Raw genomic sequence first — 53786 nt, 5'->3', positions numbered from 1 at the left:
ACGCGAACAGCTGGGGTCGTGGAAGGAGCGTACCGACCTCGAGCTGGAGCTGAACAAGTGGATCCGCCAGTACGTCGCCGACCAGGAAAACCCCAGCGCCGAAGTGCGCGGCCGTCGCCCGCTGCGCGCTGCACAGATCATCGTCAGTGACGTCGAGGGCGAGCCGGGCTGGTACCGCGTCAGCCTGAACGTGCGCCCGCACTTCAAGTACATGGGGGCGGACTTCACCCTGTCGCTGGTCGGCAAGCTGGACAAAGAGTAAGCGGAGCTTTCCATGACCGGATACGGCAGCCTGTTCGAGCGCCTGAACGGCGACGCGGATAAGCGCGTCGGCTGGAGCCGCGAGGTTTCCGCCATGGCGTCGGTGGCTGCCCATCTGGGCAAGATGCTCAGCACCCGGGCGGGCAGCGTGCAGACGCTGTCCGACTACGGGTTGCCCGATCTCAACGACATGCGCCTGAGCCTGCACGACTCCCTGAGCCAGGCCCGCTCGGCCATCGAAGGTTTCATCGAGGCTTACGAACCGCGCTTGAGCGACGTGCGTGTCGTTTCCCTGCCACGCGACAACGACCAGCTCCGCCTGGCCTTCAGCATCGAAGGGTTGCTGGAGGTGGAAGGTTTCAAGCGCCAGGTGAGTTTTTCCGCATGCCTGGATGGCAGCGGCCAGGTGAAGGTCAGCTAAGGAGGTTTCGATGTCCGGCAAACCCGCAGCCCGCGTTTCCGATCCAACCGCTTGTCCGCTCCCCGGGCACGGCAGCAATCCCATCGTCGTCGGTTCCGCCGACGTGTTCTTCGACGGCCTCGCGGCGGCCCGCCAGGGTGACGCCTCGGCCTGGCGCGCTTCGATGCCTGGTTCGTCCATGAGGTCTTCTGAGATGGGCGCGAATCGGGTCGATTACGGAAAGACAACGGACACCGTGGGTTTCCGATCTTCAGGCCAGAAATGTCATTGCGGTTTTGGCGGCAGCGGTCAGACGACTGCCATCAGTGAAACGATATCCAGCAGGTAGGCCGTGTCCTTCAATCATTACTACCAGAGCGAACTCACCGCACTGCGCCAGCTGGGGCGCCGTTTCGCCGAGCGTAGCCCGGCCCTGGCCCCGTTTCTCGGGCAGGTCGGACGCGATCCGGATGTCGAGCGCCTGCTCGAGGGCTTTGCCTTCCTGACCGGGCGGTTGCGGCAGAAGCTGGACGACGAGTTGCCGGAACTCAGCCACTCGATGATGCACCTGCTGTGGCCGAACTATATGCGCCCGCTGCCGGCTTTCAGCATTCTCCAGTTCGACCCCCTGACCCGCCCGGGCGGGGCGCTGCGCGTGGAGCGCGATACGCCGGTCGAGAGCCGGCCGGTGGGCGAGGTCGCCTGTCGCTTCCGTACCTGCTACGCCACCGAGGTCCTGCCGCTGGTGCTGGAGGCGCTCAACTATTCGGTGACCGGCGAAGGCGCGCTGCTCGGCCTGCGCCTGGCGATGAACTGCGACGGGCACCTCGGCGAGCTGGGCCTGAGTCGGCTGCGCCTGCACCTGGCCGGCGAGCGCTACATCAGCCAGATGCTCTACCTGTGCCTGCTGCGCAACCTGGAGAGCATCCAGCTGATTCCGCTGGACGCCCATGGGCGGCCGCTGGATGGCGTGGCCGGCAAGCCGATGTCGTTCCGCCTGACGGGCGAGCGGGTGCAGCCGGTGGGTTTCGCCGAAGACGAGGCGTTGATTCCCTATCCGCTGAATACCTTCCGTGGCTATCGCTACCTGCAGGAGTACTTCGCGTTCCAGGACAAGTTCCTGTTCGTCGACGTGGATGGCCTGGACCTGCTCGGCGCGCTGCCCGAGGAAACCCTCAAGCAGGTCCGCGGCCTCGAGTTGCGCTTCGATATCCGCAAGAGCGGCATCCAGCGCCTGCACCCGACGCTGGAGAACGTCAAGCTGTACTGTACGCCGGTGGCCAACCTGTTCCGCCACGATGCGCTGCCGATCCGCCTAGACGGCAAGCAGGACGAATACCTGCTGATGCCGGCCGAATACAGCCTGGAGGACTGCGGGGTGTTCTCGGTAGAGGGCGTCACCGGCTGGCGGCCGGGTGGGCTCGGCTACCAGGCCTATGTGCCGTTCGAGTCCTTCGAGCACGATCCCAGCTTCGACGTCCCGGAAGCACGGCCCCACTACAGCGTCCGGCAACGGACCTCGTTGCTGCACGATGGCCTGGACACCTACCTGAGCTTCGGCATCCGCCATCCCGAGCAGATCGAGACGCTGTCGGTGGAACTGACCTGCACCAACCAGAACCTGCCCCAACGGCTGCGCCTGGGCGATATCTGCGTCGCCTGCGAAGGCACGCCGGAGTTCCTCGGTTTCCGCAATATCACCCCGGCGACGCCGAGCTACGCGCCGCCGCTGAACCGCGATTTCCTCTGGAAACTGATCAGCAACATGTCGCTCAACTACCTGTCGCTGGCCAACGTCGACGCGCTCAAGGTGATCCTCGAAACCTACGACCTGCCGCGCTACTACGACCAGCATGCGGCGAAGGTCAGCAAGCGCCTGCTGGGCGGGCTCAAGTCGGTCCGCCACGAGCATGTCGACCGCCTGCATCGGGGCCTGCCGCTGCGCGGCTTGCGTACCGAGCTGACGATCGATCCGGAAGGCTACATCGGCGAGGGCGACCTGTTCGTGTTCGCTTCGGTTCTGAACGAATTTTTCGCGCTTTACGCCAGCATCAACTCCTACCACGAGTTGCGGGTGAGGAGCACACAGGGAGACGTGTACCAATGGAAACCGCGCATGGGTTTGCAGCCCCTGCTGTAAGCGCGCTGGCCCGGGGCATTCGCGAGTACTCGCTGTTCCAGGCGGTCCTGCTGGTCATGGATCGCCTCCGCGAGAAATATCCCGGCCTGGGAGACGAGGCGCTCTACGATCAGTTGGAATTCCAGGCCAATCCTAGCCTCGGTTTCCCGGGCAGCGATGTCGATCGGGTGGAGTTCTTCGAAGAGCGCGGCATGCTGCGGGCGCGGCTGCGTTTCAACCTGATCGGCTTGTTCGGTGCCAGTTCGCCGTTGCCGGCGTTCTACAGCGAGCAGGCTTTGGGCGACAGCGAGGAGGGCAATCCTACGCGGAACTTCCTCGATCTCTTCCATCACCGCCTGCATCGGCTGCTGTTGCCGATCTGGCGCAAGTACCGCTACCGGGTGAGCTTCCAGAGCGGCGCGAGCGATGCGTTCTCCGCTCAGTTGTTCGCCCTCGTCGGATTGGGCGGGGAAGAGATCCGCAAGGCCAGGGAACTGAACTGGAAACGCCTGCTGCCCTACCTGGGCCTGCTCAGCCTGCGGGCGCACTCGGCGGCCTTGATCGAGTCGGTGCTGCGCTACTACTTCAAGCATGCCGAACTGGTCGCCGAGCAGTGTATCGAACGGCGCGTCGCGATCCTCGAAGAGCAGCGCAACCGGCTCGGCCTGTTCAACAGCCAGCTTGGCGAAGACGCGGTGCTGGGCGAACGGGTCCGCGACCGCAGCGGCAAGTTCCGCATTCATATCCGCCAGCTCGACTGGCAGCGCTTCCACGAGTTCCTGCCGATCGGTCCCGGCTACCAGCCGCTTTGCGCGCTGGTTCGCTTCACCCTGCGCGACCCGCTCGACTACGACATCCGGCTGGTCTTGCGCCACGAGGAAATCCGCGAGTTCCGCATCGGCGCGCAGAACGCCTGCCGCCTTGGCTGGACCAGCTGGCTGGGCCGGGAGCGCGCGGATGGCGTGGTGACGCTGGGCAGCAAGATTCATTAAGGATGGATGAGCATGATCAACGTAGACCTGCAACAACTGATTCAGGCGCTGGATGCCGACACCCGGCGCGACCTCGAAGGCTCGGCCGAGCGCTGCGTAGCCCGTGGCGGCAGCAAGGTACTGGTGGAGGACCTGTTGCTGGGCCTGCTGGAGCGTCCCCAGGGACTGCTGGCGCGCGCCCTGCAGGATGCCGCGGTGGACGCCGGCGAACTCAACGCCGCGTTGCAAGCGCGGGGCGAGCACAGCGCCTCGCGCAATCCGGTGTTCGCGCCCGAGCTGGTGCAGTGGCTGCAGGATGCGCTGTTGCTGGCCAACCTCGAACTGGGCCGTAGCCAGATCGACCAGGCGGCATTGATCCTGGCCCTGCTACGCAACCCGTTGCGCTATGCCGGCAGCCGCTACCAGCCGCTGCTGGCGCGGCTCGACATCGAGCGGTTGAAGGATTTCGCGCTCTCGCAGCCGCTGGAGGGCGCGCCCAGCGGCAAGCCGGGCGGCGGCGAGTCCCTGTTGCAGCGTTTCACCCACAACCTTACCCAGCAGGCGCGCGACGGCAAGCTCGATCCGGTGCTCTGTCGCGACGGGGCTATTCGCCAGATGGTCGACATCCTGGCCCGTCGGCGGAAAAACAACCCCATCGTGGTCGGCGAGGCCGGCGTCGGCAAGACCGCCATCGTCGAAGGCCTGGCCTCGCGGATCGCCGCAGGGGAAGTGCCGCCGGCGCTGAGGGACGTCGAGCTGTTGTCCCTCGACATGGGCCTGTTGCAGGCCGGTGCCAGCGTGAAGGGCGAGTTCGAGCGGCGCCTGAAAGGCGTCATCGACGAAGTGAAGGCAGCGCTCAGGCCGACCATCCTGTTCATCGACGAGGCCCATACGCTGATCGGCGCGGGCGGTCAGGCCGGCGGCTCGGATGCCGCCAACCTGCTCAAGCCGGCCCTGGCACGTGGCGAGTTGCGCACCATCGCGGCGACGACCTGGGCCGAATACAAGAAGTATTTCGAGAAGGACCCGGCGCTGGCCCGGCGCTTCCAGCCCGTGCAGTTGCATGAGCCGAGCGTTGCCGAGGCGGTGACGATCCTGCGTGGCCTGGCCCGGGTTTACGAGGAAAGCCACGGTATCTACCTGCGCGACGACGCGGTGGTGGCCGCCGCCGAACTGTCCGCCCGCTACCTGGCGGGTCGCCAGTTGCCGGACAAGGCCGTCGACGTCCTCGACACCGCCTGTGCGCGGGTGCGCATCAGCCTGGCGGCGGCGCCGGAGAGTCTCGAGCGCCTGCGCGGCGAGCTGGCCGAAGGCGAGCGCCAGCGCCAGGCCCTGCGCCGCGATGCCGAGGCAGGCCTGCCGATCGACCACGATACCCTGCAGGCGCTGGAGGAGCGCCTGGCCCAGGCGGAAAGCGAGCGGCACGTACAGGAGGACCAGTGGAGCCGCCAGCGCGAACTCGCCGAGCGCCTGCTCGCCCTGCGCCAGCAATTGGCCAGGGCCCGCGAGGCGAACCGGGAAGAGCAGGGCGGCGAGGCGGACGCGGAGACTTTCCCGGCCGACGAGCATGGCGGTGTCGAAGCCCTGGAAAAGGCCCTTCACGAAACCCGCCAGGCGCTCGCCGATGCCCAGGCCCAGGGGCGGCTGGTCAGCTTCGAGGTCTGCCCGCGCCTGGTTGCCGAGGTGATCGGCGCCTGGACCGGCGTACCGGTGGAACAACTGGCGCGGGAACACAACGCCAAGGTGATGGGGTTCGCCGACGACCTGCGGACGCGGATCCGTGGCCAGGAACAGGCGGTCAGCGCCCTGGACCGCGCGATGCGCGCCACCGCGGCCGGGCTGAACAAGCCCGATGCGCCGGTCGGCGTGTTCCTGCTGGTGGGCCCGAGCGGGGTGGGCAAGACCGAGACCGCGCTGGCGCTGGCCGACCTGCTGTATGGCGGCGAGCGTTTCATCACCACCATCAACATGTCCGAGTTCCAGGAGAAGCACACCGTCTCGCGCCTGATCGGCGCGCCGCCCGGTTATGTCGGCTATGGCGAGGGTGGCATGCTCACCGAGGCGGTACGCCAGAAGCCCTATTCGGTGATATTGCTGGACGAGGTGGAGAAGGCCGATCCGGACGTGCTCAACCTGTTCTACCAGATCTTCGACAAGGGCGTGGCCAACGATGGCGAAGGGCGCGAGATCGATTTCCGCAATACCTTGATCCTGATGACCTCCAACCTCGCCAGCGAGCACATCGCCGCGCTTTGCCAGGACGGCGCGCGGCCTTCCGCCGAACTCCTGGAGGAAACCATCCGGCCGGCGCTCAGCCGGCATTTCAAGCCGGCGCTGCTGGCGCGCATGCGCGTGGTGCCTTACTACCCGGTGGGCGGCCCGGTACTGCGCGAGCTGATCGAGATCAAGCTGCAACGCCTCGGCGAGCGCCTGGCGCGCCGTCAACTGGCTTTCGACTACAGCCAGGCGCTGGTGGGCCACCTGGCCGAGCGTTGCACCCAGAGCGACAGCGGCGCACGGTTGATCGACCACCTGCTGGACACGCACCTGCTGCCGCTGGTGGCCGACCGTTTGCTGGAAGCGATGGCGCGCGACGAGCGTCTCGAGCGGGTCCATGCGACGCTGGGCGAGCACGGGCGCGTGCTCTGCGAGTTCGCCTGAGGTGGGTGCGATGTTCAGCCGCGTACCGCAACCCCTGGCCTTCGCCGAAGCCCTGCTCGCTCAGTTCGGCGCGCTGTCGCGGGAAACCGACATCACGGCCCTGCTGGGCGGTTTCGCACGCGCAGTCGGCGAACTCAGCGGCTGCGAGCTGAGCCAGTTGTATCTGCTCGACCAGACCCATACCGCGCTCACCCTCAACGCCGAATGCCGGGACGGCCTGTTGCAGGCGCTGGAGCCGTCGAGCCTGCCGGCGGACTACACCGGCGAGCAGTTGCTGCAGTTCGCCCTGTGCCAGAACCGCGTGGTCAGTCTCGTCGACCTGCCGTCGCGGCTGCACGAGACCGGCTTCCTGCCGGCAGGGGAGCAGCCCTGGCTGTCCCTGCTCTGCGTTCCGCTGGTGAGCCCGGAGAAAACGGTCGAGGGCATGGTGGTCTGCGCCACCCGGCGGCCATTGGACCTGCAGGGATTCGCCCATCCACTGGGCCAGCTGGGCTCGTTCGTGCTGGCCCAGCTGCATCTGCTGCAACGCCTCTCGCAACCCTCCGGCGAGCCGCAGGGACCGTCCAGCGCACCGGTGGTCAGCGGCTACGGGCTGATCGGCAGGAGCGCGGCGATGCGTGAGACCTGCCGCCTGATCAGCAAGGTCCTGCACAACCCCTATACCGTGTTGCTGCAGGGCGAGACCGGCACCGGCAAGGAGGTGGTCGCACGGGCGATCCACGAGTACGGCCCGCGGCGTGCACAGGCGTTCGTGGTGCAGAACTGCGCGGCGTTTCCGGAAAACCTGCTGGAAAGCGAGCTGTTCGGCTACCGCAAGGGCGCCTTTACCGGTGCCGAGCGCGATCGTCCCGGGTTGTTCGATGCCGCGGATGGCGGAACCCTGCTGCTCGACGAAATCGGCGACATGCCCCTCTCGCTCCAGGCCAAGCTGTTGCGCGTGTTGCAGGAAGGCGAGATTCGCCCGCTCGGCGGCAACGATACGCACAAGGTCGATGTACGCATCATCGCCGCTACCCACCGTGACCTCGCCCTGCTGGTACGCGATGGCAAGTTCCGCGAAGACCTCTACTACCGGCTGGCGCAGTTTCCCATCGAGTTGCCGCCGTTGCGCCAGCGCGAGGGCGACGCCCTCGAACTGGCCCGGCATTTCGCCGAGCGCGCCTGCGTGTTCCTGCGCCGCGCGCCGCTGGGCTGGTCCGCGGAAGCGCTGGAACTGCTCGACGGCTATGGCTTTCCCGGCAACGTTCGGGAGCTGAAGGGACTGGTGGAATGCGCGGTACTGCTCTGCGAAGGCGAGGTGCTGCTGGCCGAACACTTTTCCCTGCGCGCGCCCCCGGAAGCGGAGGCGCCGCTCAAGCTGCGCGAGCATCTGGAGCAGATCGAACGGGACCTGCTGCTCGCCTGCCTGCGCAGGAACGCTGGCAACCAGACCCTCGCCGCGCGCGAACTGGGTCTGCCGCGACGAACCCTGATCTATCGCATGGGACGCCTGAACATTCATTTCGGCGATCCCCGGACCTGAAGCCCATGATCGAGATTTCCTTCCAACCAGCCCAGCCGGGCGCGCGCCTGGAGCGCGGCGTCCGCGGCCCTTCCATGGAGACTCCCTGATGCCTGTTCGTCACTGGCCCGCCGTGCTTCTGGCCTTGGCCGTCCTCTGCGGCCTCTCCGGTTGCAGCGGCAACTACAAATTCAACGACGGCGACTATCGCCCGCTTGGCGATCCGCAGGCGGTCAATCGCGGCAAGTGACCGCAAGGAGCGATCTCATGGAACTGGTATTGGAAATGCTCAGCGCCAAGCAATTCGTACCGACGGAGCTATGCAGCAAGACCTTCGGCAGGAACGGCGGCCTCATCGGCCGCGGCGGTGAGTGCGATTGGGCGATTCCCGATCGCAAGCGGCACCTGTCCAAGCAGCATGCGCGGGTCAGCTATCGCAACGGCGCGTTCTACCTGACCGACACCAGCAGCAACGGCATCCGCGCCGGCAACGGCAGCCGCCTGCCGCATGGCGAGCCGCAGCGCATCGAGCAGGACAGCGTCTTCCTGCTCGGCGACTTCGAGATCCGCGCGCGGTTGCTGCGCGAGCCCGACGAGCTCGCCATGGACGTCGGGCGGCCGCAGCCGGCGGGCAGCATCATTCCGGACGATGCCTTCCTGGCCCTCGATCCGTTGCAGGCGCTCGACCAGGACGGTGCAGATGCCTACGAACTCGACGACCTGAGCGCGATCGCCCAGCCCAGCCAGGAGGCCGGGGCGCGTGCGGACTACGCGCGGATCGACATGGAAAGCCTGGTCGTACCGGAGCTGGTGCCCGCCCCGGCGGCTCCGCAGGAACCCGTGGAAAGTCCGCGTCCGGGTCGCGACGAAGCCTTCTGGCAGCGTTTCGGCCAGGCCCTGGGAATGGACCTCGAAGGCCTCGACGGCGCTGCGCGCGAAGCGCTGGCGATCGACGCCGCCGGTTTGCTGCGGCAGTGCATCGGCGGCTTGCAGCAGAGCCTGCGGACCCGCAGCGAACTGAAGAACGAACTGCGCCTGTCGCTGAGCACATTGCGCGATACCGGCAAGAATCCCTTGCGCTTCAGCGCCGATGCCGGCGAGGCGCTGGGTCATCTGCTACGGGATGGCAAGCCTGGCCAGTTGAGTGGCGAACAGGCCGTCGCACGCAGTTTCCGCGACCTCCAGGCACACCAGGTGGCGCTGCTCGGCGCCAGCCGGGCGGCGGTGCGCGCGACCCTCGAGCATTTCTCGCCGCAGCAGCTGGCCCTGCGTTTCGAGCGCGACGGTCGCCGGCCGTTGCTGGCCACCTCGGGCAGCCGCTGGCGTGCCTATGGTCGCTACCACCAGTCGCTATGCCAGGACGACGATTGGAGCGAGCGTCTGTTGGCGCGTGATTTCGCCCAGGCCTACGAAGAGCAGGTTCGCCTGATTTCCACCCTCTACACCGAGCACCAAGGATGATCGCCATGTCTCGTCGCCCGATCCCGCCAGCCAGGGCGCTGGCCATGCTCGCCGTCCTGGCGCTGCTGGCCGGCTGTTCCACGCTGTCGCCGTATTCCAGACTGACCAAGCTCGACCTCGCCCTGAGCGCCGGCGAGCGGGTCAATCCCGACCTCAATGGCCGGCCGTCGCCGGTGGTAGTGCGGCTGTTCGAGCTGAAACACCCGGTGGCGTTCGAGAACGCCGACTTCTTCAGCCTCTACGAACGTCCCAAGGAGACCCTGGACCCCGACCTGGTGACCAGCGAGGAGCTGGAGCTGCGGCCCGGCGAGCGGGTCGAACTCAAACTCAGCGTGGAGGAGGGGAGCCGCTACGTGGGCGTGCTCGCCGCCTACCGCGATCTCGGCGAGGCAAGCTGGCGCTACGTGGTGCCGGTCACGGCGAAAGAGCTGACCCGGGTAGAGCTGAAGCTGGGCCAGAAGGGCATCCTGAATGCCGGCGAATTGCTCGGCAAGGCGGGTGACGCGCGATGAACGTGCACAAGATCGTCTGGCAGGAAGGCATGCTGCTGCGCCCGCAGCACCTGCAACACAACGACCGCTACTACGACAACCAGATGAAGGCCCGGACCCAGTTGCTGGGCAGCTACAACTGGGGCTTCCTCGCCCTGGAGCTGGACCGCCAGTTCCTCAACATGGGCAAGCTGGTGATCAGCCAGGCCTCCGGCGTACTGCCCGACGGCAGTCTGTTCGAACTCGGCGGCAACACCGAGCCGCTCGCCCTCGACGTGCCGCCCAATACCTCGAACGTGCCGATCTATTTGGCCCTGCCGCTGGTCACCGGCAACCACATCGAGGCGCGCCGGCCGGAGCAGGCCGAGGTCCTGGCGCGCTATACCGCCTACGACCTGGAGGTGGCGGACTCCAACGCCGGCGAGGATTCCATGGTACAGGTCAGCTGCGCGCGGCCGGATTTTCGCCTGCTGCTCGGCGAGCAGCAGAGCGACCAGGCCTACGTCAAACTGAAGGTGGCGGTGGTGCTGGATACCACGCCGGACGGGGTGATCAGCCTCGATCCCGACTTCGTGCCGAGCTACCTCCACGCCCACGCATCCGCCTACCTGCTGTCCTGCCTGAAGGAAGTGATCAGCATGCTCGGCCATCGCGGCGACACCATCGCCGAGCGTATCCGGTCCAATGGCAAGGTCGGCGGCGCGGAGGTCGGCGATTTCATGATGCTGCAACTGATCAATCGCACCGAGTTGCTGCTGCGCCACTACCTGGGATTGGAGCAGGTGCATCCGGAGCAGTTGTACCGGGTGCTGCTGACCATGCTCGGCGACCTCGCCACCTTCGGCAGCGAGAGCAAACGTCCGCGCCTGGACAGCCGTTACCAGCACAGCGACCAGGGCGCCAGCTTCCGCAGGCTGATGGAGGCGATCCGCCAGGTCCTGTCGATGGTGCTCGAGCAGCATGCCATCGAACTGCCTCTCCAGGCCCGCCAGTACGGCATCCTGGTCTCGCCCCTGCACGACCACAAGCTGCTCGGCAGCGCCTCGTTCGTGCTCGCCGCCAGTGCCAATTGCGAGTCGGAGGAACTGCGCCAGCGGCTGCCCGCGCATCTCAAGGTGGGTGCGGTCGAGCACATTCGCCAACTGGTCAACCTGCACCTGCCGGGGATCCGGGTCAAGCCGCTGCCGGTGGCGCCGCGGCAGATCCCGTTCCACTCCAACAAGACCTATTTCATTCTCGAACCCAACGCCGAGGACATGGCCCAGCTGGAGCGCTCCGGTGGTTTCGCGTTCCACGTATCCGGCGAGTTCTCCGAGCTTGAACTGAAATTCTGGGCCATCAGGAACTGAACATGATCAAGGAAAGGGAATACCACGAGGACGAGAAGACCGTCCTCCTCGATCACCAGGGACAGGTACCGGCCCAGGGGCCGCTGACCGATTTCGCCGAACCGCCGCGCTTCGAGCAGCTCGAGGAGCGGATGATCTACGCGGCGCGCCTGCGTCCGGGCGAGGCCTTCAACGTCAGCCTGAACCCGCTGGTGGCGGCGGCTTCCGAACTGCTTTCGGAAGTGGTCCGGCTCAAGCACAGCACCGTGCTGGAGAACCTTGCGGCGCTCAAGGAGCGGTTGACCTCCGCCATGAAGCTCTTCGAATTCCGCGCCGTGCAGGATGGCGTGGAAAACAGCCAGGTCATGGCGGCGCGCTACGTGCTGTGCACGGTGGTCGACGAGGCGGTGGTGACCACCCCGTGGGGCAACGAAAGCGAATGGTCGAAGATCAGCCTGCTGAGCAGCTTCCATAACGAGACCTTCGGCGGCGAGAAGTTCTTCCAGTTGCTCGACCGGCTGTCGAAGAACCCGGTCAAGCACCTGCCGATGCTGGAGCTGATGTACCTCTGCCTGGCCCTCGGCTTCGAGGGCAAGTACCGGGTGATGGCCCGCGGCGTGCTCGACCTGGACGGTATTTCCGATGCGCTCTACCGGCAGATCCGCCAGTTGCGCGGCGACGTGCCGCGCGAACTGTCGCCGCACTGGCAGGGGCTCAGCGACCAGCGTCGCGGCCTGGTGCGGATCGTGCCCTGGTGGATGGTGGCGCTGTTCACCCTGGTCTGCCTGGTGGTGATGTATTCGGGATTCGCCTGGGTTCTCGGCGAACAACGCGACACGGTGCTGCAGCCTTACCAGTCGCTCGATGCGGCGGCAGGACAGCCCGGTTCGTAAACACAGGGACGCGAAATGAAAAACTTCTTCAAGAAAGTCGGCGCCTTCCTGCGCAAGACGTGGGTCTGGACGCTGTTGCTGGTACTCCTGGCGGCATTGCTGGTGTGGTTCGTCGGGCCGCTGCTGGCGGTCGCCGACTACAAGTTCTGGGAAAGCCCGACCTCGCGGTTGCTGAGCATCAGCCTAATGTTCCTGGTCTGGGGGCTGGCGATGGTCTTCGTCAGTTGGCGCGCCGGAGTGCGGCGCAAGGCCGTCGAGGACAGCGACGAGGGCCAGGAGCGCCTGCGCCGCGACGGTCTGATCGAAGACGAACAGAAGGAATTGCGCAGCCGCTTCAAGGACGCCTTGCGCACCCTGAAGACCTCCAGCCTGTACCGCGGCCGCAGCGAGCGCTGGCGCAACGAGCTGCCCTGGTACCTGCTGATCGGCCCGCAGGGAAGCGGCAAGACCAGCCTGCTGGACTTTTCCGGACTGGAATTCCCGATCAACCGGATCGACCGCAAGCTGACCCGCGACACCGCCGGCACGCGCTACTGCGACTGGTACTTCGCCGACCACGGCGTCCTGATCGACACCGCCGGGCGCTACCTGACCCAAGCCGACGGCGAGGTCGACGGGGGCGCCTGGGCGACCCTGCTCGGCCTGTTGCGCAAGCGCCGCCGCGCACGGCCGCTGAATGGCGTGATGGTGTCGATTCCGGTAGAAACGTTGCTCAGTGACGACGAGATGGCGCTGGATACGCTGGCTCGCCAGGTGCGTGCGCGCCTGCAGGAAATCCAGCAGACCCTGCACCTCGATCTGCCGGTCTACCTGGTGCTGAGCAAGGCCGACCAGTTGCTCGGCTTCGACGAGTTCTTCGACCAGTTGAGCCGCGAGGAGAGCGACCAGGTTCTGGGCACCAGCTTCGGCAAGGAGCAGAACGGCACCGATGTGACGGTCCTGCGCCAGGCGTTCGAGGACCTTCTGCGACGCCTGAACAGCCAGGTGATCATGCGCATCCACCAGGAGCGCGATACCCTGCGTCGCGGTCGCATCCTGGACTTCCCGCACCAGCTTGGCCAGATCGGCGAGCGGTTGTGCCTGTTCGTCGAACTCGCCTTCACCGGCAACCGCTACCAGCGCGCCAGCCGCCTGCGCGGCTTCTACCTGACCAGCGCGCCGCACCTGGCCCAGCAGCTGGACGAGGACACCGCCGGCATCGGCGCCAACCTGGGGATCGCCAGCGGCCTGCTGCCGACCCTGCGCAACGGGCGCTCGCGCTTCATCCATCACCTGCTGAGCCAGGTGATCTTCCCCGAGGCCAACCTGGCAGGTCTCGATCGCCGCGAACGCACGCGCATCCACTGGGGCCAGCGAGCCCTGTACGTCGGTTCGCTGGCGCTCCTTCTGCTATTCGGCCTGCTCTGGGCTGGCGGTTTCTCGGCCAACCACGAGCGCCTGGAGCGGGTCCGCGAGCTGGCGCAGCAATGGGCCCAGCAGCGCCAGGCGCTTGGCGAGCGCGACGACGCCATGGCGGCGCTGAAGACGCTGGATAGCAGCTATGCGGCGACCACCGTGTTTCCGCCCAAAGGGGAAGTCTCGCTGCACGAGCGCGCCGGGCTGTACCAGGGCAACGAGGTCAACCCGCCGCTGGCCGCTGCCTATCGCCGCGAGCTGGAGACGCAACTGCTGCCGCGCGTGGCGCGGATGCTCGAAGCGCAGATCCGCGGCAACATGCAGAATCGCGAACGCCTGCTCAACAGCCTGCGGGCCTACCTGATGCTGAATCTGCGCGAGCGCCGCGAGAACGGATGGCTCAAGGACTGGGTGGCTACCGACTGGTCGCAGCGCTATGCCGGCAACGGCACCGTGCAGAATGGCCTGAACACGCATTTCGCCCGTCTGCTCGAGCAACCGTTCAGCTATCCGCTGAACGAGACCCTGGTGGCCCAGGCACGCCAGGTGCTGCGCAGCGAGTCCCTGGCCAACGTGGTCTACCGGGTGCTGCGCGAACAGGCGCGAAGCCTGCCCGAGTATCGCTTCGGCCAGCACCTGGGGCCGCAGGCCGGTCTGTTCGTCGGCACCGACTACGTGATCCCGGGGTTCTACACCCAGCAGGGCTACCAGCAATACTTCGTGGTCCAGGGCGCCAGCCTGGTCAACGACATCCTTCGCGACAACTGGGTCCTGGGCGAGGGCAGCGGGATCAGTGACATGGACCTGCGGCGCCTGATGGTCGAACTCGAGCAGCTGTATTTCCGCGACTACGCGAACTTCTGGAGCGAGGCGGTCGGACGCCTGGGCCTGCTGCCGTTCAACGATGCCGGCGAGGGCGCCGACCAGGTTTCCGGGCTGCTCGCCGCCAACTCGCCGATCCTCCAGTTGTTGCTGGAGGTCCGTGAGAACACCCGTTTCCCGGTCCTGGCGGAGAGCGCCGAGGCGCTGGCAGAGGCCAGCGACAAGGCCGCGGAAAAGGGCGGCAAGCTGGGCAAGGCGGCCGCCGCGGCGGCCGGCAAGGCCAGGGACGCGTTGGCGAAGAACCTGCCGGATACCGCGAAGAAGTCCCTGCAACGCCGCTTCGAGCCCCTGCATCGCCTGCTCGACGATAACAACGGCCCGGCGGCCGACCTCACCCCGCTGTTGCAGGCGCTCAACGAGTTGCAGTTGCAACTCGCCGGACTGGCGCGCGCCAGCCAGCCGGAGCAGGCGGCTTTCGACATGGCGAAGAGCCGCATGGGCGGCCAGCGCGATGCCCTGAGCAACCTGCGCAACGCCTCCGCGCGACTGCCGCGACCGCTCGGCGGATGGTTCAGCGTGCTGGCAGAAGACGCCTGGCGGCTGGTCCTCGGCGATGCCTACCTGTACCTCAACCAGCGCTACCAGAGCGAGCTGTACGGTTTCTACAGCAAGGCGATCAACAAGCGCTACCCGTTCAACGCGCACAGCGCCAGCGATGTCGCGGTCAGCGATTTCCGCGAGTTCTTCAAGGCGCAGGGCGTCGCCGAACGCTTCTTCGAAACCTACATGCGGCCCTTCGTCAGCGGCGACCCGGGCAGTTACCGCCTGCGCAGCGTGGACGGTTACAGCCTGCCGATGTCCAAGGTCTATCTCGACCAGATGGGCACGGCCCAGGTGATCCGCCAGAGCTTCTTCGCCGAGAACCCGGCCGAGCCACAGGTGCGCTTCCGCCTGGAGCCCTATACCCTCGATCCTGGCGTCAGCCGCGCCGAGTTCCGTTTCGACGGTCAGTCCATGGAGTACCGCCACGGCCCGATCGTGCCGATGTCGTTCAAGTGGCCCAGCGACGCCGACGGCGGCCGCACCAGCCTGGTGCTGGAGAAGATGGCCGGACGACCGGTGGGAATCGAACGCAATACCGGGCCCTGGTCGCTGTTCAGGCTGTTCGACCTGATGCAGACCGAGTACCTCAGCGGGCGTGACGTGATGGTGCTCAAGGCCGACCTGGGCGGCCTGCGCGCCAACTACCTGCTGCTCGCCCAGCGCACGCCGAATCCGTTCGATCTCGCGGTCCTGCGCAGCTTCCGCATGCCGGTGCAGCTCTGATGCAACGCACCGAGCCCTGGCGCAGCGCGGCGCGCACGGATCGCGGCAAGGTCCGCGCGCGCAACGAGGATGCCTTCCTGGACTGCCCGGATCGCGGGCTCTGGGCGGTCGCCGATGGCATGGGCGGGCACCAGGCCGGCGACCTGGCCAGCCGGATGATCGTCACCAGCCTGGCGGAACTGCCGGCCCGGGCGGGATTCGACGAGCGCCTGAACGCGATGCGCCAGTGCCTGCACTGGCTCAACCGGCGCCTGGGCGAGGAACTCACCCTCAGCGCCGAACGCGGCGACAGGATCATCGGCAGTACGGTGGTGGCGCTGGTCGTGGAGGGGTCGCGGGCGGCCTGCGTGTGGGTCGGCGACAGCCGCTGCTACCTGTGGCGCGGCCAGCGGCTGTACCAGCTGTCCCGCGACCACTCGCTGTTGCAGCGACTGGTCGACGAACGGCGGATGGATATCGAGCAGGCCCGCGCCTATCCCTCGGCGCGCGCGCTGACCCGTGCCGTCGGCGCCAGCGAACAACTGGTGCTGGACGTGTTGGAACTGGAGGTGCATCCCGGGGATGTCTTCCTGCTCTGCAGCGACGGGCTCTACGAAGAGCTGAGCGCCGATGCGCTGGGTCGCGCGTTGAGCCTGGCATCGCCGCAGGTGGCGGTGGAGCGGCTGTTCGACGGTGCCCTGAGCGGCGCCGCACGGGACAACCTGACGGCCGTGGTGATCCGCCAATGAACGAACCGCTGTCGTCGCTGGAGCTGCTGCCGGAGGAGGAGGGCGGCGCGAACCTGACCTATTTCGCCTTCGCCGCCCCGACCGCCTCGGCGCCGGACCTGCCGGCGGTGTTGCCCGGTCCGCTGCCGGACGTTCTTTCCGGGCGCTACCGTCTGGAGCGGATGCTCGGCGCCGGCGGCATGGGGACGGTCTACCGTGCCCGGGACCTGCTCCATGAGCAGTTCGGCGACCCGGCGCCGCTGGTAGCGCTGAAGCTGCTCAACGAGTCGGTCGCCGAGTCACCCGACGCCAGCGCCTTGCTCTATAGCGAGTTCGCCCTGACCCGGCGCTTGCGCCATCCGAACGTCGTGCGTCTGTTCACCTTCGACGTCGACACCGCATGCCAGCGCGCCTACATCGTCATGGAACTCATGCCTGGCCTGCCGCTCGACCGCCTGCTCTGCGAGCGTCCCGAAGGCCTGCCCTGGTCCGAGCTGAGCGCGATCGCCCGGCCGTTGCTGGATGTTCTGGCCTACGTCCACGAACAAGGAGTACTGCATGGCGACCTGAAGCCGAGCAACGTGATGCTCGGCGAAGAGGGCGTGCGGCTCTTCGACTTCGGCCTCGGCCAGGCGCAGGCAGGCATCCTGGATGGCCTGCCGCAGCTCAGCCGGGGCCGCATCGACGCCTGGACTCCGGGCTACGCCGCTCCCGAACTGCTCGAGGGCGCGCCATTGTCGCCGGCGGCCGACCTGTATGCGCTGGCCTGCGTCCTCTACGAACTGGCCGACGGTCGCCATCCGTTCCGCCGCCTGCCCTCGAACCAGGCCCGGGAGCAGGGGCTGGAGCGCCAGCTGCGCGCGCCCGGACACCTGCCTCGGCGCTGCTGGCCGGCGCTGCGTACCGCCCTGAGCCTCGACCCCGAACGGCGCTGCATCGGCGTCCGCGAATTGCAGGAAGCGCTGGGCGCGCGGCGTTCCTGGCTGGCCGGCGTTCTTGCCCGTTGAGCCGGCGGCGCTCGGTTTGCAGGACCTCTACGGCCGCTCTCCGCAAGCGCTCTGCAGGGCGATACGATTGCCTTCGCTGTCCCTGATCTCGGCGATGAACACGCCGTCGCCAAGCGGCGTCTTCGGGAAGAGGATTTCGCTGCCTTCGCCGAGGGCCCGGGCAATGACGGCATCCAGGTCCGCGACATTCAGGTAGATGATCGCCCCATGTAGCGTAGGCACGTAGACGTCGCCCTCGGCGAGTGCGCCGCTGGCACCGTCACGGCCTTCCTCGAAGGGGAAATGCGCCATTCTGCTTCCGTGCAGGGTGGCTACCTCGCCGAACGCCACTCCGAACACCGAGGCGTAGAAACGCATCGCCCTCCCCAGGTCGGACACCGGTATTTCCACGTGCGCGATCAGGTTCATTTCCTTCCTGTCCTGTCGGGACCACTGGTGACGCCGCTTTCCGGCGACGATGGCGGATGTTCAGCCGCGCGAAACCGAGCGGATCGAGCGGGCATGCCGCCGCGAGGGGGGCGAATGAATTCATGCGAAATTCATTAACATCTTGTCCCGCTTGACCGGCGTCAATACCCGTACTGCGTCACAAAAATACCCTGGCCCCAGGCCGTTCGGAAAGGCCGTTCGCTGTTCGCTTGGGGGAAGTCATCATGGCGCATCTGGTCTGGCAGGATGACCTGAATACCGGTATTCAGGTCATCGACAATCAACACAAACGCATCGTCGAGATGATCAATCACCTGCACGACGCCCAGCAAGGCAAGGAACACGCGGCGATCGCCGAGGTGATCGAGGAGCTGGTGGACTACACGCTGTCGCACTTCGCCTTCGAGGAAACCCTGATGGAGGATGCCGGCTACCAGTTTTCCCGGGCGCACAAGAAGATCCACGAGCTGTTCATCCGCCGGGTCTCCGAATACCGGGTGCGCTTCCAGGCCGGCGAGGATGTCGGCGATGAACTCAAGGGCTTGCTCTCGCGCTGGCTGTTCAACCACATCCGCAACGACGACGCCGGATATGTGGATGCGGTACGCCACAGCATGTCCGAACTGGTCAAGGACAAGAGCGAGGGCGGTTGGTTGTCGCGCTCGATGAAGCGCTTCTTCGGCTGATCGCCGGGGAAGGAAACGCAAAACCGGCCCAGTGGGGCCGGTTCTTTCGCCAGCGGACCTGGCCTCAGCGGATCAGGCTGAGGAATTCGCTGCGGGTGGCGGCGTTGTCGCGGAATTCGCCGAGCATCACCGAAGTGACCATGGACGAGTTCTGCTTTTCCACGCCGCGCATCATCATGCACATGTGCTGGGCCTGGATCACCACCGCGACGCCGAGGGCGCCGGTGACCTGCTGGACCGCCTCGGCGATCTGCCGGCTCATGTTCTCCTGGATCTGCAGGCGGCGGGCGTACATGTCGACGATCCGCGCGACCTTCGACAGGCCGAGCACCTTGCCGTTCGGGATATAGGCCACGTGGGCCTTGCCGATGAAGGGCAGCAGGTGGTGCTCGCAGAGCGAGTACAGCTCGATGTCCTTGACCAATACCATTTCGCTGTTGTCGGAGCTGAACAGGGCACCGTTGACGACTTCTTCCAGGCTCTGTTGGTAGCCGCGGCACAGGTACTTCATGGCCTTGGCGGCACGCTTGGGCGTGTCCAGCAGACCTTCGCGGTTAACGTCCTCGCCGAGCTGGGTGAGGATCGAGGAGTAGTGTTGTTCCAGGGACATGGGCGTTCCAGTCAGACGATTACCAGCGCGGAGGGTAGGACGTCGCCGGGCCGCTGGCAAGACTCGGCGCTTGCCGGCTACTCGTCGCGGCCTTCGAGCATGGTCCTGCGCAGCATCACGTAGACCGAGCCGGTGCCGCCGTGGCGTGGCAGGCAGGAGGTGAAACCGAGCACCTGCGGGTGCTGGCGCAACCAGGTATTGACGTGGCTTTTCACCAGCGGGCTGCGTCCGTCCTTGCGCGCGGCCTTGCCATGGGTCACGCGCACGCAGCGGATTTCCAGGCGGGTGGCCTCGGCAAGGAAGTCCCATAGCGTCTGCCGGGCCTTCTCCACGCTCATGCCGTGCAGGTCGAGGCTACCGTCGAAGGGCACCAGGCCCTGCTTGAGCTTGCGCAACTGGCTTTCCTGGACGCCGTCGCGGGCCCAGGACAGCTCGTCCTCGGGGCCGACGTCGATGACGAACTGGTCGGACAGGCCATCGACGCGGATTTCGTCGTTGCGCACGCTGGCATTGAGCTGGCGCTGCTTGAGTTGCTGGCGGTCGTTGCGAGGTTTGCCGGTATCGGCTCGATCGACCGAGATGCGCTTGACGCCGCGCATCTCGCTCTTGAACAGGGAAAAGTCGTCGTCTTGCATGGGAGCCTCCGCGAAGCGGCGCAGTTTACCGGATCGGCCGGACGCCGGCAGCCCGCTCAGTCGCGCTTTTTCATCAGGTTCGGCGACAGGCTCAGGTCGCTGTTGCGGCGGCTGCGGCGGCGGCTGAAACGCCAGAAGAACACGCCGAGGCAGAGCGACAGCAGGCCAAGGGCCAGCAAGACGCCGCCAGCGGCGGGTTCGATATGCAGCATGCCGACAGCCGGCTGGCGGCCGATCAAGGCCGAGGTGCCGGCCAGCGACAGCAGCACGCCCAGGCTCGCCACCAGGGCCGCGAACGCCGCCGCCAGGCGCCAGCGCCAGACTCTCGGCCGGCGCGGGCGCAGCCGGCGCGCATCGAAACTATCGGACAACTTCATCCCGACTTCCTCGTGTGTCATCGGGGCTAGGACCGGAACCTTCCGGCCGGGTTCCCGGATTCCCGGGAGCCGTGGGCAAACCGTGCGCCACTCGTCTTCTCGCCGCAAGCCATGGCCCTGCAGGCAGACTAGTCCTCCGCAGGGCGGGACGGGAGGGCGGCTGGATGGGCGGTCAGAGAAGTTCCCGGGCCTGGGCGACGATCGCCGCGAAGTTGTCGCCGAGGGCGGCGATCTCGGCGCGTTGCAGGTCCGCGGCGCTCAGGACCCCGCCGTTCAGGGTGGGTATGTCGCGGGTGGCGCAGGCGCTATCGGCGAGGGTGCAGCGGTAGCCGTAGTCCTTGGCCGCGCGCACGGTGGTGCTGACGCTGGAATGGGTCATGAAGCCGCAGACGATCAGGTCGAGACGGCCGTGGTTCTGCAGCAGGTCGTGCAGCTCGGTGCCGGAGAAGGCATTGGGCAGGCGTTTCTCCACGACTTTTTCCCCGGCTTCCGGTTGCAGTTCCGGGAGGAACTGGCCGCGCGGCCCTTGCGGATCGAACAGGCCGCCCTGGATACCCAGGTGGCGTACATGCACGATGGGCGTACCGCTGGCGCGGGCCGCCTGCACCAGCACGCCGATCTCCGCGGCGGCGGCGTCGAGGCCTGGCAGGCGCAGGGCGCCGCTGCGGTACTCTTCCTGGGCATCGATGATCAGCAAGGTGCTCTGCCGAAGGGGGGCTGGCGGGTAGCCGCGTCCGCTGATCTGCAAAAGGGTGAGCGGATGAGGCATGTCACTACTCCTGAGAAGGCACATGCCTTTCATTCTGGCCCCTATCGGCGAGCCTGTGAACCTTTGCCGCATGCGCACTAAAGTGGTATGGACTTCCCGCGCTGGAGGCCAGCTCCGGCGCGATCGGCTAGAATGTCGCCCTTTTGTGCGTTGCGAGGAGCAATTCCGTCATGTCCGAGTCCCGTCTGCTCACCCTGCGCGACTACATCCGCTGGGCTGTCAGCCGTTTCCACGCCGCCGGCCTGTTCTTCGGTCACGGCACCGACAATGCCTGGGACGAGGCGCGCCACCTGGTTCTGGGCTCCCTGCACCTTCCCTGGGAAATTTCTGACAGCTACCTGGATTGTCGCCTGGAAGACGATGAACGCGCCGAGTTGGCGGAAATCCTCCGGCGGCGCATCGAGGAACGGATTCCGGCGGCCTACCTGCTGGGCGAGGCCTGGTTCTGCGGGATTCCATTCAGCGTCGACGAACGCGTGCTGGTGCCGCGCTCGCCTATCGCCGAACTTATCGAACAGCGCTTCGCGCCCTGGCTGCCGGCCGAGCCGGCGCGAATCCTCGACCTCTGCACCGGTTCCGGCTGCATCGGCATCGCCTGCGCCTATGCGTTCGAGCAGGCGGAGGTGGTGCTCGCCGACCTGTCCTTCGATGCGCTGGAGGTGGCCAACGTCAATATCGAGCGCCACGACCTCGGCGAGCGGGTCTACACCGTCCAGGGCGACGGTTTCGCCGGGCTTCCCGGCCAGCGCTTCGACCTGATCGTGTCCAATCCGCCCTACGTGGATGCCGAGGATTTCGCCGACATGCCGGCGGAGTTCCATCATGAGCCTGAACTCGGCCTGGCCTGCGGCGACGACGGCCTGGACCTGGTGCGACGGATGCTCGCCGAGGCGGCCGACCACCTCAGCGAGAAAGGCCTGCTGATCGTCGAGGTGGGCAACAGCGAGGTCCATGTGCAGGCGCTGTATCCGGAAGTGGACTTCACCTGGCTGGAGTTCGAGCACGGCGGCCACGGGGTGTTCATGCTGTCCGCCGCGCAGTGCCGCGAGCACCGGGAACTGTTCCGTTCGCGCTTGGAAAAGTGATCGGAGGCGGCTGGTGCCGCCGGTTCAGTGAGTGGCGATCCAGATCAGCAGGCCGGCCTGGAACACCGCGAAGGCGGTCAGGCAGGCGATGGTGAAGCGCAGGCTGGTGTCGTCGCGGCGGTAGTGGTTGATGCGCTGTTCCAGTTGGCGGATCTCCGCATCCTGGGCCTGCAGGGTCTGCTCGGCCTGTTCCAGCATCGCCGCGGCGTCCAGCAGCGGCACGATCTGCACCTTGTCCTTGTGCCAATCGCTGTGCAGCTCACTGACCCGGCCGGCGCTGTAGCGGGCCTTGAGCAACCGCTGGTCCTCATAGCTGACGTCGAAGCCCTGGGCGCGGATGAAATGGTCGCGGCGCAGGCGTGCGTCTTCGGTCAGGCCATCCTTCAGCGCCAGTGCGCCGCCTTCCACCTTGTAGTGGGCCCAGCGTCGTTGCGCCCAGGCGATCGCCTGGGCCAGCAGGAAACGGCCCAGCCCGCGGTTCAAGGGTTCCAGGCTGAGCCCGGCGTCCGAACCGAAACGTACTTCCTTGTTGCGATGATCGGCCCAGACCTCCAGCAGGTTCTGCTCCTTGCGCAGCATCAGGCCTGGCACCTGGATGCTCAGGCGCAGCAGGCTCTGGTCCGCGCTGTGCCGTTCGACCCTGCCGAGCTGGACGAAGCGCAGGGGGCGGGCGCCGGTCGCGCGGTCGGTGGGCAGTGGCGCCAGGCGGAGCAGGCGGAAATGCTCCGGGGCCAGTTCGGCCCAGGGGTGCGGCGGTTTCTTCTCGGCTTCTTCTGCGGCCGGTTGGGTATCGCTATCGATCATCGGACATCCTCTGGCCGGCCGCCTTCACGGGCCGGCTTTCAGAACTTGTCGGCGCGGGAAGCGATTTCTGTAGCGGCTCAGCGGCCTTTTTCCGCCTCTGCGCCGCGCAGGATGAAGCGGCTGACCGCCTCGACCAGTTGCCGGGCCAGCGGCAGGTTCGGGTCGTTGTAGGCGGAAAGCTGCTGGAGACCGGTGCTCGGGGCGATCCGCAGGATGTGGTTCATGCCGTCGATGAGCACCAGTTGCGAGTCGGGCTTGGCTCGCTGGAGCGCCTCGGCGTCGGCGACGCCGACCTGGATGTCATTGCGGCCCTGGACGATCAGGGTCGGGATGCGCAGGCGGCCGAACGCGCGGGCCGGGTCTTCGCGGAACAGCGAGATCAGGTACGGCTGCACGCTGGGGCGGAGCAGGCTGGCGAGCGCCGGCGGGATATCGCCGCGGGTCTCGCCGGCCTTCAGCGAAGCCAGCACCGAGTCGGCCTGGCGCAGTTGTGCCGGCGGCAGGCGACCGCGCAGTTGCTCGCGCAGCACCCGGTCGATGGGTTGGCCGCTGCCGGCGATGGCGATCAATTCCTCGGCCGGCGTGCGAGGCGCCGCCAGGCTGGCGATCAGCGCGCCTTCGCTATGGCCGACCAGGATCAGCCGGGAGAAGCGCGGGTCGCGGGCCAGCCGCTCGCTCCAGGCGACCACGTCGTCGACATAGACGCCGACGCTGAGGTCTTCCTCGCGCGGCGCCGCCGCCAGGCTGCGGGCGACTCCACGCTTGTCGTAGCGCACGCTGGCGATTCCGCGTTCGGCCAGGGCCTCGGCGAGACGCAACAGGTAGCGGTTGTTGCCGCCGAAGGGGTTGTTGCCGTCGCGGTCGGTGGGACCGGAGCCGGCGACCAGCAGGACCACCGGCGGCGGCACGGCGCTGCGCGGCAGCAGCAAGGAGCCGCGCAGCACGCCGTGCCCGGTGTCCAGGTCGTAGGGGCGGTGCAGGATGCTGTTGGGAGCGGCGTGGGCCAGGCTGGCGAGCAGGCAGAACAGGGCGAGGAGGGCGCGCGGCATGGAGGTCTTCATGGGCCGATGATAGCGCTTTGATCGCGTCCTCCGGGGAAGGTTCGCAGGCCCGTCCTTGACGGGTATACTCCGATGTCTTTCCCTCTCGTCCTCACGCGGAGCCTCGCATGTCCGGCAACACCTACGGCAAGCTCTTCACCGTCACCACCGCAGGCGAAAGCCACGGCCCGGCGCTGGTCGCCATCGTCGATGGGTGCCCCCCGGGGCTGGAACTGTCCGCCCGGGACCTGCAACGCGACCTCGACCGGCGCAAGCCCGGCACCAGCCGGCACACCACCCAGCGCCAGGAAGCCGACGAGGTGGAGATTCTTTCCGGGGTGTTCGAGGGCAAGACCACCGGCACGCCGATCGGCCTGCTGATCCGCAACACCGACCAGAAGTCCAAGGACTACTCGGCGATCAAGGACCTGTTCCGCCCGGCCCATGCCGACTACACCTACCACCACAAGTACGGCGTGCGCGACTACCGCGGCGGCGGCCGTTCCTCGGCGCGCGAGACCGCCATGCGCGTGGCCGCCGGGGCTATCGCCAAGAAATACCTGGCGGGCCTGGGCATCCAGGTGCGCGGCTACATGAGCCAGCTCGGGCCGATCGAGATTCCGTTCAGGAGCTGGGACAGCGTCGAGCAGAATGCCTTCTTCAGCCCCGACCCGGACAAGGTGCCGGAGCTGGAGGCCTACATGGACCAATTGCGCCGCGACCAGGATTCGGTCGGGGCGAAGATCACCGTGGTTGCCGAAGGCGTGCCGCCGGGCCTGGGCGAGCCGATCTTCGACCGCCTGGACGCCGAACTGGCGCATGCGCTGATGAGCATCAACGCGGTGAAGGGCGTGGAGATCGGCGCCGGCTTCGCCAGCATCGCCCAGCGCGGCACCGAGCACCGCGACGAACTGACCCCGCAAGGCTTCCTGTCGAACAATGCCGGCGGCATCCTCGGCGGGATCTCCTCCGGCCAGCCGATCGTCGCCCACCTGGCGCTGAAGCCGACCTCCAGCATCACCACTCCCGGGCGCTCGATCGATACCGCCGGCGAGCCGGTGGACATGATCACCAAGGGCCGTCACGACCCGTGCGTCGGCATCCGCGCCACGCCGATCGCCGAGGCGATGATGGCCATCGTCCTGCTCGACCAGTTGCTGCGCCAGCGTGGGCAGAACGCCGACGTGCGCGTCGACACGCCGGTCCTGCCGCAGCTGTGAGGGCTGTGGCAGGCAGCGATGCGGGACGGGTGAACGGCGGATCGTGACCAGCGCGGTTCCCTACTGGCGCCTGTCCAGCTTCTATTTCTTCTATTTCAGCCTGCTCGGCGCCACGGCGCCGTTCCTCGCCCTGTATTTCCATCACCTGGGCTTCCCCAGCCCGCGCATCGGCGAGCTGGTGGCGATTCCCATGCTGATGCGTTGCGTCGCGCCCAACCTGTGGGGCTGGCTGGGCGACCGCAGCGGCCAGCGCCTGGCCATCGTGCGCTTCGGCGCGGTATGCACGGCGCTGGGCTTCTCGCTGATCTTCGTCAGCCACAGCTACGCCTGGCTGGCCTTGGTGATGGCGTTGCACGCGTTCTTCTGGCACGCCGTGCTGCCGCAGTTCGAGGTCATCACCCTGGCCCACCTGCGCGAGCGCAGCGCCAGCTACAGCCGGATTCGCCTGTGGGGCTCGATCGGTTTCATCTGCACCGTGGTCGGTCTCGGCGCGCTGTTCGAGCGCCTGAGCCTGGATGTCTACCCGGCGACGCTGCTGGGTATCATGCTCGGCATCGTGCTGTGCAGCTGGTGGGTGCCCAATGCCCAGCCGGCCCATCGCGAACCGCGCGAAGGCGAGGGCGGCTTCCTCGCCCAGTTGCGCCAGCCGGGCGTGCTGGCGTTCTACCTGTGCGTGTGCCTGATGCAGCTGTCCCATGGGCCGTACTACACCTTCCTGACCCTGCACCTGGAATCGTTGGGCTACAGCCGGGCGCTGATCGGTCTGCTCTGGGCGCTGGGGGTGGTCGCCGAGGTCATGTTGTTCCTCGCCATGCCACGCCTGCTGCAACGCTTCAGCCTGCGCCAGGTGCTGGCCGCGAGCTTCCTGCTGGCGTCGCTGCGCTGGCTGCTTCTCGGCAACCTGGCCGACAGCCTGGCGCTGCTGGTCTTTGCCCAGACGCTGCATGCCGCCACCTTCGGCAGTTTTCATGCGGCTGCCATCCATTTCGTGCAGCGTAGCTTCGGCCCGCGCCAGCAGGGCCAGGGCCAGGCCCTGTATGCTGCGCTGGCCGGTACCGGCGGAGCCCTGGGCGCGCTGTATTCCGGCTATAGCTGGAACAGCCTGGGCCCTGCCTGGACCTTCGCCATCGCCAGCCTGGCAGCCTTGCTGGCAGCCGCTATCATCAGTACCCGTTTGCAAGAGGTGCGGGCATGAACGACAACCGTGAACAGCTGACCCAGCAGATCATCGACGCCGGCCGGTTCCTCTACGGCCGCGGCTGGTCGCCGGCAACCAGCAGCAACTACTCCGCGCGCCTGGACGAACAGCGCGCGCTGCTCACCGTCTCGGGCAAGCACAAGGGCCAGTTGGGCTTCGACGACGTGCTGGCCACCGACCTGGCCGGCAACAGCCTGGAACCGGGCAAGAAACCCTCGGCGGAGACCCTCCTGCACACCCAGCTGTATGCCTGGAACCCGGCGATCGGCGCGGTGCTGCATACCCACTCGGTGAATGCCACCGTGCTTTCCCGCCTGGTCCGCGGCGACCGCCTGGTGCTGCAGGACTACGAACTGCAGAAGGCCTTCGCCGGGGTCACCACCCACGAAGGCCAGGTCGAGGTGCCGATCTTCGACAACGACCAGGACATCGCCCGCCTGGCCAGCCGCGTGCAGCCCTGGCTGGAGGCGCATCCGCACTGCCCGGGGTATTTGATCCGCGGCCACGGGCTGTACACTTGGGGCGCGCGCATGAGCGATGCCCTGCGTCAGGTGGAAGCTTTCGAGTTTCTGTTCGAGTGTGAACTGAAAGTACTGAGTCTGAGCCGATGAGCAGCCTTACCGTCTATCACGAGAACCAGCCGGAGCAGCCGCTGAAGCTGCTGACCCATGCCGAGGACATCGCTTCGACCCTGGCCGAGGTCGGCGTCCGTTTCGAACGCTGGGAAGCCGCCGCGCCGATCGCCGCCGGCGCCAGCCAGGACGAGGTGATCGCCGCCTACGCCCACGAGATCGAGCGGCTCAAGCGCGAGCGCGGCTACATCACCGTGGACGTGGTCAGCCTGAACAGCGACCACCCGCAGAAGGCCGAATTGCGCGCCAAGTTCCTCGACGAGCACCGCCATGGCGAAGACGAGGTGCGCTTCTTCGTCGCCGGGCGCGGCCTGTTCGTCCTGCATATCGAGGAGCATGTCTACGCCGTGCTCTGCGAGCGCAACGACCTGATCTCGGTGCNGCCGGCACCCGCCACTGGTTCGACATGGGCGAGCACCCGCATTTCGTCGCCGTGCGCCTGTTCAACAACCCGGAGGGCTGGGTCGCCCAGTTCACCGGCGACGACATCGCCAGCCGCTTCCCCCTGCTGGAAGACTGAGCGAGGCACCGTCCCATCCGTCACCATCCGCGCCCCCGGTCCTGCCGGGGGCGGTTTCATCCGGAGTCCGCATGACCATCAAAGCCATCCTCACCGACATCGAAGGCACCACCAGCGCGGTCAGCTTCGTTTTCGACGTGCTGTTTCCCTATGCCGCCCGGCACCTGCCGGACTTCGTCCGCGAACACGCCGGAGAGACCGAGGTAGCCGCACAGTTGGCGGCGGTGCGTGCCGAGAGCGGTGAGGCGGACGCCGATGTCGAGCGGGTGATCGCGATCCTCCTGCAATGGATCGCCGAGGACCGCAAGGTGACGCCGCTGAAGGCCCTGCAAGGCATGGTCTGGGCCCAGGGCTACCGCGACGGTCAGTTGAAGGGCCACGTCTACCCGGACGCGGTGCAGGCGCTGCGCGAGTGGAAGGCCCGTGGGCTGGACCTGTACGTCTATTCCTCCGGCTCGATCCAGGCGCAGAAGCTGATCTTCGGCTGTTCCGAGGCCGGCGACCTGGGCTCGCTGTTTTCCGGCTACTTCGACACTACCAGCGGGCCGAAGCGGGAAAGCGCCTCCTATGCGCGGATCGCCGGGGCCATCGGCCTGCCGGCCGCGGAAATCCTTTTCCTTTCCGACGTGGTGCAGGAACTGGATGCCGCGCGCGACGCGGGCATGCGCACGCTCGGCCTGGCCCGCGAAGGCGGCAGCCTGGACGGCCATCCGACGGTGGCCAGCTTCGCCGACATCCTCGTGGAGTGAACGCGCCGGCTATCCTGAGGGAACACTCTTGCTCGGGAGCATCGCGCCATGGGTTCCACCCTCAGCGGGCTGATCAGCCTGGTCATCCTGGCCCTGGATATCTGGGCCATCGTCAACATCCTGAAAAGCGCTGCGGAAACCGGGATGAAGATCATCTGGGTCCTGGTGATCATCGTCCTGCCGGTGCTCGGCCTGATCATCTGGGCCATCGCCGGCCCGCGCGGCAACGTCAGGCTGTAGCCTCCCGCCGCGGCGTTAGCCGCCTGCGGCGTAGTGGTTCCACAGGTGGATCGCGGCGTAGGCGCGCCAAGGCCGCCAGGCCTCGGCGCGGGCCTTCAGGCTGCGCGCATCGATGCCTTGCGGCCCCCAGACCGTGGATTTCAGCAGGCCGAGGTCGGCGGCGGGGAAGGCGTCGGCTTCGCCCATGGCACGCAGGGCTATGTATTCGGCGGTCCAGGGGCCGATGCCGGGCAACGCGCAGAGGCGCTCCACCAGGGCCTCGGGGCCGTCCGCCAGGTCCAGGCTCAGCTCTCCCGAGGCGATCGCCGCGGCGAAGCGTTGCAGCGTCTGTACCCGCTTGCCGGGCATGCCGATGCCGTCGAGGTTGGCTTGCGCCAGCGCGGCGGGCGTCGGGAACAGGTGGCTGATGCCGTCGTAGCCGAGATCTTCCAGCGGCTCGCCGAGGCGCTGGATCAGGCGCCCGGTGATGGTCACCGCGGCCTTCACCGTGACCTGCTGGCCGACGATGGCGCGCACCGCCTGTTCGAAGGGATCGAAGGCCACCGGCAGGCGCAGTCCCGGATTGGCGGCCACCAGCGGGCCGAGCAGGGGATCCCCGGCGAAATGCCGGGCGATGGCGGCCGGGTCGCTGTCCAGGTCGAACATCCGGCGGACCCGTGCCTCGAGTTCGGCGGCCAGGGCATGGGCGGACGGGCTGAGGCTCAGCGCCAGGACCTGGCGTTCCGCCAGCGGTCGCACCTCGAACCAGGCCGGGCGACCGTTGGCCCGGAAGCTGCGGGCATAGTGGTCGTCACCCAGGCTTTCGACACCGGCGAGCAGGCGCAGGGCGAAATGCTGGTGGAACTGGCGCCATTCCCAGGGTGACTGGTAGGGCAGGTGCAGGACGAGGGGAGAGGTAGGCTGGCTCATGGGCAGACGATACCTGGCCGGCGCAGCCGGCGCCATCCGCCGGCGGGGTTCGACCTGTCATTGCCGCCAGCGTAGAATGCGCGCCTTTCTTCGCGGCGCGGGCAAGTCCCGCTGCCAGATTGCAGCCTTACCAGGGAGATCCCGGCCCATGAGCGATTATCAGGAAACTCTGTACCAGGGCTACGGCCAGCGCTTCAGCATCGACAACATGCTGCATGAGGTGCGCACCGAGCACCAGCACCTGGTGATTTTCGAAAACGCCCGGATGGGCCGGGTGATGGCGCTCGATGGAGTGATCCAGACCACCGAGGCCGACGAGTTCATCTACCACGAGATGCTCACCCACGTGCCGATCCTCGCCCACGGCGCGGCCCGGCGCGTGCTGATCATCGGCGGCGGCGACGGTGGCATGCTGCGCGAGGTGGCCAAGCACAAGAGCGTCGAGCGGATCACCATGGTCGAGATCGACGGCACCGTGGTCGACATGTGCAAGGAGTTCCTGCCCAACCACTCCCAGGGCGCCTTCGACGACCCGCGGCTGAACCTGGTGATCGACGACGGCATGCGCTTCGTGGCTACCACGGAAGAACGCTTCGACGTGATCATCTCCGACTCCACCGACCCGATCGGCCCTGGCGAGGTGCTGTTCTCCGAGAACTTCTACCAGGCCTGCCGGCGCTGCCTGAACGAGGGTGGCATCCTGGTCACCCAGAACGGCACGCCGTTCATGCAACTGGAGGAAGTGCGCACCACCGCCGCACGTACCGACGGGCTGTTCGCCGACTGGCATTTCTACCAGGCGGCGGTGCCGACCTATATCGGCGGCGCCATGACCTTCGCCTGGGGTTCGACCCGCGAAGGCCTGCGTCGCCTTCCGCTGGAAACGCTGCGCCAGCGCTTCCGCGACAGCGGCATCGCCACCCGCTACTACAACGCCGATATCCACCTGGGCGCGTTTGCTCTGCCGCAGTACGTGCTGCAGGCCATCGGCAAGCAGGACAACGACTGACGCTTCACCAAGAAGGGCCGCAAGGCCCTTTTTCATGCGTCGCTCCGACATCCCCTGTTACTGCCAGCTAACATTTTTTTCACAATCGATCCGGGAAAATCTGCGCGCTTTTTTCCGTTGCCATGGCTATAAATGGCAGTTTTGTCCTTGAGTGCATCGAATGCTGACCAAACGATTGCGCCAGAGCGGCGTAGTAGTCTCCTGCCTGCTCGGTAGCGTCCTCTTCATCGCCCTGGCCTTCCTCGGCTGGCAGCGTTTCGCCCCGGCAGCCACCGTATCCGGCTGGACCTACCGGGTAGTGCTCGAGGACATTCCCCACGTCAGCGCCCTGGCCCGCGACCCGGACGGCCTGCTCTACGTGAGCCAGGAGTTGCAGGACGGCAAGGGCCTGGTGTTCCGCATCGCCGCCGATGGCAGCCGCGATACGGTGCTCGACGGGCTGTCCAAGCCCGACGGCATGGCCAGCTTCCGCGACGGCATCGCGATCAGCCAGGAGCAGGGCGCCTCGCCGGTGTTCTGGTGGCATGCCCAGCAGGCCCGGCCGCTGTTCGACGGCATCCAGGTGGAGGGCGTCGCCAGCGACGGCCGCTACCTGTACGCCGCCGAGGATCGCGACCTGGACGGGCGGATTCTCCGCTACGACCCGGAGACCGGCGGACTGACGGTACTGCGCGAGGGACTGCAGCGCTCCGAAGGGGTGGCCGCCTGCCCGGACGGAAGCGTCTTCTACACGGAAAAGAAACGTGGCCACGTCATGCGTCTGCATGAGGGGGCCGAGGACGAGGTGGTGCTGAACGGACTGAATGCACCGAGCTTTTTGCTGTGCGACAGCGAAGGCCTGTGGATCACCGAGGACTCGACGCATAACGCGCGAGCCTTGCTGCTGCCGCCCGACGGGCCGCTGCAGGTGATCGTACGGCGCCTGCGTTCCGCACAGTCCCTACTGCCCATCGGGCCCGGCCGCTACCTGCTGGCCGAGCAGGGGCGGGACCGCATTCTCGAAATCGAACGACAGAAGAGCGAATTGTAAACATGGACCAAACGGAAGTCCGAACCACCCAATCGCCCCCACGGCTGTTCCAGCCCACCATCCGCAGCCACCTGGCGTTCACCGCGCTCAGCGCGCTGGTGCTGCTGGTCATGTTCAGCCTGCTGCGCCTGGCCTTGCTGATCTACAACCGCGAACTGATCGGCGCGACCCCGGCGAGCACCTTCCTCGAGGCGTTCGGCAACGGCGTGCGTTTCGACCTGCGGGTCGTCGTCTATGCCGTGGCGCCGCTGGTGCTGTCGTTGTTCGCGGTACGCGCGATGGCCGCTCGCGGCCTGTTCCGTACATGGTTGACGCTGTTCGCCAGCATCACCCTGTTCCTCGGCGTACTCGAACTGGACTTCTACCGCGAGTTCCACCAGCGCCTGAACAGCCTGGTCTTCCAGTACATGTCGGAAGACCCGAAGACCGTCATGAGCATGCTCTGGTACGGCTTCCCGGTGGTCCGCTACCTGCTGGCCTGGGCCTTCGCCACCTGGGTGCTGTACCGGGTGTTCAAGGCCATCGACCTGGCGACCCGCCCGAGCCAGCGCAAGCCGCGCGAAGACAGCGTGATCGCCCGGCCGAGCGCTGCCGCGCCCTGGTACGTGCGCGGCGTGGTGCTGTTCCTCTGCGTGCTGGTCTGCGTCCTCGCCGCCCGCGGCACCCTGCGCCAGGGCCCGCCGCTGCGCTGGGGCGATGCCTTCACCACCGAATCCATGTTCGCCAACCAACTGGGCCTGAACGGCACCCTGACCCTGGTCAAGGCGGCCAAGGAGCGCTTCTCCGAAGACCGCGCGAACATCTGGAAGGCCACCCTGGACGACAAGGTCGCCCTGGAGACCACCCGGCAGATGTTGCTGACCCCCAACGACAAGCTGGTGGACGCCGACGAGGCCGCGGTGCGCCGCGAGTTCACCCCGCCGGCGGCGAACACCCTGCCGATCCGCAACGTGGTGGTGGTCCTGCTGGAAAGCTTCGCCGGCCACTATGTCGGCGCCCTGGGCGCGCCGGGCAACATCACGCCGTATTTCGACAAGCTGTCGAAGGAAGGCCTGCTGTTCACCCAGTTCTTCTCCAACGGCACCCATACCCACCAGGGCATGTTCGCCACCATGGCCTGCTTCCCCAACCTGCCGGGCTTCGAATACCTGATGCAAACCCCGGAGGGCGGCCACAAGTTCTCCGGCCTGCCGCAGTTGCTCAGCGCCCGCCAGTACGAGGACGTCTACGTCTACAACGGCGATTTCGCCTGGGACAACCAGTCCGGCTTCTTCAGCAACCAGGGCATGACCACCTTCATCGGCCGCAACGACTATGTCGACCCGGTGTTCTCCGATCCGACCTGGGGCGTCTCCGACCAGGACATGTTCGCCCGTGGCAACGAGGAGCTGGACAAGCTGGCGAGCACCGGCAAGCCGTTCTATGCGCTGTTGCAGAGCCTCTCCAACCACGTGCCCTACGCGTTGCCGAAGGACCTGCCGGTGGAGCGCGTGACCGGCTACGGTTCGCTCGACGAGCACCTGACCGCCATGCGCTATTCCGACTGGGCGCTGGGCCAGTTCTTCGAGAAGGCGAAGAAGTCGCCGTACTACAAGGACACCCTTTTCGTGGTGGTCGGCGACCATGGCTTCGGCAGCCCCGAGCAGCTCACCGAGATGGACCTGCACCGCTTCAACGTGCCGCTGCTGCTGATCGCCCCCGGCATCCAGGAGAAGTTCGGTACCCACCTGCCGACCGTCGGTACCCAGGTCGACATCGTGCCGACCATCATGGGCCTGCTCGGCGGCGAGACCGTCCACCAGTGCTGGGGCCGCGACCTGCTGAACCTGCCGGAAGGCGACAAGGGCTTCGGCGTGATCAAGCCGTCGGGCAGCGAGCAGAACGTCGCCATCGTCTCCGGCAACCGCATCCTGGTGCGGCCGAAGGACGGTGACGTGCGCGTCTACGATTACCAGCTGGGCGGCGATGCCAAGGCGGTGATCACCAAGGACGTACCGGACCAGGCCGAGCTACAGAAGAAGCTGGAGTCGTTCATCCAGACCGCGACCAAGAGCCTGCTGGACAATACCGCGGGCGTGGTACACGGGATCCCGGACAAGGACTGACCCGTAGCAAGCATGAGAAAGGGGCCTTCGGGCCCCTTTTTTTCGGCGCCAGGTCGCAGCGTCTTGCGTTGCCGGTGCCGCGGCGGCCACCCTGCCCGATAGCGTTCAGGGTGTATCCGTCTGCTGGCTTTCCAGCCAGCGCAGGACTTCGGCGGTGGCCTGGATCAGGTCCGCCGGTATGTACTGGTCGACATTGCCGTCGCGCAGCAGCGCCCGTGCCAGCGGAACTCGTTGCAGCACCGGGATTCCTTCTTCCTCGGCGATGCGCCGGACCCGCAGGGCCAGGGCGTCGGTGTGCTTCAAGGTGACCAGCGGCAGGGGTGTTTCGCCGCGTCGATAGCGTATGCCGATGGCGACGTGGGTCGGGTTGGCGACGATCACCGAGGAGCGCCGGACATCCGCGCGCAGGTTGCTCGATTGCAGTTCCTGATGGAATTGCCGGCGCTTGCTCTTGATCTCCGGGCTGCCCTCCATCTCCTTGTATTCGCGCTTCACTTCGTCCTTGCTCATGCGCAACTGCTTGTAGTGCTGGTGGCGTTCGAAGGCGTAGTCGGCGACGGCAATCGCCAGGAAGCCGACCGCGCAGACCAGCATCAGTTGCCTGAGCATCAGCCCGCTCACCGGTGCCACGCAGTCCAGCCCGCAGGCGGGAATCCGCAGGAGGCTGGCCAGGTTGCCCTGCAAGGTCAGCCAGACCAGCAGGGAGAGCAGGGCGACCTTCAGGGTCGACTTGAGGAACTCCACCAGGCTCCGGATCGAGAAGATCTTCTTCGCGCCCTCCACCGGGTTGATCTTCTTCAGGTCCGGCTTGACGCTGTCGAGGCTGAGCAGGAAGCCGTACTGGCCGACATGGCTGAGCACCACCACCAGCGCCGCGACCAGCAGGACCGGCGCCAGCAGGTAGAGGAGTTCCTGGAGAAGGTTCTCCAGGATGGTCTCCAGCGCCTGGCGAAACGGCAGGTCGATGTACTCGGCGGGCAGCAGGAGCAGCTTGCCGAGATGCTCCAGGTAGTAGTCGGAAAAGCCCATCAGCAGCGCCACCAGCGACAGGATCAACGCGCTGGAGACAATTTCCTTGCTCTTCACCACCTGGCCCTGCCGGCGGGCGTCGCGCAGCTTCTTCGCCGTGGGCTGCTCGGTCTTCTCGGCGCTCATGGCGTCTCCAGCACGGGACGCAGCAGGCGCAGCGGGTCGACGGCGAGCAGCAGGGCATCGTAGGCGTGCTCCATGAGGATGCCCAGGTAGAGCACCAGCAGCAGGCTGGCGACCAGGCTCTTGATCGGCATGGCGAGGATGAACACGTTCAGCGACGGGGCGAAGCGGCTGACCAGCGCCAGGCCGAACTCGGCGAGGAACATGGCGATCAGCAGCGGCGCGGCGAACAGCGCGCAGAGCATCAGCATCTGCGAGAACTGCGCGTAGAAGAATGCCACCCATTGGCTGCCGAACTGCGGGAAGAAACTGCTCACCGGCCAACTGGCATAGCTCCTGAACAGCGAGCCGACCAGCGCGAGGAAGGCGCCGCCGGAGAAGAACAGGGTGATCAGCGTCTGCGTCAGCAACAGCCCGGTGGGGCTGGTCTGGCTGCCCAGGCTGGGGTTGAGGGTCGAGGCGAGTGCCGCGCCACGCTGGTTGTCGATGATGAAGCCGGTCGCTTCCATGGCCCAGAAGGGAATGGTGGCGACGAAGCCGATGAGCAGGCCGAGCAGCACTTCCTTGCCGATCAGCAGGGCGATGTCCAGCGCGCCGAGGGCCGGCGGCAGGCTGCCGGCGACGATCGGGTAGGCGAACAGCGCCAGCGAGCAGGCCACGCCGTTGCGCACCAGGCCGCCGCCCAGGGTCTGCTTGGCCAGCACCGGCAGGACCACGAAGCAACTGATGATCCGCGGCAGCAGCAGGCTGTAGGTCAGCAGCAGTTGCTGCAGGTCCTGGACGCTCATCGCACCAGCGGCACCTTCAGCAGGGTCATTTCGGCGAAACGGTACAGCTCGCCGCCCAGCCAGCCGCTGGTGGCGAACAGTACCACCACCACGGCCACCAGCTTGGCGACGAAGCCGAGGGTCTGCTCCTGGATCTGGGTGAGTGCCTGGACCAGCGATACCAGGGTGCCGATCAGGGCCGCGACCAGTACCGGCGGCAGCGACAGGACCAGCACCAGCCACAGGGTCTGGTTGGTGAAGTGGAGGATGTCGGCGCTGCTCATGGTCAGCCTCCGTAGCTGATGACCAGGCCGTGGGTCAGCCGCGCCCAGCCGTCGAGGAGGACGAACAGGAGCAGCTTGAACGGCAGGGAAATGGTCATCGGCGACACCATCATCATGCCCATCGCCAGGAGGATGTTGGAGATGATCAGGTCGATGGCGATGAAGGGCAGGTAGATCAGGAAGCCGATCTCGAACGCACGGGTCAGTTCGCTGACGGTGAAGGCCGGCAGCAGGATCAGCAGGCTGTCCGGGTCGAGCCGCTCGGCGTATTCGCTGGGCCAGACCTGGCGGGTGCTTTCCATGAAGAAGGTGTGTTCGCGCTCCTGGATCTGCCGCTTGAGGAAGTTCCGGTAGGGCGCCATGCCCTCGTCGAGAAAGCGTTCCACCGATGCCGAGTCGCTCAGGCTGACGTCGTGGTTGCGCAGGTAGTCGCGGGTGGCGAAGCCGACCGGTGCCATCACGTACAGGCTGAGGATGATCGCCAGCCCGTACATCGCCATGTTCGGCGGAATCTGCTGGACGCCCAGGGCGTTGCGCAGCAGCGAGAAGACCACGGTCATCTTGATGAAGGAGGTCGCCATCACCGCGATGAACGGGACCAGCGCGAGCAGGGCCAGGCCGAGGATCAGGCCGAGCTCGTCGGGCAACTGGATCATGCTTCGTCGTGTCCGAACAGACGGGTTACGCGCACCCCGAGCCGGTCCTGGAGCCTGACCAGTTCGCCGATACCGAGGCAGCGCTGGTTGGCGAGGATGCGCACTTCGCCGTCCAGGGCACAGTCGAGATCGAGCAGCGAGCCTGGCTGCAGGGTCGAGAGGGTATGCAGGTCCAGGGTGCGGCGGCCGACCTCGAAGCTGACCGGGATCGGCAGTTGGTCGAGTTCGTGCAGGTCCTCGCTGTCGGCGAGGGAGGGGGTGTCGTGCATGTCGAGCAGTTCCAGTTGCGTGGAGTGGAGTTGGCAGCGCGCCCAGGGGCGTCCTTCGAGAACCCCCAGCAGCGCTGCGTCGGGGCGATGGCCGGCAGGCAGCAGCAACAGGTCGCCGGGCTCCAGGGTGCGCAGCTCGCCGGCCTCCAGCGGCAGGCCGGGCCATTGCAGCGACAGGCGCAGCGGTATGGCCAGGCGTTGCGCCGAGGGGCGCGGCGGCAGGCGTGCCAGCAGCGTCGCGGGATCGCCGTCGAGCCAGAGCGCCAGGCGCTGGTCGTCGCGTTCCAGGCTCAGGCGCAGGCCCATCGCAGCGCGTGGTTGCGCCGGGCTCAGGCCGTACCAGACCAGGCCGGGAAAGACGTTGCCTTCGCGCTCCAGCAAGGCCAGTTGCAGGGCCGCCGGCAGGCTGGCGAAGGCTGCCTCCTGCAGGTTCGGCGCGAGCCAGCGGGCCAGCGCCGGGGCCTGGCAGAGAAAGCGCAGGGGCAGGCCGTCCCACGCCAGGCTCAGTTCGAGATCGACGTCGGGGGCGGCCTGGGCGATGTCCAGGCGCGCTTGCAAAGCGTTGCCGACATAGTGGCAACGGCAACGCGCGAGACGTCGCTGGAGATCCAGTTCGGCGCGGCTGGCGAGCGGCAGGTCGAGGTCCGTACCGTTCATTCGGCTTGCCACTCTTCATGCAGGTAGCGACGTTGCCGCGAGCGCTGGCCGCTGTCCTGCTGCTGGTTGAAGGTGAGTTGCACCGGTTGTTCCGGGTGCAGCCGTTGCAGGCGTTCGAGCAACTCGCCACGGGCTTGCTGGAGAAACGCCAGGCTGCCGGGGCTGGCACTGATCTCGACCTGCAACTGGCCATGGCCATGCAGGACCTGCACCTCCACGGCGCCGAGCTGGGGCAGTCGCACCTGCAGGCGCGCCGCATGGCTTTCGGCTGCGCTGGCGACCTGGATACGCGCCTGCACGGCATCGAGCAGGCGCGCGAGATCGGCCAGCGGCAGTGGCCGGCTCCCGCTCGATGCCAGCAGACGTGCCAGCAGGCGGTCGCCGGGGGTTTGCATGGCGGGCAGTGGCACAGGCGCTTGGTCGTCGGGGGGCTGTGCGGATGGATCGGTTTCTCCGGGTTGCCGACGCTCCTCTCCGCGGCCTTCGCCGCCCGCTGTCGGCGCGGGCGGCGAAGCCTGGACACTGGCCTGCGCCGTGGACGCGACCTCGGCTGCGGTTTTCGCCGGGAAGCCGGGGCCGGGCTGTGGCCGCTCATGCGTCCGACCTGTGTTTTGCGGGTGGGAGGACACCGGCACCAGCGGCGGTTCGTCGACCGGAGGCGCCGAAGCGCTGGCCGGCTCCCGGCCTTGCGTGGACGCCGCGACGCGCGCGGTGACTGCCGGCGCTTGCCGTGCTACCGATCCGGACGGCGACACTGTTGGCGTTGGCGTTGGCGTTGGCGTTGGCGTTGGCGTTGGCGTTGGCGTTGGCGTTGGCGTTGCGTCCGCGGCAACTGGCATGGGGGGCTGCCGAATGGTCGGCGGCCGGTCGGCGGCAGGCGCCGCGGGCTGGTCGGCGAGAGGCGTCGAGGTCGGCGCGTCGGCTGTCGCGGCGGCCTCCGTCGTTTCGTCGCCCTTGTCGAACGGTGGCCTGGGCGCCGGCGGTCGGTGCGCGGGCAGGGCCTGTTCGAAGGCGATCTGCTGCGCGCGCAGCGGCGGAAGGGGGGCAGGGGTGTCGGACGACACGAGCGGAGCCGTATCCACGGCGTTCAGCTTGAGCATGGCCAGGTCTCGTGGCGGGTGAATTCTTCCAGTTCGCCTTCCTCGCTGCGTTCGCGCAGCCCCTGGCGCTCGGCGTCGACGTGGCGCTCCAGTTCGGCGAACTTCTCCAGTTGCCGCTGGCGTTCCAGCAGTTCTCGCCGGCACTGCCGCAGGCGCTCGCGCTCCCCTTCGAGGCGCTGCGCGGTCTCGGCGCAGTCCTGTTCCAGGCCGGCTTCCTTTTCCCGCAGCAGCCCTACCTGCTGCTGCCAGGCTTCCAGGCGTCGGCGGTCGAGCATGGCCGCCTGGCAGGCGAGAAACAGCCGTTGCTCTTCGGCCAGTCGCCAGTCGCGGTAGTCCCGTTGCGCCGCCTGGCGCTCGGTGTGTTCCTGCGCCGCGGCGCGAACCCGTAGCAATTGGCGGCCCTGGGCGCGCTCGGCCCGGTCCAGGCGCAGGCGTCGGACGCGCAACAGCAGCGCCAGGCTCATGCGCAGAGGCTCCGCAACTGCGCGCAGGCCTGTGCGTAATCGCTGGTTTCGTGGGTACCCTGGCGCAGCCACTGGCGGATCGCCCCGATCTTCTCGATGGCCTGGTCGGCTTCGCTGTCCTGGCCTTTCTGGTATTCGCCGATCTTCAGCAGCAACTCGACTTCCTCGTACTTCGCCAGCCATTCGCGCAAGCGTCCGGCCGCATGGCGCTGATCGTCGTCGACGATCTGGTTCATGACCCGACTCACCGAGTGCAGCACGTCGATGGCCGGATAGTGGTTGGCGGCGGCCAGCTTGCGCGACAGCACGATGTGCCCGTCGAGAATCGAACGGGTCTCGTCGGCCACCGGCTCGCTCATGTCGTCGCCTTCCACCAGCACGGTGTAGAGCGCGGTGATCGAGCCCCGCTCGGATTGCCCGGCACGCTCCATCAGGCGTGGCAGCGCGGCGAACACCGATGGCGGGTAGCCACGGCGGGTGGGCGGTTCACCGGCCGCCAGGCCGATTTCGCGCTGGGCCCTGGCGAAGCGGGTCAGCGAGTCCATCAGCAGCAGGACGCGGCGACCCTGATCGCGGAAATACTCGGCGATGCTGGTGGCGACGAAACCGGCCTTGGCGCGCTCCATCGCCGGTCGGTCGGAAGTGGCGACCACCAGCACCGAGCGGCGCAGCCCCTGTTCGCCGAGGTCGCTTTCGATGAACTCGCGGACTTCGCGACCGCGTTCGCCGACCAGGGCGAGTACCGTCACATCCACCTCGGCATTGCGCACCAGGCTGGCCAGCAGGGTGCTCTTGCCGCCGCCGGCGGCAGCGAAGATGCCCATGCGCTGGCCTTCGCCGCAGGTCAGCAGGCCGTCGATGGCGCGCACACCCAGCGATAGCGGCCGCTCTATCAGGCGCCGGCTCATCGGTTGCGGGGCATCCCGGTAGACCGGATACCAGGCCGCCGGCTCGGCCGGCGGGCTGCCGTCGAAGGGGCGGCCGAGGCCGTCGAGCACCTGCCCGAGCAGGTGCTCTCCGACCGCCACGCGATGCATGCCGCCGGTAGGGCTGACTTCGGTGTTGGAGGAAACCCCGAGCATCTCGCCGAGCGGGGTGAGCAGCGCCTGGTGCTGCTGGAAGCCGATGACCTCGGCGAGCAGCGCCAGGCTCTGGTCGGGATTGCGCAACTGGCAGAGTTCGCCGATGCGCACGCCGGGCACCACGGCCTTGAGCAGGGTTCCGGTGACCTGGGTGACCCGCCCGCGGATCTGGATCGGCCGGCAGCCTTCGATGGCGTGGCGCATCCGGACGATGAGAGGAGAAAGAGGCGCGGGCATGGCGGGTCGGTTCGGCTGGAGTCGGCGCGCACTATAGAGAAAGCCTCGCGCGACGAATTTCAGTGCCAGCCGGGAGTTTTTAGAAATCGGTTGCCGCCGCGGCTAAAAAAAACCGGCCGATATTGGCATCGGCGGCACCGGGCCGGTTCCTATACTGCGCCGCCTTTGCAGACCAGGAGCCACAGCCACGATGGACATCCTCCAGAGTTCCTCCGCCGCGCCCCTCGCGCCGCGGGAAGCGGCCAACGCCCCCGCGCAGCAGGCCGGCGGCAGCTTCCAGGGCGAGCGCGTCCACTACGTCTCCGTTTCGCAGTCGCTGGCCGATGCCGCGGAAGAGCTGACCTTCGCCTTTTCCGAGCGCGCCGAGAAATCCCTGGCCAAGCGCCGCCTGAGCGACGCCCATGCGCGCCTGAGCGAAGTCCAGGCCATGCTGCAGGAGTACTGGAAGCGCATTCCGGACCTGGAAAGCCAGCAGAAGCTCGAGGCGCTGATCGCCCACCTGGGCAGCGGTCAACTGAGCAGCCTGGCGCAGCTCAGCGCTTACCTGGAGGGCTTCTCCAGCGAGATCAGCCAGCGCTTCCTGGCGCTGTCGCGGGCGCGCGACGTCCTGGCCGGGCGGCCGGAGGCGCGGGCGATGCTGGCGCTGGTCGACCAGGCGTTGCTGCGGATGGCCGACGAGCAGGGCCTGGAGATCGAACTCGGCCTGCGCATCGAGCCGCTGGCCGCCGAGGCTTCCGCCGCCGGTGTCGGCGATATCCAGGCGCTGCGCGATACCTACCGTGACGCAGTACTCGACTACCGAGGCCTGTCGGCGGCCTGGCAGGACATCCAGGCGCGCTTCGCCGCGACGCCGCTGGAGCGGGTCGTGGCCTTCCTGCAGAAAGCCCTGAGCGCCGACCTGGACAGTCAGTCGAGCCGGCTCGATCCGGTGAAGCTGGAGCGGGTCATGAGCGACATGCACAAGCTGCGCGTGCTCGGCGGCCTGGCGGAGCAGGTGGGGGCGCTCTGGCAGGTGCTGGTGACGGGGGAGCGGGGCCATGGCATACGGGCCTTCTGAATTGACCGGCGCAGTCATCGCCTTGCTCGAGAAGCGCTGGGTCGGCGTCGCCGAGGTGCAGGCGTTGCTCGAGCCGTTGCCGCTGGCCGACGTCGCCCGGCAGATCCATTTCTTCCGCGAACTGAAGCGTCTCTACCGCCTGTTGCCGGTCGAAGTGTTCGGCGACGACGAGCAGCGCCAGAATCTTTTGAATGCCTGCCAGATGGCACTCGACCTGGCGATCGAGCGCGAAGAGGAGCAGCAGCATGGACTGGGTTGAGCTGGCCGTCGCGCAGTTCTGCCAGGACCTGCGGGTGAGCGTACCGGCGCCGTTGGCGCGCGTGGTGCAACTGGATTTCGAGGACAGCGGCACCTTGCAGCTGGAACGCCATGGCGAACAGTTGTCGCTCTGGCTGGCCTGTGACCTGGCCTGGCACCAGGCCTATCGCGGCACCCTGCGGGCGTTGCGCCTGTGCCATGCGCGCGCGGCCGGGAGCCTGCCGCTGCGTTGCGCCTGGAGCGGCGAATCGCGCCTGCTGCTGTGCATCACCCTGGAAGCCCGGCAGGTCGGCATCCCGACGTTGCACCAGGCCTTGCAGGCGCTGCGCTCGGCGCGCAGCGAAGTGCTCGCCGCATGAGCCGGGTCGGTGCCTGGCACATCGGCATCGAACGACTCGACCTGGCGCATGCCGAGCCGTTCGCGCCGCCCCTGCCGGAGCGCCATCTGCTGGCGCCCGACGGCCGGCCGGTGGAGACCCACGTCGCCAGCCTGTATCCCGCGCAGCAGGCGCAACAGCGCCTGTTCGACTACGCCCGGCCCCAGCTGGAGTTCCACGGCCTGCTGCGCCCCGGCGACTTCCGCCAGGCGCTGCGCGATCTCCGCCTGGCCCTCACGCTGCCCCGCCAGCCGGCCCTGCAGGCCGCGGCCTGCCTGCTCGGCGAGCGCGATGAAGACGAGCGACTGCTGCAAATGGCCCTGAACCTGTTGCACAAGGTATGAATCGATGACGTTGAAACCGACGCAACAGCGCCTGTTGCTGATGCTGGGCTGGTTGCACCTGCAATGCGGCCAGCCGCGACGCGCCCAGGTGTTGCTGGAGGCCTTGCTGAGCGTTGCGCCGGAGCGCCGCGACGGGCGCCGCGCCTTGCTCCTGGCGTTGCTCCAGCAAGGCCTCGGCGAGCCCGCCGTGCGCCTGTGCCGGCAGTTGCAGGAGGATGGCGAGGAGGAGCCCGGTCTGTGGCTTTGCCTGAGCCGTGCCGAACAGCTCGCCGGGCGTCTCGACGCGGCGCGTGCCGCGCACGCCCGGGCGCTGGAGCTGGAGGCGCGGGAATGAACGACCTGAGCGGGCTTCTCGGCCGGGTCGGCGAGCGCAAGGACATCCTGCTGGTGGTGTTGCTGCTGGCGGTGGTGTTCATGATGGTGCTGCCGCTGCCACCGCTGCTGCTGGACATCCTCATCGCCGTCAACATCACCATCTCCGTGGTCCTGCTGATGATGTCGGTGTACATCGGCTCGCCGTTGCAGTTCTCGGTGTTCCCGGCGGTGTTGCTGATCACCACGCTGTTCCGCCTGGCGCTGTCGGTGAGCACCACTCGGATGATCCTGCTGCAGGCCGACGCGGGGCAGATCGTCAACACCTTCGGCAGCTTCGTGGTCGGCGGCAACCTGGTGGTGGGCATCATCATCTTCCTGATCATCACCATCGTGCAGTTCCTGGTGATCACCAAGGGTGCCGAGCGGGTCGCCGAGGTCAGCGCGCGCTTTTCCCTGGATGCCATGCCAGGCAAGCAGATGAGCATCGACGGCGACATGCGTGCCGGCGTGATCGATGTCAACGAGGCGCGGGCGCGGCGCGCGGTGATCGAAAAGGAAAGCCAGATGTTCGGCTCCATGGACGGCGCGATGAAGTTCGTCAAGGGCGACGCCATCGCCGGGCTGATCATTATCGTCGTCAACATCCTCGGCGGCATCGCCATCGGCGTCACGCAGAAGGGCCTGAGCACCGCCGACGCGCTGCAACTGTATGCGGTGCTGACCGTCGGCGATGGCATGGTCTCGCAGGTGCCGGCGTTGCTGATCGCCATCACCGCCGGGATCATCGTCACCCGGGTGTCTTCCGACGAATCGGCGGACCTCGGCAGCGACATCGGCGAACAGGTGGTGGCGCAGCCCAAGGCGCTGCTGATCGGCGGCCTGTTGCTGGTGCTGTTCGGCCTGATTCCCGGTTTCCCGACCCTGACCTTCCTGGCTCTCGCGCTGCTGGTTGGCGGCGGCGGCTACTTCATGCTCTGGCGCCAGCGGGCCCAGGCCAGCGCCGGTTCCCGCGACCTGCCGGCGCTGCTCGCGCAGGGCGCCGGAGCGCCATCGGCCAAGGCGCGTGGCAAGGCTGGCGGCGGCAAGCCGAAGGCCGGGCGTCTCGCCGAGCAGGAAGAATTCGCCCTCACCGTGCCGTTGCTGATCGACGTCGATGCCAGCCTCCAGGAACGTCTCGAGGCGATGTCGCTGAACGAGGAGCTGGTGCGGGTACGACGCGCGCTGTACCTGGATTTCGGCGTGCCGTTCCCGGGTATCCACTTGCGCTTCAATGAAGCGATGGGCGATGGCGAATACCTGGTGCAGCTACAGGAGGTCCCGGTCGCGCGCGGATGCCTGCGGCCGGGCTGGTTGCTGGTGCGCGAACGCGCCGCGCAGCTGGAACTGCTCGCGGTCCCCCACGAGCCGGCGGAGCTGCAGGTGCCGGGAGAAGAGGCGAGCTGGGTGGAGCAGGCGCATCAGGATCGCCTGGAGCGTTCCGGCTGTGCCTGCCTGGGCCTGGAGCAGGTGCTCACCTGGCACCTGTCCCATGTGCTGCGGGAGTACGCCGAGGATTTCATCGGCATCCAGGAGACGCGCTACCTGCTGGAGCAGATGGAGCAGGGTTACGGCGAGCTGGTGAAGGAGGCGCAGCGGATCGTTCCCCTGCAGCGGATGACCGAGATTCTCCAGCGCCTGGTCGGCGAGGACATCTCGATCCGCAACATGCGGGCGATCCTCGAGGCGATGGTGGAGTGGGGGCAGAAGGAGAAGGACGTGGTGCAGCTCACCGAGTACATCCGCAGCAGCCTCAAGCGCTACATCTGCTACAAGTACTCCAGCGGCAACAATATCCTTCCCGCCTATCTGCTGGACCAGGCGGTGGAGGAGCAGATCCGCGGTGGCATCCGCCAGACCAGCGCCGGCAGCTACCTGGCCCTCGACCCGGCGATAACCCAGGCCTTCCTCGAGCGCGTGCGGCAGACCGTCGGCGATCTCGCGCAGATGCAGAACCGGCCGGTGCTGATCGTTTCCATGGATATCCGCCGCTACGTGCGCAAGTTGGTGGAGAGCGACTATGCCGGGCTGCCGGTGCTGTCCTACCAGGAGCTGACCCAGCAGATCAACATCCAGCCGCTTGGCAGGATCGTGTTGTGAGCGCCGATCCGCTGATTCCCTGGTTTCTCGCCCGCGGCCTGGCGGTGCGTCCGCATTGCCTGCGCGACACCTCGATCGCGCTCGGCTGGCAGGTCCTGGCCCATGGCTGCGAACTGGCCTGGCGCTGCGACGGCGAGCGGGTCTGGATCGTGATGTTGCGTCGGCGGCAGGCGCGCAGCGGATTGGCCAATCCATTCGCCGCGCTGTACCTGCTGGCGGAGGCCACGCTCGATACGCTGGGACCGCGCCAGCGTCTCTACGGCAAGGTCCTGGCGCTGGCCGGCAGCCCACTGCCTGGCGAGCGCATGGCGCGCTTCTATCGCCGCTGGACCGGCGCCGCCGAGCCCGCCGACGGCTGGTTCGAGCTGGAGGCCGGGCGGGTGGTGACGCAGCGAAGCCTGCGAAAACGACAAAAACCCGACCGTGCCTGACAGGCTCCGGCAACGTCGATCCCTACCATGGGCGACATGAACGAATACACCGAAGACACCCTGCGGGCGACCGTCCAGGCCGCCGAACTGGCGATTCGCGACAGCGAGGAACGCGGCCGCCTGCTGGCGGAAATGTGGCAAGGCCTGGGGTTTGCCGCGGACGCCGGCGAGCTGCTGTTCCAGGCGCCGGAGCGAGAGCTGGCGCGAGCCGCCGAAGAGGAGCTGCTGGCCGAACTGCGGCGCATGCGCAGTTCCCAGCCGACGCAGGGCGAGCAGGGTACCCGGCCGCGGCGTCCGACGCCGATGCGTGGCTTGTTGATCTGAGGAATCACGATGGAAGTCAGAAACCTTAATGCCGCTCGCGAGCTGTTCCTGGACGAGCTCCTGGCCGCGTCGGCGGCGCCTGCCAGTGCCGAGCAGGAGGAACTGCTGGCCCTGTTGCGCAGCGAGCGGATCGTGCTGGCCCACGCCGGCCAGCCGCTGAGCGAGGCGCAAGTGCTCAAGGCGCTCGCCTGGTTGCTCGCGGCCAATCCGTCCGCGCCTCCGGGGCAGGGCCTCGAGGTACTCCGCGAAGTCCTGCAGGCACGTCGGCAGCCCGGTGCGCAGTGGGATCTGCGCGAGTTCCTGGTGTCGGCCTATTTCAGCCTGCACGGGCGTCTCGACGAGGATGTCATCGGTGTCTACAAGGATGTCCTGCAGACCCAGGACGGCAAGCGCAAGGCGCTGCTCGACGAGCTCAAGGCGCTGACCGCGGAGTTGAAGGTCTACAGCGTGATCCAGTCGCAGATCAACGCCGCGCTGTCGGCCAAGCAGGGCATCAGGATCGACGCTGGCGGTATCGATCTGGTCGACCCCACGCTATATGGCTATGCCGTCGGCGATCCCAGGTGGAAGGACAGCCCCGAGTATGCGCTGCTGAGCAATCTGGATACCTTCAGCGGCAAGCTGTCGATCAAGGATTTTCTCAGCGGCTCGCCGAAGCAGAGCGGGGAGCTCAAGGGCCTCAGCGATGAGTACCCCTTCGAGAAGGACAACAACCCGGTCGGCAATTTCGCCACCACGGTGAGCGACCGCTCGCGTCCGCTGAACGACAAGGTCAACGAGAAGACCACCCTGCTCAACGACACCAGCTCCCGCTACAACTCGGCGGTCGAGGCGCTCAACCGCTTCATCCAGAAATACGACAGCGTCCTGCGCGACATTCTCAGCGCGATCTAGAGGTATCCATGAACCAGCAAGCGACCCCTTCCGACACCGACCAGCAACAGGCGCTGGAGGCCTTCCTGCGCGACGGCGGCACCCTGGCGATGCTTCGCGGACTCAGCGAGGACACCCTGGAGCAGCTCTATGCGCTGGGCTTCAACCAGTACCAGGCGGGCAAGTGGGACGACGCGCAGAAGATCTTCCAGGCACTGTGCATGCTCGACCACTACGACGCCCGCTACTTTCTCGGTCTGGGCGCCTGCCGCCAGTCCCTCGGTCTCTATGAGCAGGCCCTGCAGAGCTACAGCTACGGCGCGCTGATGGACATCAACGAGCCGCGCTTTCCCTTCCATGCCGCCGAGTGCCACCTGCAACTGGGTGATCTCGACGGAGCCGAGAGTGGCTTCTACTCGGCCCGGGCCCTGGCCGCGGCACAGCCGGCGCACGAGGCCCTGGCCGCGCGTGCCGGCGCCATGTTGGAAGCCGTAACCGCGAGAAAGGATCGAACATATGAATCCGATAACGCTTGAACGCGCCGGACTGCCCTACGGGGTGGCCGACGCCGGGGATATCCCGGCGCTCGGCAGGCCGGTCGCGAGGGATGTCGAGAGTCTGCGGGTGGAGCGCCTGGCGGCGCCGGCCGCGGCTTCCGCGAGCGGCACGGGGGTGGCGCTGACGCCGCCGTCCGCAGCCAGCCAGCAGCGCCTGGAGGTCGCCAATCGTGCGGAGATCGCCAGCCTGGTGCAAGCAGTGGGCGAGGATGTCGGACTGGCGCGGCAGGTTGTGCTGGCCGGCGCTTCGACGCTGTTGTCCGCCGGCCTGATGTCGCCGCAGGCGTTCGAGATCGAGCTGGCGAAAATCACCGGCGAAGTCGAGAACCAGCAGAAGAAACTCAAGCTGACCGAAATCGAGCAGGCGCGAAAGCAGAACCTGCAGAAAATGGAGGACAACCAGCAGAAGATCAGGGAATCGGAAGAAGCCGCGAAAGAAGCCCAGAAGTCCGGTCTGGCAGCCAAAATCTTTGGTTGGATCAGTGCAATAGCTTCGATCATCGTCGGCGCAATCATGGTGGCAACCGGCGTCGGCGCGGCCGCGGGTGCACTGATGATCGCGGGCGGTGTCATGGGAGTGGTCTCCCAGTCGGTACAGCAGGCAGCCGCGGACGGATTGATCAGCAAGGAAGTGATGGAAAAGCTCGGCCCGGCACTGATGGGTATCGAGATCGCCGTCGCGCTGCTGGCGGCGGTGGTCAGCTTCGGCGGCTCAGCGGTCGGCGGGCTGGCCAGACTGGGCGCGAAGATCGGCGGCAAGGCGGCCGAGATGACCGCCAGCCTGGCGAGCAAGGTCGCCGACCTGGGCGGCAAGTTCGGCAGTTTGGCCGGCCAATCGCTGTCGCACTCGCTGAAACTCGGCGTGCAGGTTTCCGACCTGACCCTGGACGTCGCCAACGGCGCGGCCCAGGCCACTCATTCGGGATTCCAGGCGAAGGCCGCGAACCGCCAGGCCGACGTGCAGGAATCGCGTGCCGACCTGACCACCCTGCAGGGCGTGATCGAGCGCCTGAAGGAAGAGCTGAGCCGCATGCTGGAAGCATTCCAGGAAATCATGGAGCGGATCTTCGCCATGCTCCAGGCCAAGGGTGAAACCCTGCACAACCTGTCCAGCCGACCGGCAGCGATCTGAGGAGACGTCACATGATCGACACGCAATATTCCCTGGCGGCTACCCAGGCCGCGATCCCCTCCGAGCCGATCGCTCCCGGCGCCGCCGGGCGTTCCGTCGGCACGCCGCAAGCGGCTGCGGACCTGCCGCAGGTGCCGGCCGCGCGGGCCGACCGGGTCGAACTGAACGCTCCGCGCCAGGTGCTCGACCCGGTGCGCATGGAAGCGGCCGGCAGCGAGCTGGACAGCAGCGTCGAGCTTCTGCTGATTCTCTTCCGCATCGCGCAGAAAGCGCGCGAGCTGGGCGTGCTCCAGCGCGACAACGAGAACCAGTCGATCATCCACGCGCAGAAGGCGCAGGTGGACGAGATGCGCAGCGGCGCCACGCTGATGATCGCCATGGCGGTGATCGCTGGCGTCGGCGCATTGGCCTCGGCGGTGGTCGGCAGCCTCGGCGCGTTGAAGAACGGCAAGGCCATCAGTCAGGAGAAGACCCTGCAGAAGAACATCGATGGGCGCAACGAACTGATCGACGCGAAGATGCAGGCGCTTGGCAAGACCTCCGACGAGGATCGCAAGATCGTCGGCAAGGTCTGGGCGGCGGACCAGGTGCAGGACAGTGTGGCGTTGCGTGCGGCGGGCCGTGCCTTCGAGAGCCGCAACGGCGCCCTGCAGGTGGCCAACACGGTGATCCAGTCCTTCGTCCAGATGGCCAACGCCTCGGTCCAGGTGCGCCAGGGCGAATCGCAGGCGAGCGCCCGGGAAGGAGAGGTCAACGCCACCATCGGGCAGAGCCAGAAGCAGAAGGTCGAGGACCAGATGAGCTTCGATGCCGGCTTCATGAAGGACGTCCTGCAGCTCATCCAGCAGTACACCCAGAGCCATAACCAGGCCTGGCGTGCGGCGGCCGGAGTGGTCTGAGCCGTCTCCGCGCGGGAGGAAAAGGCCACAGCGATGTGGCTTTTTTCTTAAAAGAAAAGTCTCTCAGTGACAAAAGCGATGCATAGCCCGGTGCTAGCATGCGCTGAGCTTTAGGAGGCGCCCCCATGGATTTAACGAGCAAGGTCAACCGACTGCTTGCCGAGTTCGCAGGCCGTATCGGTTTGCCTTCCCTGTCCCTCGACGAGGAGGGCATGGCGAGCCTCCTGTTCGACGAACAGGTGGGCGTCACCCTGTTGCTGCTCGCCGAGCGCGAGCGTCTGTTGCTGGAGGCCGATGTGGCGGGCATCGATGTGCTGGGCGAGGGGATCTTTCGCCAGCTCGCCAGCTTCAACCGCCATTGGCACCGTTTCGATCTGCATTTCGGCTTCGACGAGCTGACCGGCAAGGTCCAGTTGTATGCGCAGATTCTCGCAGCGCAACTGACCCTCGAATGCTTCGAGGCGACCTTGGCCAACCTGCTCGATCACGCCGAGTTCTGGCAGCGCCTGCTGCCGTGCGACAGTGATCGCGAGGCGGTCGCTGCGGTCGGCATGAGGGTTTGAGCGGCCCCATGAAAATCGAATCGATTTCGCCGGTGCAGCCGTCCCAAGACGCTGGAGCTGAGGCGGTGGGACATTTCGAGGGGCGTTCGGTGACCCGCGCGGCCGTTCGCGGCGAGGACCGTTCCAGCGTGGCCGGGCTGGCGCGCTGGCTGGCGCGCAACGTGGCTGGCGATCCGCGTAGTGAGCAGGCCTTGCAGCGTCTCGCCGACGGTGACGGCACGCCGCTGGAGGCGCGCACGGTCCGGCGCAGGTGAGGTGCTGGATGCTGTTGCCGCTGGCGTTGCTGCTCGGCGGTTGCGTCAGCCAGCCCGCGCCGATGTCGCCGAAGGTGACGGTGGGTGGTTCGGTGGGCGGCGTTTCCCTGCAGGCGCGCCAGGCGCAACTCAGGCTGCGCCTGTATGCCGTCGTTCAGGGAAGGATGCAAACGATTGCCGAGCGGCGCTACTGGGTGTCCGGGTTGCCGTTGCGCTATGCCTTCGATCTGGAGGTCGACAGGTTGGAGGGCGAGGCATTGTACCTGCGTACCGAGCTTTCCTGGGTGGGCGTCGCGGCGGTCCAGGCGAGTGCCTGGCAACAGGTGGCGGCGGGCGTCGATGAGCGGGTCCGGCTGGTTCGGCGCGACTGTTTTCCGAATTGTACGGCCGCTCGCCCGGAAGAAAGATCTGGCAACGATTGATACATTGCCTGCTGTTTCGGAAAGTGCGTATGGAGATTAAAGAAGTGCAAGTCTCGTTCGTTTTCAGGGAAGGCCTCGAATAATAAAACTGGTACTTTTGTTCCGCTTCTAAAGAAGGCTGGATTAATTGGCGGAAGCCGACTCGCTCTGCGAATCAGCGCACGTCGGATAATCCTGATTATTATAAAATCGACTCCGTGCTCATGGCTTTGAAAATCAATAAAACGGAGCGTATTCATGCCTCTCCGCTCGGCGGGGCATTCAAGGTACGACGGGAAGTGTTGGGGTTCTTATAATATGCAAGGAGCCAAATCTCTTGGCCGAAAGCAGATAACGTCTTGTCATTGGAACATTCCAACTTTCGAATACAGGGTAAACAAGGAAGAGGGCGTATATGTTCTGCTCGAGGGCGAACTGACCGTCCAGGACATCGATTCCACTTTTTGCCTGGCGCCTGGCGAGTTGCTTTTCGTCCGCCGCGGAAGCTATGTCGTAAGTACCAAGGGAAAGGACAGCCGAATACTCTGGATTCCATTATCTGCCCAGTTTCTACAAGGCTTCGTCCAGCGCTTCGGCGCGCTGTTGAGTGAAGTCGAGCGTTGCGACGAGCCCGTGCCGGGCATCATCGCGTTCGCTGCCACGCCTCTGCTGGCCGGTTGCGTCAAGGGGTTGAAGGAATTGCTTGTGCATGAGCATCCGCCGATGCTCGCCTGCCTGAAGATCGAGGAGTTGCTGATGCTCTTCGCGTTCAGTCCGCAGGGGCCGCTGCTGATGTCGGTCCTGCGGCAACTGAGCAACCGGCATGTCGAGCGTCTGCAGCTATTCATGGAGAAGCACTACCTCAACGAGTGGAAGCTGTCCGACTTCTCCCGCGAGTTCGGCATGGGGCTGACCACCTTCAAGGAGCTGTTCGGCAGTGTCTACGGGGTTTCGCCGCGCGCCTGGATCAGCGAGCGGAGAATCCTCTATGCCCATCAGTTGCTGCTCAACAGCGACATGAGCATCGTCGACATCGCCATGGAGGCGGGCTTTTCCAGCCAGTCCTATTTCACCCAGAGCTATCGCCGCCGTTTCGGCTGCACACCGAGCCGCTCGCGGCAGGGGAAGGACGAATGCCGGGCTAAAAATAACTGACGTTTTTTGAAAGCCCGGTAGCGGCTGCATGAGTAGAATCGGCCCAAATTGCAGGCTCTGACGAGCGCGCAATGTAGTGAGGAAGCCAAGGCAGAGAATGGAGCAGGAAGACGATAAGCAGTACTCCCGAGAAGCGGTGTTCGCCGGCAGGCGGGTATCCGTGGTGGGCTCGGACGCCCGCTCGCGGGGTCGGGTGCCGGGTTACGCATCGAGCAGTTTGTATCGTGAGTCCGGAATCATCAGTGCGCGGCAACTGGCGTTGCTGCAGCGGATGCTGCCGCGCCTGCGGCTGGAGCAACTGTTCCGCTGCGAATGGTTGCAGCAGCGCCTGGCGCGCGGCCTGGCACTGGGGCGCGAAGAGGTGCGGCAGATTCTCCTCTGCGCGGCGCAGGACGACGACGGCTGGTGCGCCGAACTGGGCGACCGGGTCAACCTCGCCGTGCCGCAGTCGATGATCGATTGGGTCCTGCTGCCGGTCTATGGCTGGTGGGAAAGCCTGCTCGACCAGGCGATCCCCGGCTGGCGCCTGTCGCTGGTGGAGCTGGAGACCCAGTCCCGGCAACTGCGAGTCAAGTCCGAATTCTGGTCCCGTGTGGCCGAGCTGGAGCCGGAGCAGGCCCGCGAGGAACTGGCCAGGGTCGCCAAGTGCCAGGCGCGCACCCAGGAACAGGTGGCCGAACTGGCCGGCAAGCTGGAGACGGCTTCGGCACTGGCGAAGAGCGCCTGGCCGAACTGGCAGCGGGGCATGGCGACGCTGCTCGCCAGCGGCGGGCTGGCCGGCTTCGAGCCGATCCCCGAGGTCCTCGAATGCCTCTGGCAACCTCTCTGCCGGCTGGACGACGACGTCGGCGCGGCGGACGCCGTCCAGGCCTGGCTGCACGAACGCAACCTGTGCCAGGCACAGGATCACTTCTACTGGCAGAGCTGAGCGGCCGGCGAAAGCCGGCCCTACCGAGGAATCATGGATCATCTGTTGAGCGGATTGGCCACTCGCCTGGGCCAAGGGCCCTTTGTTGCCGATCGGACGGGTTCGTACCACCTGCGCATCGACGGACAGAGCGTCCTGTTGCTGCGCCAGGGCGACGACCTGCTGCTGGAAAGCCCGCTGGAGCACGCCCCCCTGGACCCGCAGCGCGACCAGCTGGGGTTGCTGCGGGCGCTGTTGTCGCGGGTCGCCAGTTGGAGCCGGCGCTATCCCCAGGCCATCGTCCTGGACGCGGACGGGCGCCTGCTGTTGCAGGCGCGGCTGGGCCTCGACGGCCTCGATCCCGAGCGACTCGAACGGGCCCTGGCCGCCCAGGTGGGGCTGCTCGAGGCGCTGGCGCCGGAGCTGGAGCCGCTGCCCCGCGGGTTGCCGCCGCAGGCTCCGGTGTGGCGTCCCTGATGCGCCGCCTGCTGATCGGCGGACTGCTGGCGCTGCTGCCTGGCGCGGTCTTGCGCGCGCAGCCGCTGGACTGGCCCAGCCTGCCTTACGACTATGTGGCGCAGGGCGAAAGCCTGCGCGACGTGCTGGCCAACTTCGGCGCCAACTACGATGCCTCGGTGATCGTCAGCGACAAGGTCAACGACCAGGTCAGCGGTCGCTTCGACCTGGAAAGCCCGCAGGCCTTCCTGCAGTTGATGGCCTCCCTCTACAACCTCGGCTGGTACTACGACGGCACCGTGCTGTACGTATTCAAGACCACCGAGATGCAATCGCGGCTGGTGAGGCTGGAGCAGGTCGGCGAGGCCGAGCTGAAGCGCGCGCTGACCGCCGCCGGCATCTGGGAGCCGCGCTTCGGCTGGCGTGCCGACCCTTCCGGGCGGCTGGTGCACGTGTCCGGTCCGGGGCGCTATCTCGAACTGGTCGAGCAGACCGCCCAGGTTCTGGAGCAGCAATACACCCTGCGCAGCGAAAAGACCGGCGACCTCAGCGTGGAGATCTTCCCGCTGCGCTATGCGGTCGCCGAGGACCGCAAGATCGAGTACCGCGACGACGAGATCGAGGCGCCGGGCATCGCCAGCATCCTCTCGCGGGTGCTCAGCGATGCCAACGTGGTTGCGGTGGGCGACGAGCCGGGCAAGCTGCGCCCGGGACCGCAATCGAGCCATGCGGTGGTCCAGGCGGAACCGTCGCTGAATGCGGTGGTGGTGCGCGACCACAAGGACCGGTTGCCCATGTATCGCCGCCTGATCGAAGCCCTCGACCGGCCCTCGGCGCGGATCGAGGTCGGCTTGTCGATCATCGACATCAATGCCGAGAACCTCGCCCAGCTGGGCGTCGACTGGAGCGCCGGGATTCGCCTGGGCAACAACAAGTCGATCCAGATCCGCACCACCGGCCAGGATAGCGAGGAGGGCGGCGGCGCCGGTAACGGGGCGGTCGGCAGCCTGGTGGACAGTCGCGGGCTGGATTTCCTGCTGGCCAAGGTCACCCTGTTGCAGAGCCAGGGACAGGCGCAGATCGGATCCCGGCCGACCCTGCTGACCCAGGAGAATACCCAGGCGGTGCTCGACCAGAGCGAAACCTACTATGTGCGGGTCACGGGCGAGCGGGTGGCCGAGCTGAAGGCGATCACCTACGGCACCATGCTGAAAATGACGCCGCGAGTGGTGACTCTCGGCGATACGCCGGAGATCAGCCTCAGCCTGCACATCGAGGACGGCAGCCAG

Annotated in this window: 59 protein-coding genes and 2 pseudogenes (2 of these 61 cut by a window edge); 45 read left to right on the top strand and 16 right to left on the bottom strand. The window is 66.8% G+C overall.

Translation table 11 applies throughout. The features are described from left to right. The 15 genes and pseudogenes from tssC to ACTJJX_RS10335 form a co-directional block, all read left to right on the top strand. Window positions 1–262, top strand: partial view of a type VI secretion system contractile sheath large subunit gene (tssC, locus tag ACTJJX_RS10405; protein ID WP_003087596.1) — the final stretch only. Its footprint begins 1214 nt before the window's first position; 262 of the gene's 1476 nt are visible here — the last part of the coding sequence; its start codon lies beyond the left edge, outside the window; it ends in the stop codon at window positions 260–262. 12 nt (window positions 263–274) lie between these two features. Next, window positions 275–682 carry a type VI secretion system baseplate subunit TssE gene (gene tssE / locus ACTJJX_RS10400; RefSeq protein ID WP_003097809.1) on the top strand — a complete coding sequence of 136 codons (408 nt, stop codon included), beginning with the start codon at window positions 275–277 and terminating at the stop codon, window positions 680–682. A gap of 10 nt (window positions 683–692) precedes the next feature. Next, window positions 693–854 (top strand): annotated as a pseudogene (locus ACTJJX_RS10395) (PAAR domain-containing protein); the annotation flags it as partial. Between the two features lie 159 nt (window positions 855–1013). Then, window positions 1014–2801 carry a type VI secretion system baseplate subunit TssF gene (gene tssF, locus ACTJJX_RS10390; protein WP_016851764.1) on the top strand — a complete coding sequence of 596 codons (1788 nt, stop codon included), beginning with the start codon at window positions 1014–1016 and terminating at the stop codon, window positions 2799–2801. Next, a complete protein-coding gene (tssG, locus tag ACTJJX_RS10385) occupies window positions 2765–3772 on the top strand; it encodes a type VI secretion system baseplate subunit TssG (RefSeq protein WP_016851763.1) in 1008 nt (335 codons plus the stop codon). The genes tssF and tssG overlap by 37 nt, the downstream gene beginning before the upstream one ends. Before the next feature lie 6 nt (window positions 3773–3778). After that, a complete protein-coding gene (gene tssH / locus ACTJJX_RS10380) occupies window positions 3779–6412 on the top strand; it encodes a type VI secretion system ATPase TssH (protein WP_016851762.1) in 2634 nt (877 codons plus the stop codon). Window positions 6413–6422: 10 nt separating this feature from the next. After that, window positions 6423–7934, top strand: coding sequence for a sigma-54 interaction domain-containing protein (locus ACTJJX_RS10375; RefSeq protein WP_003097799.1), 1512 nt, complete (start codon window positions 6423–6425; stop codon window positions 7932–7934). 88 nt (window positions 7935–8022) lie between these two features. After that, complete coding sequence (locus tag ACTJJX_RS10370; protein WP_003117736.1) at window positions 8023–8163, top strand: hypothetical protein; 141 nt, start codon at window positions 8023–8025, stop codon at window positions 8161–8163. Window positions 8164–8180: 17 nt separating this feature from the next. Then, window positions 8181–9374, top strand: coding sequence for a type VI secretion system-associated FHA domain protein TagH (gene tagH, locus ACTJJX_RS10365; RefSeq protein ID WP_010794017.1), 1194 nt, complete (start codon window positions 8181–8183; stop codon window positions 9372–9374). Window positions 9375–9379: 5 nt separating this feature from the next. Next, window positions 9380–9886 carry a type VI secretion system lipoprotein TssJ gene (gene tssJ, locus ACTJJX_RS10360; RefSeq protein ID WP_003114612.1) on the top strand — a complete coding sequence of 169 codons (507 nt, stop codon included), beginning with the start codon at window positions 9380–9382 and terminating at the stop codon, window positions 9884–9886. Beyond that, window positions 9883–11214 carry a type VI secretion system baseplate subunit TssK gene (tssK, locus tag ACTJJX_RS10355; protein WP_003097790.1) on the top strand — a complete coding sequence of 444 codons (1332 nt, stop codon included), beginning with the start codon at window positions 9883–9885 and terminating at the stop codon, window positions 11212–11214. The genes tssJ and tssK overlap by 4 nt, the downstream gene beginning before the upstream one ends. A 2-nt stretch (window positions 11215–11216) precedes the next feature. Continuing rightward, window positions 11217–12086 (top strand): type IVB secretion system protein IcmH/DotU, encoded by an 870-nt coding sequence (gene icmH, locus ACTJJX_RS10350; protein ID WP_003087622.1) that lies wholly within the window; start codon window positions 11217–11219, stop codon window positions 12084–12086. A 15-nt stretch (window positions 12087–12101) separates the two neighbouring features. After that, window positions 12102–15629: a type VI secretion system membrane subunit TssM gene (tssM, locus tag ACTJJX_RS10345; protein WP_003122874.1), complete on the top strand. Its 3528-nt coding sequence runs from the start codon at window positions 12102–12104 to the stop codon at window positions 15627–15629. Beyond that, window positions 15629–16357 carry a PP2C family protein-serine/threonine phosphatase gene (locus ACTJJX_RS10340; protein WP_003087627.1) on the top strand — a complete coding sequence of 243 codons (729 nt, stop codon included), beginning with the start codon at window positions 15629–15631 and terminating at the stop codon, window positions 16355–16357. The genes tssM and ACTJJX_RS10340 overlap by 1 nt, the downstream gene beginning before the upstream one ends. Next, window positions 16354–17343, top strand: coding sequence for a serine/threonine-protein kinase (locus ACTJJX_RS10335; protein WP_003097784.1), 990 nt, complete (start codon window positions 16354–16356; stop codon window positions 17341–17343). Before ACTJJX_RS10340 ends, ACTJJX_RS10335 begins: the two co-directional genes overlap by 4 nt. A gap of 27 nt (window positions 17344–17370) precedes the next feature. Here ACTJJX_RS10335 and ACTJJX_RS10330 read toward each other — a convergent pair whose 3' ends face one another. Further along, a complete protein-coding gene (locus ACTJJX_RS10330; protein WP_003097780.1) occupies window positions 17371–17751 on the bottom strand; it encodes a VOC family protein in 381 nt (126 codons plus the stop codon). 245 nt (window positions 17752–17996) lie between these two features. Between ACTJJX_RS10330 and ACTJJX_RS10325 the strand changes: the two genes are divergently transcribed. Next, entirely contained in the window at window positions 17997–18458 is a 462-nt protein-coding gene (locus tag ACTJJX_RS10325; protein WP_003087637.1) for a bacteriohemerythrin, read from the top strand. Window positions 18459–18522: 64 nt separating this feature from the next. Here the strand turns inward: ACTJJX_RS10325 and folE are convergent, their stop codons facing one another. The 4 genes from folE to ACTJJX_RS10305 form a co-directional block, all read right to left on the bottom strand. Then, a complete protein-coding gene (gene folE / locus ACTJJX_RS10320; protein ID WP_003087639.1) occupies window positions 18523–19068 on the bottom strand; it encodes a GTP cyclohydrolase I FolE in 546 nt (181 codons plus the stop codon). A 77-nt stretch (window positions 19069–19145) separates the two neighbouring features. Then, a complete protein-coding gene (locus ACTJJX_RS10315; protein WP_003087642.1) occupies window positions 19146–19703 on the bottom strand; it encodes a Smr/MutS family protein in 558 nt (185 codons plus the stop codon). Window positions 19704–19759: 56 nt separating this feature from the next. Beyond that, window positions 19760–20080, bottom strand: a complete 321-nt coding sequence (locus tag ACTJJX_RS10310; protein WP_003087644.1) for a hypothetical protein — start codon at window positions 20078–20080, stop codon at window positions 19760–19762. Window positions 20081–20252: 172 nt separating this feature from the next. After that, a complete protein-coding gene (locus tag ACTJJX_RS10305) occupies window positions 20253–20849 on the bottom strand; it encodes a cysteine hydrolase family protein (RefSeq protein ID WP_003103179.1) in 597 nt (198 codons plus the stop codon). A gap of 170 nt (window positions 20850–21019) precedes the next feature. On the opposite strand from ACTJJX_RS10305, the gene prmB reads away from it, so the two are divergent. Then, a complete protein-coding gene (gene prmB, locus ACTJJX_RS10300; protein ID WP_003087648.1) occupies window positions 21020–21934 on the top strand; it encodes a 50S ribosomal protein L3 N(5)-glutamine methyltransferase in 915 nt (304 codons plus the stop codon). Between the two features lie 24 nt (window positions 21935–21958). Here the strand turns inward: prmB and ACTJJX_RS10295 are convergent, their stop codons facing one another. Together ACTJJX_RS10295 and ACTJJX_RS10290 are read right to left on the bottom strand one after the other, a co-directional pair. After that, complete coding sequence (locus ACTJJX_RS10295) at window positions 21959–22738, bottom strand: hypothetical protein (protein WP_003087649.1); 780 nt, start codon at window positions 22736–22738, stop codon at window positions 21959–21961. A gap of 77 nt (window positions 22739–22815) precedes the next feature. Then, window positions 22816–23799 (bottom strand): alpha/beta hydrolase, encoded by a 984-nt coding sequence (locus tag ACTJJX_RS10290; RefSeq protein WP_003122871.1) that lies wholly within the window; start codon window positions 23797–23799, stop codon window positions 22816–22818. A gap of 107 nt (window positions 23800–23906) precedes the next feature. Here ACTJJX_RS10290 and aroC point away from each other — a divergent pair, with 107 nt between their 5' ends. The 6 genes and pseudogenes from aroC (at window position 23907) to ACTJJX_RS10260 (ending at window position 28337) form a co-directional block, all read left to right on the top strand. Further along, window positions 23907–24998 (top strand): chorismate synthase, encoded by a 1092-nt coding sequence (gene aroC / locus ACTJJX_RS10285; protein ID WP_003087653.1) that lies wholly within the window; start codon window positions 23907–23909, stop codon window positions 24996–24998. Between the two features lie 43 nt (window positions 24999–25041). Next, window positions 25042–26193, top strand: coding sequence for an MFS transporter (locus ACTJJX_RS10280; protein WP_003087654.1), 1152 nt, complete (start codon window positions 25042–25044; stop codon window positions 26191–26193). Further along, window positions 26190–26807, top strand: coding sequence for a methylthioribulose 1-phosphate dehydratase (locus tag ACTJJX_RS10275; protein ID WP_003103182.1), 618 nt, complete (start codon window positions 26190–26192; stop codon window positions 26805–26807). The genes ACTJJX_RS10280 and ACTJJX_RS10275 overlap by 4 nt, the downstream gene beginning before the upstream one ends. Further along, a pseudogene (locus ACTJJX_RS10270) lies at window positions 26804–27348 on the top strand (1,2-dihydroxy-3-keto-5-methylthiopentene dioxygenase). Before ACTJJX_RS10275 ends, ACTJJX_RS10270 begins: the two are co-directional and overlap by 4 nt. 71 nt (window positions 27349–27419) lie before the next feature. Next, window positions 27420–28097, top strand: a complete 678-nt coding sequence (gene mtnC / locus ACTJJX_RS10265; RefSeq protein WP_012614299.1) for an acireductone synthase — start codon at window positions 27420–27422, stop codon at window positions 28095–28097. Between the two features lie 48 nt (window positions 28098–28145). Then, window positions 28146–28337 (top strand): PLDc N-terminal domain-containing protein, encoded by a 192-nt coding sequence (locus tag ACTJJX_RS10260; protein WP_003103184.1) that lies wholly within the window; start codon window positions 28146–28148, stop codon window positions 28335–28337. Window positions 28338–28352: 15 nt separating this feature from the next. Here the strand turns inward: ACTJJX_RS10260 and ACTJJX_RS10255 are convergent, their stop codons facing one another. Then, window positions 28353–29246, bottom strand: a complete 894-nt coding sequence (locus tag ACTJJX_RS10255) for a DNA-3-methyladenine glycosylase family protein (protein ID WP_003449989.1) — start codon at window positions 29244–29246, stop codon at window positions 28353–28355. Window positions 29247–29394: 148 nt separating this feature from the next. Between ACTJJX_RS10255 and speE the strand changes: the two genes are divergently transcribed. The 3 genes from speE to ACTJJX_RS10240 all read left to right on the top strand — a co-directional run bounded on the left by speE (window position 29395) and on the right by ACTJJX_RS10240 (window position 33390). Then, window positions 29395–30255 (top strand): polyamine aminopropyltransferase, encoded by an 861-nt coding sequence (gene speE, locus ACTJJX_RS10250; RefSeq protein ID WP_003103196.1) that lies wholly within the window; start codon window positions 29395–29397, stop codon window positions 30253–30255. Between the two features lie 160 nt (window positions 30256–30415). Further along, complete coding sequence (locus ACTJJX_RS10245; RefSeq protein ID WP_003087664.1) at window positions 30416–31285, top strand: YncE family protein; 870 nt, start codon at window positions 30416–30418, stop codon at window positions 31283–31285. Between the two features lie 2 nt (window positions 31286–31287). Beyond that, the gene (locus ACTJJX_RS10240) at window positions 31288–33390 is read left to right on the top strand and encodes an LTA synthase family protein (RefSeq protein WP_016561760.1); all 2103 of its coding nucleotides are present in this window, start codon (window positions 31288–31290) and stop codon (window positions 33388–33390) included. 105 nt (window positions 33391–33495) lie between these two features. On the opposite strand, the gene pscU is transcribed toward ACTJJX_RS10240, so the two are convergent. Genes pscU through pscN form a run of 8 tightly spaced genes read right to left on the bottom strand, consistent with a single transcriptional unit; the run spans window position 33496 to window position 40058 of the window. Next, the gene (pscU, locus tag ACTJJX_RS10235; protein WP_003144783.1) at window positions 33496–34545 is read right to left on the bottom strand and encodes a SctU family type III secretion system export apparatus subunit PscU; all 1050 of its coding nucleotides are present in this window, start codon (window positions 34543–34545) and stop codon (window positions 33496–33498) included. Further along, window positions 34542–35330, bottom strand: a complete 789-nt coding sequence (gene pscT, locus ACTJJX_RS10230) for a SctT family type III secretion system export apparatus subunit PscT (protein WP_003132884.1) — start codon at window positions 35328–35330, stop codon at window positions 34542–34544. The genes pscU and pscT overlap by 4 nt, the downstream gene beginning before the upstream one ends. Beyond that, window positions 35327–35593 (bottom strand): SctS family type III secretion system export apparatus subunit PscS, encoded by a 267-nt coding sequence (pscS, locus tag ACTJJX_RS10225; RefSeq protein ID WP_003087672.1) that lies wholly within the window; start codon window positions 35591–35593, stop codon window positions 35327–35329. Before pscS ends, pscT begins: the two co-directional genes overlap by 4 nt. 2 nt (window positions 35594–35595) lie before the next feature. Further along, a complete protein-coding gene (pscR, locus tag ACTJJX_RS10220; RefSeq protein ID WP_003087674.1) occupies window positions 35596–36249 on the bottom strand; it encodes a SctR family type III secretion system export apparatus subunit PscR in 654 nt (217 codons plus the stop codon). Continuing rightward, on the bottom strand, window positions 36246–37175 hold the full coding sequence (gene pscQ / locus ACTJJX_RS10215) for a SctQ family type III secretion system cytoplasmic ring protein PscQ (RefSeq protein WP_016851760.1): 930 nt from the start codon (window positions 37173–37175) through the stop codon (window positions 36246–36248). Before pscQ ends, pscR begins: the two co-directional genes overlap by 4 nt. Then, on the bottom strand, window positions 37172–38275 hold the full coding sequence (gene pscP / locus ACTJJX_RS10210; RefSeq protein WP_079385396.1) for a type III secretion system needle length determinant PscP: 1104 nt from the start codon (window positions 38273–38275) through the stop codon (window positions 37172–37174). Before pscP ends, pscQ begins: the two co-directional genes overlap by 4 nt. Next, on the bottom strand, window positions 38263–38739 hold the full coding sequence (gene pscO, locus ACTJJX_RS10205) for a type III secretion system central stalk protein PscO (RefSeq protein ID WP_003109497.1): 477 nt from the start codon (window positions 38737–38739) through the stop codon (window positions 38263–38265). The genes pscP and pscO overlap by 13 nt, the downstream gene beginning before the upstream one ends. After that, window positions 38736–40058: a SctN family type III secretion system ATPase PscN gene (gene pscN, locus ACTJJX_RS10200; RefSeq protein ID WP_003100796.1), complete on the bottom strand. Its 1323-nt coding sequence runs from the start codon at window positions 40056–40058 to the stop codon at window positions 38736–38738. Before pscN ends, pscO begins: the two co-directional genes overlap by 4 nt. A 190-nt stretch (window positions 40059–40248) precedes the next feature. On the opposite strand from pscN, the gene popN reads away from it, so the two are divergent. From popN to pscC, 19 genes are all read left to right on the top strand, one after another. Continuing rightward, window positions 40249–41115 (top strand): SctW family type III secretion system gatekeeper subunit PopN, encoded by an 867-nt coding sequence (gene popN / locus ACTJJX_RS10195; RefSeq protein WP_003087692.1) that lies wholly within the window; start codon window positions 40249–40251, stop codon window positions 41113–41115. Next, on the top strand, window positions 41096–41374 hold the full coding sequence (gene pcr1 / locus ACTJJX_RS10190; RefSeq protein ID WP_003087693.1) for an Acr1 family type III secretion system gatekeeper subunit Pcr1: 279 nt from the start codon (window positions 41096–41098) through the stop codon (window positions 41372–41374). The genes popN and pcr1 overlap by 20 nt, the downstream gene beginning before the upstream one ends. Then, window positions 41361–41732 carry a type III secretion chaperone SycN gene (gene sycN / locus ACTJJX_RS10185; RefSeq protein WP_003087694.1) on the top strand — a complete coding sequence of 124 codons (372 nt, stop codon included), beginning with the start codon at window positions 41361–41363 and terminating at the stop codon, window positions 41730–41732. The genes pcr1 and sycN overlap by 14 nt, the downstream gene beginning before the upstream one ends. Beyond that, on the top strand, window positions 41729–42094 hold the full coding sequence (gene pscX, locus ACTJJX_RS10180) for a type III secretion system protein PscX (protein WP_003100794.1): 366 nt from the start codon (window positions 41729–41731) through the stop codon (window positions 42092–42094). The genes sycN and pscX overlap by 4 nt, the downstream gene beginning before the upstream one ends. A gap of 4 nt (window positions 42095–42098) precedes the next feature. Next, the gene (pscY, locus tag ACTJJX_RS10175) at window positions 42099–42428 is read left to right on the top strand and encodes a type III secretion system chaperone PscY (RefSeq protein WP_003087695.1); all 330 of its coding nucleotides are present in this window, start codon (window positions 42099–42101) and stop codon (window positions 42426–42428) included. After that, on the top strand, window positions 42425–44545 hold the full coding sequence (gene pcrD, locus ACTJJX_RS10170) for a SctV family type III secretion system export apparatus subunit PcrD (RefSeq protein WP_003100792.1): 2121 nt from the start codon (window positions 42425–42427) through the stop codon (window positions 44543–44545). The genes pscY and pcrD overlap by 4 nt, the downstream gene beginning before the upstream one ends. Next, a complete protein-coding gene (gene pcrR, locus ACTJJX_RS10165) occupies window positions 44542–44976 on the top strand; it encodes an LcrR family type III secretion system chaperone PcrR (protein ID WP_003100791.1) in 435 nt (144 codons plus the stop codon). Before pcrD ends, pcrR begins: the two co-directional genes overlap by 4 nt. 27 nt (window positions 44977–45003) lie before the next feature. Further along, window positions 45004–45300 carry an LcrG family type III secretion system chaperone PcrG gene (gene pcrG, locus ACTJJX_RS10160; protein ID WP_016253572.1) on the top strand — a complete coding sequence of 99 codons (297 nt, stop codon included), beginning with the start codon at window positions 45004–45006 and terminating at the stop codon, window positions 45298–45300. 9 nt (window positions 45301–45309) lie between these two features. Then, window positions 45310–46194 carry a type III secretion system needle tip protein PcrV gene (gene pcrV, locus ACTJJX_RS10155; RefSeq protein WP_003100789.1) on the top strand — a complete coding sequence of 295 codons (885 nt, stop codon included), beginning with the start codon at window positions 45310–45312 and terminating at the stop codon, window positions 46192–46194. An 8-nt stretch (window positions 46195–46202) separates the two neighbouring features. Further along, window positions 46203–46709, top strand: a complete 507-nt coding sequence (gene pcrH / locus ACTJJX_RS10150) for a SycD/LcrH family type III secretion system chaperone PcrH (protein ID WP_003087708.1) — start codon at window positions 46203–46205, stop codon at window positions 46707–46709. Beyond that, entirely contained in the window at window positions 46690–47862 is a 1173-nt protein-coding gene (gene popB / locus ACTJJX_RS10145) for a type III secretion system translocon subunit PopB (protein WP_004342870.1), read from the top strand. The genes pcrH and popB overlap by 20 nt, the downstream gene beginning before the upstream one ends. An 11-nt stretch (window positions 47863–47873) precedes the next feature. Then, complete coding sequence (gene popD / locus ACTJJX_RS10140; RefSeq protein ID WP_003113550.1) at window positions 47874–48761, top strand: type III secretion system translocon subunit PopD; 888 nt, start codon at window positions 47874–47876, stop codon at window positions 48759–48761. A gap of 125 nt (window positions 48762–48886) precedes the next feature. After that, complete coding sequence (gene exsC / locus ACTJJX_RS10135; RefSeq protein ID WP_003100769.1) at window positions 48887–49324, top strand: type III secretion system regulatory chaperone ExsC; 438 nt, start codon at window positions 48887–48889, stop codon at window positions 49322–49324. 8 nt (window positions 49325–49332) lie between these two features. Further along, complete coding sequence (gene exsE, locus ACTJJX_RS10130; RefSeq protein WP_003100766.1) at window positions 49333–49578, top strand: T3SS regulon translocated regulator ExsE; 246 nt, start codon at window positions 49333–49335, stop codon at window positions 49576–49578. A gap of 8 nt (window positions 49579–49586) precedes the next feature. Further along, window positions 49587–50000, top strand: a complete 414-nt coding sequence (exsB, locus tag ACTJJX_RS10125) for a YscW family type III secretion system pilotin ExsB (protein WP_016253569.1) — start codon at window positions 49587–49589, stop codon at window positions 49998–50000. Window positions 50001–50297: 297 nt separating this feature from the next. Then, complete coding sequence (gene exsA / locus ACTJJX_RS10120) at window positions 50298–51134, top strand: T3SS regulon transcriptional activator ExsA (protein WP_003120334.1); 837 nt, start codon at window positions 50298–50300, stop codon at window positions 51132–51134. 97 nt (window positions 51135–51231) lie between these two features. Then, the gene (gene exsD, locus ACTJJX_RS10115) at window positions 51232–52062 is read left to right on the top strand and encodes a T3SS regulon anti-activator ExsD (RefSeq protein WP_003124833.1); all 831 of its coding nucleotides are present in this window, start codon (window positions 51232–51234) and stop codon (window positions 52060–52062) included. Window positions 52063–52095: 33 nt separating this feature from the next. Next, a complete protein-coding gene (gene pscB / locus ACTJJX_RS10110) occupies window positions 52096–52518 on the top strand; it encodes a YscB family type III secretion system chaperone PscB (protein WP_003100754.1) in 423 nt (140 codons plus the stop codon). Continuing rightward, window positions 52518–53786, top strand: partial view of a SctC family type III secretion system outer membrane ring subunit PscC gene (pscC, locus tag ACTJJX_RS10105; protein WP_003109511.1) — the 5' portion only. 534 nt of this gene lie beyond the right edge of the window; only the first 1269 of its 1803 coding nucleotides appear in the window; its start codon is at window positions 52518–52520; the stop codon falls past the right edge of the window. Before pscB ends, pscC begins: the two co-directional genes overlap by 1 nt.

Source organism: Pseudomonas sp. 22490 (genome assembly GCF_052044465.1).
Classification (GTDB): Bacteria; Pseudomonadota; Gammaproteobacteria; order Pseudomonadales; family Pseudomonadaceae; genus Pseudomonas; species Pseudomonas aeruginosa.
The sequence above is the reverse complement of the archived record's forward strand: the minus strand, read 5'-3'. Positions and strand labels throughout refer to the sequence as shown.

What these genes read in the sequence shown, in the direction of transcription:
- tssE (WP_003097809.1), top strand. Translation starts at nt 275, where the DNA reads ATGACCGGATACGGCAGCCTGTTCGAGCGCCTGAACGGCGACGCGGAT.
- tssG (WP_016851763.1), top strand. Translation starts at nt 2,765, where the DNA reads ATGGAAACCGCGCATGGGTTTGCAGCCCCTGCTGTAAGCGCGCTGGCC.
- tssH (WP_016851762.1), top strand. Translation starts at nt 3,779, where the DNA reads ATGAGCATGATCAACGTAGACCTGCAACAACTGATTCAGGCGCTGGAT.
- ACTJJX_RS10375 (WP_003097799.1), top strand. Translation starts at nt 6,423, where the DNA reads ATGTTCAGCCGCGTACCGCAACCCCTGGCCTTCGCCGAAGCCCTGCTC.
- ACTJJX_RS10370 (WP_003117736.1), top strand. Translation starts at nt 8,023, where the DNA reads ATGCCTGTTCGTCACTGGCCCGCCGTGCTTCTGGCCTTGGCCGTCCTC.
- tagH (WP_010794017.1), top strand. Translation starts at nt 8,181, where the DNA reads ATGGAACTGGTATTGGAAATGCTCAGCGCCAAGCAATTCGTACCGACG.
- tssJ (WP_003114612.1), top strand. Translation starts at nt 9,380, where the DNA reads ATGTCTCGTCGCCCGATCCCGCCAGCCAGGGCGCTGGCCATGCTCGCC.
- tssK (WP_003097790.1), top strand. Translation starts at nt 9,883, where the DNA reads ATGAACGTGCACAAGATCGTCTGGCAGGAAGGCATGCTGCTGCGCCCG.
- icmH (WP_003087622.1), top strand. Translation starts at nt 11,217, where the DNA reads ATGATCAAGGAAAGGGAATACCACGAGGACGAGAAGACCGTCCTCCTC.
- tssM (WP_003122874.1), top strand. Translation starts at nt 12,102, where the DNA reads ATGAAAAACTTCTTCAAGAAAGTCGGCGCCTTCCTGCGCAAGACGTGG.
- ACTJJX_RS10340 (WP_003087627.1), top strand. Translation starts at nt 15,629, where the DNA reads ATGCAACGCACCGAGCCCTGGCGCAGCGCGGCGCGCACGGATCGCGGC.
- ACTJJX_RS10335 (WP_003097784.1), top strand. Translation starts at nt 16,354, where the DNA reads ATGAACGAACCGCTGTCGTCGCTGGAGCTGCTGCCGGAGGAGGAGGGC.
- ACTJJX_RS10330 (WP_003097780.1), bottom strand. Translation starts at nt 17,751, where the DNA reads ATGAACCTGATCGCGCACGTGGAAATACCGGTGTCCGACCTGGGGAGG.
- ACTJJX_RS10325 (WP_003087637.1), top strand. Translation starts at nt 17,997, where the DNA reads ATGGCGCATCTGGTCTGGCAGGATGACCTGAATACCGGTATTCAGGTC.
- folE (WP_003087639.1), bottom strand. Translation starts at nt 19,068, where the DNA reads ATGTCCCTGGAACAACACTACTCCTCGATCCTCACCCAGCTCGGCGAG.
- ACTJJX_RS10315 (WP_003087642.1), bottom strand. Translation starts at nt 19,703, where the DNA reads ATGCAAGACGACGACTTTTCCCTGTTCAAGAGCGAGATGCGCGGCGTC.
- ACTJJX_RS10310 (WP_003087644.1), bottom strand. Translation starts at nt 20,080, where the DNA reads ATGAAGTTGTCCGATAGTTTCGATGCGCGCCGGCTGCGCCCGCGCCGG.
- ACTJJX_RS10305 (WP_003103179.1), bottom strand. Translation starts at nt 20,849, where the DNA reads ATGCCTCATCCGCTCACCCTTTTGCAGATCAGCGGACGCGGCTACCCG.
- prmB (WP_003087648.1), top strand. Translation starts at nt 21,020, where the DNA reads ATGTCCGAGTCCCGTCTGCTCACCCTGCGCGACTACATCCGCTGGGCT.
- ACTJJX_RS10295 (WP_003087649.1), bottom strand. Translation starts at nt 22,738, where the DNA reads ATGATCGATAGCGATACCCAACCGGCCGCAGAAGAAGCCGAGAAGAAA.
- ACTJJX_RS10290 (WP_003122871.1), bottom strand. Translation starts at nt 23,799, where the DNA reads ATGAAGACCTCCATGCCGCGCGCCCTCCTCGCCCTGTTCTGCCTGCTC.
- aroC (WP_003087653.1), top strand. Translation starts at nt 23,907, where the DNA reads ATGTCCGGCAACACCTACGGCAAGCTCTTCACCGTCACCACCGCAGGC.
- ACTJJX_RS10275 (WP_003103182.1), top strand. Translation starts at nt 26,190, where the DNA reads ATGAACGACAACCGTGAACAGCTGACCCAGCAGATCATCGACGCCGGC.
- mtnC (WP_012614299.1), top strand. Translation starts at nt 27,420, where the DNA reads ATGACCATCAAAGCCATCCTCACCGACATCGAAGGCACCACCAGCGCG.
- ACTJJX_RS10260 (WP_003103184.1), top strand. Translation starts at nt 28,146, where the DNA reads ATGGGTTCCACCCTCAGCGGGCTGATCAGCCTGGTCATCCTGGCCCTG.
- ACTJJX_RS10255 (WP_003449989.1), bottom strand. Translation starts at nt 29,246, where the DNA reads ATGAGCCAGCCTACCTCTCCCCTCGTCCTGCACCTGCCCTACCAGTCA.
- speE (WP_003103196.1), top strand. Translation starts at nt 29,395, where the DNA reads ATGAGCGATTATCAGGAAACTCTGTACCAGGGCTACGGCCAGCGCTTC.
- ACTJJX_RS10245 (WP_003087664.1), top strand. Translation starts at nt 30,416, where the DNA reads ATGCTGACCAAACGATTGCGCCAGAGCGGCGTAGTAGTCTCCTGCCTG.
- ACTJJX_RS10240 (WP_016561760.1), top strand. Translation starts at nt 31,288, where the DNA reads ATGGACCAAACGGAAGTCCGAACCACCCAATCGCCCCCACGGCTGTTC.
- pscU (WP_003144783.1), bottom strand. Translation starts at nt 34,545, where the DNA reads ATGAGCGCCGAGAAGACCGAGCAGCCCACGGCGAAGAAGCTGCGCGAC.
- pscT (WP_003132884.1), bottom strand. Translation starts at nt 35,330, where the DNA reads ATGAGCGTCCAGGACCTGCAGCAACTGCTGCTGACCTACAGCCTGCTG.
- pscS (WP_003087672.1), bottom strand. Translation starts at nt 35,593, where the DNA reads ATGAGCAGCGCCGACATCCTCCACTTCACCAACCAGACCCTGTGGCTG.
- pscR (WP_003087674.1), bottom strand. Translation starts at nt 36,249, where the DNA reads ATGATCCAGTTGCCCGACGAGCTCGGCCTGATCCTCGGCCTGGCCCTG.
- pscQ (WP_016851760.1), bottom strand. Translation starts at nt 37,175, where the DNA reads ATGAACGGTACGGACCTCGACCTGCCGCTCGCCAGCCGCGCCGAACTG.
- pscP (WP_079385396.1), bottom strand. Translation starts at nt 38,275, where the DNA reads ATGCTCAAGCTGAACGCCGTGGATACGGCTCCGCTCGTGTCGTCCGAC.
- pscO (WP_003109497.1), bottom strand. Translation starts at nt 38,739, where the DNA reads ATGAGCCTGGCGCTGCTGTTGCGCGTCCGACGCCTGCGCCTGGACCGG.
- pscN (WP_003100796.1), bottom strand. Translation starts at nt 40,058, where the DNA reads ATGCCCGCGCCTCTTTCTCCTCTCATCGTCCGGATGCGCCACGCCATC.
- popN (WP_003087692.1), top strand. Translation starts at nt 40,249, where the DNA reads ATGGACATCCTCCAGAGTTCCTCCGCCGCGCCCCTCGCGCCGCGGGAA.
- pcr1 (WP_003087693.1), top strand. Translation starts at nt 41,096, where the DNA reads ATGGCATACGGGCCTTCTGAATTGACCGGCGCAGTCATCGCCTTGCTC.
- sycN (WP_003087694.1), top strand. Translation starts at nt 41,361, where the DNA reads ATGGACTGGGTTGAGCTGGCCGTCGCGCAGTTCTGCCAGGACCTGCGG.
- pscX (WP_003100794.1), top strand. Translation starts at nt 41,729, where the DNA reads ATGAGCCGGGTCGGTGCCTGGCACATCGGCATCGAACGACTCGACCTG.
- pscY (WP_003087695.1), top strand. Translation starts at nt 42,099, where the DNA reads ATGACGTTGAAACCGACGCAACAGCGCCTGTTGCTGATGCTGGGCTGG.
- pcrD (WP_003100792.1), top strand. Translation starts at nt 42,425, where the DNA reads ATGAACGACCTGAGCGGGCTTCTCGGCCGGGTCGGCGAGCGCAAGGAC.
- pcrG (WP_016253572.1), top strand. Translation starts at nt 45,004, where the DNA reads ATGGGCGACATGAACGAATACACCGAAGACACCCTGCGGGCGACCGTC.
- pcrV (WP_003100789.1), top strand. Translation starts at nt 45,310, where the DNA reads ATGGAAGTCAGAAACCTTAATGCCGCTCGCGAGCTGTTCCTGGACGAG.
- pcrH (WP_003087708.1), top strand. Translation starts at nt 46,203, where the DNA reads ATGAACCAGCAAGCGACCCCTTCCGACACCGACCAGCAACAGGCGCTG.
- popB (WP_004342870.1), top strand. Translation starts at nt 46,690, where the DNA reads ATGAATCCGATAACGCTTGAACGCGCCGGACTGCCCTACGGGGTGGCC.
- popD (WP_003113550.1), top strand. Translation starts at nt 47,874, where the DNA reads ATGATCGACACGCAATATTCCCTGGCGGCTACCCAGGCCGCGATCCCC.
- exsC (WP_003100769.1), top strand. Translation starts at nt 48,887, where the DNA reads ATGGATTTAACGAGCAAGGTCAACCGACTGCTTGCCGAGTTCGCAGGC.
- exsE (WP_003100766.1), top strand. Translation starts at nt 49,333, where the DNA reads ATGAAAATCGAATCGATTTCGCCGGTGCAGCCGTCCCAAGACGCTGGA.
- exsB (WP_016253569.1), top strand. Translation starts at nt 49,587, where the DNA reads ATGCTGTTGCCGCTGGCGTTGCTGCTCGGCGGTTGCGTCAGCCAGCCC.
- exsA (WP_003120334.1), top strand. Translation starts at nt 50,298, where the DNA reads ATGCAAGGAGCCAAATCTCTTGGCCGAAAGCAGATAACGTCTTGTCAT.
- exsD (WP_003124833.1), top strand. Translation starts at nt 51,232, where the DNA reads ATGGAGCAGGAAGACGATAAGCAGTACTCCCGAGAAGCGGTGTTCGCC.
- pscB (WP_003100754.1), top strand. Translation starts at nt 52,096, where the DNA reads ATGGATCATCTGTTGAGCGGATTGGCCACTCGCCTGGGCCAAGGGCCC.